At 72.9% G+C, this 57,671-nt stretch carries 41 protein-coding genes and 2 pseudogenes (1 of these 43 running past the window's edge); 15 read left to right on the forward strand and 28 right to left on the reverse strand.

Going from position 1 to position 57,671, the window contains the following annotated elements; translation table 11 throughout:
* Positions 1-159: 159 nt before the first annotated feature.
* Positions 160-1,608, reverse strand: a complete 1,449-nt coding sequence (locus tag AB0G56_RS05905) for an amino acid permease (protein ID WP_360964280.1) — start codon at positions 1,606-1,608, stop codon at positions 160-162.
* 222 nt (positions 1,609-1,830) lie between these two features.
* Between AB0G56_RS05905 and AB0G56_RS05910 the strand changes: the two genes are divergently transcribed.
* Positions 1,831-2,637, forward strand: coding sequence for a MerR family transcriptional regulator (locus tag AB0G56_RS05910; protein WP_360964283.1), 807 nt, complete (start codon positions 1,831-1,833; stop codon positions 2,635-2,637).
* A gap of 8 nt (positions 2,638-2,645) precedes the next feature.
* Here AB0G56_RS05910 and AB0G56_RS05915 read toward each other — a convergent pair whose 3' ends face one another.
* The 3 genes from AB0G56_RS05915 to AB0G56_RS05925 are packed head-to-tail and all read right to left on the reverse strand — an operon-like array spanning position 2,646 to position 7,317.
* On the reverse strand, positions 2,646-4,844 hold the full coding sequence (locus AB0G56_RS05915) for a 3-hydroxyacyl-CoA dehydrogenase NAD-binding domain-containing protein (RefSeq protein WP_360964286.1): 2,199 nt from the start codon (positions 4,842-4,844) through the stop codon (positions 2,646-2,648).
* Positions 4,845-4,879: 35 nt separating this feature from the next.
* A complete protein-coding gene (locus AB0G56_RS05920; protein WP_360964289.1) occupies positions 4,880-6,094 on the reverse strand; it encodes an acetyl-CoA C-acetyltransferase in 1,215 nt (404 codons plus the stop codon).
* An 11-nt stretch (positions 6,095-6,105) separates the two neighbouring features.
* Positions 6,106-7,317 carry a CaiB/BaiF CoA-transferase family protein gene (locus AB0G56_RS05925; RefSeq protein WP_360964292.1) on the reverse strand — a complete coding sequence of 404 codons (1,212 nt, stop codon included), beginning with the start codon at positions 7,315-7,317 and terminating at the stop codon, positions 6,106-6,108.
* A 230-nt stretch (positions 7,318-7,547) separates the two neighbouring features.
* Between AB0G56_RS05925 and AB0G56_RS05930 the strand changes: the two are divergent.
* Positions 7,548-8,728, forward strand: a pseudogene (locus tag AB0G56_RS05930) (saccharopine dehydrogenase NADP-binding domain-containing protein).
* A gap of 386 nt (positions 8,729-9,114) precedes the next feature.
* Here the strand turns inward: AB0G56_RS05930 and AB0G56_RS05935 are convergent.
* The 3 genes from AB0G56_RS05935 to AB0G56_RS05945 all read right to left on the reverse strand — a co-directional run bounded on the left by AB0G56_RS05935 (position 9,115) and on the right by AB0G56_RS05945 (position 11,454).
* On the reverse strand, positions 9,115-9,816 hold the full coding sequence (locus AB0G56_RS05935; RefSeq protein WP_360964294.1) for an endonuclease V: 702 nt from the start codon (positions 9,814-9,816) through the stop codon (positions 9,115-9,117).
* A gap of 149 nt (positions 9,817-9,965) precedes the next feature.
* Complete coding sequence (locus AB0G56_RS05940; RefSeq protein WP_360964296.1) at positions 9,966-10,292, reverse strand: plasmid stabilization protein; 327 nt, start codon at positions 10,290-10,292, stop codon at positions 9,966-9,968.
* A 70-nt stretch (positions 10,293-10,362) separates the two neighbouring features.
* On the reverse strand, positions 10,363-11,454 hold the full coding sequence (locus tag AB0G56_RS05945) for an oxidoreductase (protein WP_360965188.1): 1,092 nt from the start codon (positions 11,452-11,454) through the stop codon (positions 10,363-10,365).
* 420 nt (positions 11,455-11,874) lie between these two features.
* Between AB0G56_RS05945 and AB0G56_RS05950 the strand changes: the two genes are divergently transcribed.
* Positions 11,875-12,291: an SsgA family sporulation/cell division regulator gene (locus AB0G56_RS05950; protein WP_360964299.1), complete on the forward strand. Its 417-nt coding sequence runs from the start codon at positions 11,875-11,877 to the stop codon at positions 12,289-12,291.
* A 126-nt stretch (positions 12,292-12,417) separates the two neighbouring features.
* Here AB0G56_RS05950 and AB0G56_RS05955 read toward each other — a convergent pair whose 3' ends face one another.
* Positions 12,418-13,107 (reverse strand): GPP34 family phosphoprotein, encoded by a 690-nt coding sequence (locus AB0G56_RS05955; RefSeq protein WP_360964302.1) that lies wholly within the window; start codon positions 13,105-13,107, stop codon positions 12,418-12,420.
* A gap of 324 nt (positions 13,108-13,431) precedes the next feature.
* Here AB0G56_RS05955 and AB0G56_RS05960 point away from each other — a divergent pair, with 324 nt between their 5' ends.
* Both AB0G56_RS05960 and AB0G56_RS05965 read left to right on the forward strand, forming a co-directional pair.
* Positions 13,432-15,057, forward strand: coding sequence for an ABC-F family ATP-binding cassette domain-containing protein (locus AB0G56_RS05960; protein ID WP_360964305.1), 1,626 nt, complete (start codon positions 13,432-13,434; stop codon positions 15,055-15,057).
* Positions 15,058-15,439: 382 nt separating this feature from the next.
* Entirely contained in the window at positions 15,440-16,414 is a 975-nt protein-coding gene (locus tag AB0G56_RS05965; RefSeq protein WP_360964308.1) for an acyl-ACP desaturase, read from the forward strand.
* Between the two features lie 79 nt (positions 16,415-16,493).
* On the opposite strand, the gene AB0G56_RS05970 is transcribed toward AB0G56_RS05965, so the two are convergent.
* Complete coding sequence (locus AB0G56_RS05970; RefSeq protein ID WP_360964310.1) at positions 16,494-16,766, reverse strand: WhiB family transcriptional regulator; 273 nt, start codon at positions 16,764-16,766, stop codon at positions 16,494-16,496.
* 216 nt (positions 16,767-16,982) lie between these two features.
* On the opposite strand from AB0G56_RS05970, the gene AB0G56_RS05975 reads away from it, so the two are divergent.
* Positions 16,983-17,777 carry a VOC family protein gene (locus tag AB0G56_RS05975; protein WP_360964312.1) on the forward strand — a complete coding sequence of 265 codons (795 nt, stop codon included), beginning with the start codon at positions 16,983-16,985 and terminating at the stop codon, positions 17,775-17,777.
* A gap of 54 nt (positions 17,778-17,831) precedes the next feature.
* Here the strand turns inward: AB0G56_RS05975 and AB0G56_RS05980 are convergent, their stop codons facing one another.
* The 3 genes from AB0G56_RS05980 to AB0G56_RS05990 all read right to left on the reverse strand — a co-directional run bounded on the left by AB0G56_RS05980 (position 17,832) and on the right by AB0G56_RS05990 (position 20,953).
* The gene (locus AB0G56_RS05980) at positions 17,832-18,902 is read right to left on the reverse strand and encodes a LacI family DNA-binding transcriptional regulator (RefSeq protein WP_360964315.1); all 1,071 of its coding nucleotides are present in this window, start codon (positions 18,900-18,902) and stop codon (positions 17,832-17,834) included.
* Positions 18,903-19,034: 132 nt separating this feature from the next.
* Positions 19,035-19,976: an ornithine cyclodeaminase family protein gene (locus AB0G56_RS05985; RefSeq protein WP_360964318.1), complete on the reverse strand. Its 942-nt coding sequence runs from the start codon at positions 19,974-19,976 to the stop codon at positions 19,035-19,037.
* Positions 19,977-20,002: 26 nt separating this feature from the next.
* On the reverse strand, positions 20,003-20,953 hold the full coding sequence (locus AB0G56_RS05990; RefSeq protein ID WP_360964321.1) for a multicopper oxidase domain-containing protein: 951 nt from the start codon (positions 20,951-20,953) through the stop codon (positions 20,003-20,005).
* Positions 20,954-21,142: 189 nt separating this feature from the next.
* On the opposite strand from AB0G56_RS05990, the gene AB0G56_RS05995 reads away from it, so the two are divergent.
* Together AB0G56_RS05995 and AB0G56_RS06000 are read left to right on the forward strand one after the other, a co-directional pair.
* On the forward strand, positions 21,143-23,629 hold the full coding sequence (locus AB0G56_RS05995; protein WP_360964324.1) for a ThuA domain-containing protein: 2,487 nt from the start codon (positions 21,143-21,145) through the stop codon (positions 23,627-23,629).
* Positions 23,626-25,830: a family 16 glycoside hydrolase gene (locus AB0G56_RS06000; protein ID WP_360964327.1), complete on the forward strand. Its 2,205-nt coding sequence runs from the start codon at positions 23,626-23,628 to the stop codon at positions 25,828-25,830. The genes AB0G56_RS05995 and AB0G56_RS06000 overlap by 4 nt, the downstream gene beginning before the upstream one ends.
* Before the next feature lie 43 nt (positions 25,831-25,873).
* On the opposite strand, the gene ligD is transcribed toward AB0G56_RS06000, so the two are convergent.
* Positions 25,874-26,905 carry a non-homologous end-joining DNA ligase gene (gene ligD, locus AB0G56_RS06005; RefSeq protein ID WP_360964330.1) on the reverse strand — a complete coding sequence of 344 codons (1,032 nt, stop codon included), beginning with the start codon at positions 26,903-26,905 and terminating at the stop codon, positions 25,874-25,876.
* Positions 26,906-26,980: 75 nt separating this feature from the next.
* Between ligD and AB0G56_RS06010 the strand changes: the two genes are divergently transcribed.
* Entirely contained in the window at positions 26,981-28,051 is a 1,071-nt protein-coding gene (locus tag AB0G56_RS06010; RefSeq protein ID WP_360964333.1) for an ATP-dependent DNA ligase, read from the forward strand.
* A gap of 13 nt (positions 28,052-28,064) precedes the next feature.
* Here AB0G56_RS06010 and AB0G56_RS06015 read toward each other — a convergent pair whose 3' ends face one another.
* The gene (locus AB0G56_RS06015; RefSeq protein ID WP_360964336.1) at positions 28,065-29,255 is read right to left on the reverse strand and encodes a zinc-dependent alcohol dehydrogenase; all 1,191 of its coding nucleotides are present in this window, start codon (positions 29,253-29,255) and stop codon (positions 28,065-28,067) included.
* Between the two features lie 180 nt (positions 29,256-29,435).
* Here AB0G56_RS06015 and AB0G56_RS06020 point away from each other — a divergent pair.
* Positions 29,436-29,957 (forward strand): annotated as a pseudogene (locus tag AB0G56_RS06020) (carboxymuconolactone decarboxylase family protein); the annotation flags it as partial.
* Positions 29,958-30,055: 98 nt separating this feature from the next.
* Here the strand turns inward: AB0G56_RS06020 and AB0G56_RS06025 are convergent.
* A complete protein-coding gene (locus AB0G56_RS06025; RefSeq protein WP_360964339.1) occupies positions 30,056-32,734 on the reverse strand; it encodes an AAA family ATPase in 2,679 nt (892 codons plus the stop codon).
* A 245-nt stretch (positions 32,735-32,979) separates the two neighbouring features.
* Between AB0G56_RS06025 and AB0G56_RS06030 the strand changes: the two genes are divergently transcribed.
* On the forward strand, positions 32,980-34,128 hold the full coding sequence (locus AB0G56_RS06030; protein WP_360964342.1) for a DUF2510 domain-containing protein: 1,149 nt from the start codon (positions 32,980-32,982) through the stop codon (positions 34,126-34,128).
* Positions 34,129-34,242: 114 nt separating this feature from the next.
* On the opposite strand, the gene AB0G56_RS06035 is transcribed toward AB0G56_RS06030, so the two are convergent.
* Complete coding sequence (locus AB0G56_RS06035; protein WP_360964345.1) at positions 34,243-34,884, reverse strand: TetR/AcrR family transcriptional regulator; 642 nt, start codon at positions 34,882-34,884, stop codon at positions 34,243-34,245.
* 256 nt (positions 34,885-35,140) lie between these two features.
* Here AB0G56_RS06035 and AB0G56_RS06040 point away from each other — a divergent pair, with 256 nt between their 5' ends.
* Positions 35,141-36,013, forward strand: a complete 873-nt coding sequence (locus tag AB0G56_RS06040; protein ID WP_360964348.1) for a phosphatase PAP2 family protein — start codon at positions 35,141-35,143, stop codon at positions 36,011-36,013.
* Positions 36,010-37,026, forward strand: a complete 1,017-nt coding sequence (locus AB0G56_RS06045) for a hypothetical protein (RefSeq protein WP_360964350.1) — start codon at positions 36,010-36,012, stop codon at positions 37,024-37,026. Before AB0G56_RS06040 ends, AB0G56_RS06045 begins: the two co-directional genes overlap by 4 nt.
* 29 nt (positions 37,027-37,055) lie before the next feature.
* On the opposite strand, the gene AB0G56_RS06050 is transcribed toward AB0G56_RS06045, so the two are convergent.
* The 8 genes from AB0G56_RS06050 to AB0G56_RS06085 form a co-directional block, all read right to left on the reverse strand.
* The gene (locus tag AB0G56_RS06050; protein WP_360964353.1) at positions 37,056-37,892 is read right to left on the reverse strand and encodes a phospholipid scramblase-related protein; all 837 of its coding nucleotides are present in this window, start codon (positions 37,890-37,892) and stop codon (positions 37,056-37,058) included.
* A gap of 52 nt (positions 37,893-37,944) precedes the next feature.
* Positions 37,945-40,011: a phosphocholine-specific phospholipase C gene (locus AB0G56_RS06055; RefSeq protein ID WP_360964356.1), complete on the reverse strand. Its 2,067-nt coding sequence runs from the start codon at positions 40,009-40,011 to the stop codon at positions 37,945-37,947.
* A gap of 331 nt (positions 40,012-40,342) precedes the next feature.
* Positions 40,343-42,526, reverse strand: coding sequence for a discoidin domain-containing protein (locus AB0G56_RS06060; protein ID WP_360964359.1), 2,184 nt, complete (start codon positions 42,524-42,526; stop codon positions 40,343-40,345).
* Between the two features lie 105 nt (positions 42,527-42,631).
* The gene (locus tag AB0G56_RS06065; RefSeq protein ID WP_360964361.1) at positions 42,632-44,236 is read right to left on the reverse strand and encodes a glycoside hydrolase family 13 protein; all 1,605 of its coding nucleotides are present in this window, start codon (positions 44,234-44,236) and stop codon (positions 42,632-42,634) included.
* A gap of 45 nt (positions 44,237-44,281) precedes the next feature.
* Complete coding sequence (locus tag AB0G56_RS06070; RefSeq protein ID WP_360964364.1) at positions 44,282-45,160, reverse strand: carbohydrate ABC transporter permease; 879 nt, start codon at positions 45,158-45,160, stop codon at positions 44,282-44,284.
* The gene (locus AB0G56_RS06075; protein ID WP_360964367.1) at positions 45,157-46,119 is read right to left on the reverse strand and encodes a sugar ABC transporter permease; all 963 of its coding nucleotides are present in this window, start codon (positions 46,117-46,119) and stop codon (positions 45,157-45,159) included. Before AB0G56_RS06075 ends, AB0G56_RS06070 begins: the two co-directional genes overlap by 4 nt.
* A 6-nt stretch (positions 46,120-46,125) precedes the next feature.
* Positions 46,126-47,475 (reverse strand): extracellular solute-binding protein, encoded by a 1,350-nt coding sequence (locus tag AB0G56_RS06080; RefSeq protein WP_360964370.1) that lies wholly within the window; start codon positions 47,473-47,475, stop codon positions 46,126-46,128.
* Positions 47,476-47,619: 144 nt separating this feature from the next.
* A complete protein-coding gene (locus AB0G56_RS06085) occupies positions 47,620-48,618 on the reverse strand; it encodes a LacI family DNA-binding transcriptional regulator (RefSeq protein ID WP_360964373.1) in 999 nt (332 codons plus the stop codon).
* A gap of 491 nt (positions 48,619-49,109) precedes the next feature.
* On the opposite strand from AB0G56_RS06085, the gene AB0G56_RS06090 reads away from it, so the two are divergent.
* Positions 49,110-52,463 carry an ALF repeat-containing protein gene (locus tag AB0G56_RS06090; protein ID WP_360964376.1) on the forward strand — a complete coding sequence of 1,118 codons (3,354 nt, stop codon included), beginning with the start codon at positions 49,110-49,112 and terminating at the stop codon, positions 52,461-52,463.
* Positions 52,464-52,823: 360 nt separating this feature from the next.
* Here AB0G56_RS06090 and AB0G56_RS06095 read toward each other — a convergent pair whose 3' ends face one another.
* The 4 genes from AB0G56_RS06095 to AB0G56_RS06110 form a co-directional block, all read right to left on the reverse strand.
* Positions 52,824-53,639 (reverse strand): ABC transporter permease, encoded by an 816-nt coding sequence (locus tag AB0G56_RS06095; RefSeq protein ID WP_360964379.1) that lies wholly within the window; start codon positions 53,637-53,639, stop codon positions 52,824-52,826.
* Positions 53,640-53,710: 71 nt separating this feature from the next.
* Positions 53,711-54,610: an ABC transporter permease gene (locus AB0G56_RS06100; RefSeq protein WP_360964382.1), complete on the reverse strand. Its 900-nt coding sequence runs from the start codon at positions 54,608-54,610 to the stop codon at positions 53,711-53,713.
* Positions 54,611-54,613: 3 nt separating this feature from the next.
* Positions 54,614-55,810, reverse strand: a complete 1,197-nt coding sequence (locus AB0G56_RS06105) for an ABC transporter substrate-binding protein (RefSeq protein WP_360964385.1) — start codon at positions 55,808-55,810, stop codon at positions 54,614-54,616.
* 28 nt (positions 55,811-55,838) lie between these two features.
* Entirely contained in the window at positions 55,839-56,876 is a 1,038-nt protein-coding gene (locus AB0G56_RS06110; protein WP_360964388.1) for an ABC transporter ATP-binding protein, read from the reverse strand.
* A 111-nt stretch (positions 56,877-56,987) separates the two neighbouring features.
* Here AB0G56_RS06110 and AB0G56_RS06115 point away from each other — a divergent pair, with 111 nt between their 5' ends.
* Positions 56,988-57,671: the 5' portion of a GntR family transcriptional regulator gene (locus AB0G56_RS06115; RefSeq protein ID WP_360964391.1), read on the forward strand. 48 nt of this gene lie beyond the right edge of the window; 684 of the gene's 732 nt are visible here — the first part of the coding sequence; it begins with the start codon at positions 56,988-56,990; its stop codon lies beyond the right edge, outside the window.

Below are 57,671 nucleotides of genomic sequence, written 5' to 3' on the forward strand. Positions count from 1 at the left end.
TCCAACCCTCCAACTAAAACTCCTTCCCCCCCCCACTCCTTTTCCTTCGCCACCCCCGCGCCCCCGTGTCCACCCCCGGGGGGGGCCGCCCCGTGGCGGGGCGGCCCGGCCGACGCGGACAGGGCGCGGAGGGCCTCTGCGGCCGCCGGCCGTGAGCCGCTACTTGGTGAGGGCGGGGGCCTCGGTGGACTGCTCGGTCACGCGGCGGCGGACGGCGAACCAGCCGCCGACCAGGAGGACCGCGATCAGCGGGAGCAGCAGGAGGGTCTTGCGGCCCACGTCGGGGTCGTTCCACATCAGGCCGAGGCAGGCCATCAGGAAGGCGATCGTGGCGATCTCGGTGACCGGGCTGCCGGGGAGGCGGAAGTGCGGCCGGTCGACCAGGCCCGCCCTGGCCCGGCGGACGAAGATCAGGTGGCAGATCATGATGATCACCCAGGTGCTGACGATGCCGAGGGAGGCGACGTTCAGCACGATCTCGAAGGCCTTGCTGGGCACCAGGTAGTTCAGGCCGACACCGAGCACGCAGACCGCGCAGGTCAGCAGGATGCCGCCGTAGGGCACCTGGCTGCGGCTCATCACGCGGGTGAACTTCGGCGCCGAGCCCGCCATCGCCATGGAGCGCAGGATGCGGCCGGTGGAGTACAGGCCGGAGTTGAGCGAGGACATGGCGGCGGTGAGGACCACGAGGTTCATCACGTCACCGGCAGCGGGCACGCCGATCTTGGAGAGGACGGTGACGAACGGGCTCTCGTCGCCCGAGTAGACCGAGCCGGGCAGCAGCAGCGCGAGCAGGACGACCGAGCCGACGTAGAACAGGGCGACGCGCCACATGATCGAGTTCACCGCGCGCGGGACGACCTTCTCCGGCTCGGCGGTCTCGCCCGCGGCGACGCCGACCAGCTCCAGCGCGGCGTACGCGAAGATCACGCCCTGCATGACGAGGACGACCGGCATCGCGCCGTGCGGGAGCAGTCCGCCGTGGTCGCTGATCACGCTCAGGCCGGGTGTCGTGCCGTCGACCTTGTGCTGGGTGGCCAGCAGGAAGATGCCGATCAGCATGAAGGCGACCAGGGTGGCCACCTTGACGATCGCGAACCAGAACTCCATCTCGCCGAAGATCTTCACCGAGATCAGGTTCACGGTGAGGACGACGGCGAGGGCGATCAACGCCAGCACCCACTGCGGGATGGGCGTGAAGAAGCTCCAGTAGTGCGTGTACAGCGCGATGGCCGTGATGTCGGCGATGCCGGTCGTCGACCAGTTCAGGAAGTACATCCAGCCGGCGACGTAGGCGCCCTTCTCGCCGAGGAACTCGCGCGCGTACGACACGAAGGACCCGGACGAGGGCCGGTAGAGGACCAGCTCGCCGAGGGCGCGGACGACGAAGAACGCGAAGACGCCGCAGACGAGGTAGGCCAGCGCCAAGGCTGGTCCCGCGGTGTGCAGCCGGCCGCCGGCGCCCAGGAAGAGGCCGGTGCCGATCGCACCGCCGATGGCGATCATGTTGACGTGGCGGTGCTTGAGGTCCTTGCTGTAACCGGCGTCGCCCGCGTCGGCGGGGGTCGCGGTCGCCCGGGGATGTTCGGCGACGGAGTCCTTGCTCACGCGGTGGTATCCACTCTCTGGGGGTCCGGGCGGGGGTGCGCCCGGGTGTCCGTACAATTCCGGCTTGCACCACTGGGGACGCGGTACAGACCAGGCAAGCAGCTTCCCAGAGAGATCAGTTCTCATGCGATGGCGTATGTCACAGAGGGGGACTTCTCACACTTTCCACGCAGATCGGTCACCGACTTTCACACCACTGGTGAGACAGCGATACTGCTGCACATGACGACGACCGACAGCGGCGAGCCGGCCCTCACCGTGGACGAGCTGGCCGCGCGGGCGGGCGTCACGGTGCGCACGGTGCGCTTCTACGCCGGCCGGGGCCTGCTGCCGCCGCCCGCGATCGGCCCGCGCCGGGTGGGCCGCTACGGCAGGGACCACCTCGCGCGTCTGGCACTGATCGAGGAGATGCAGCGCCAGGGCATGACGCTGGCGGCGATCGAACGCCATCTGAGCCGGCTCCCGCCCGATCTCAGCCCGCACGACCTGGCCGTGCACCGCGCGGTGGTCGCCTCGTGGGCGCCGGAGAGCGTGGAGCTGCTGTCCCGGCCGGACCTTGAGCGGCGCGCCGGCCGGCCGCTCACCGACGAGGACGTGGAGCGGCTGGCGGCGATGAGCGTGCTGACCCGGGAGGGCGACTTCCTCCGCGTCGACTCCGGGCTGCTGGGGCTCGGCGTGGAACTGCTCGACGTACCGCTGTCCGAGGAGACCGTGCTCGCCGCCCGTACGGCGCTGATCGACCACGCGCGCGCGGCGGCACGCGAGCTGTCGCAGCTGCTGCGCGACGCCGTGGCCGAACGCGACACGCGGGATGTGAAGTCCCTGTCCGCCCACATGCACCCCCTGGTGGTGCAAGCGCTGCTGACCACCTTCCAGCGGTCGCTGAAGGAGGAGCTGCGGGAGTGGGTGGGCTCTCCCGAGGACTCCGCCGGGGGCCCTGCCGAAGGCGCCTGCCGGGCGGACGGCCCGGTGGAGGGCGCGGCGCGGGAAACAGCCCCGGGGGCTCCGGGGGACGCGCCCTCCGTCTGAGCCGCGGCTCAGCGCTCGTCGGTGAAGATCTCCCCCTTCTCCGCCTTGGCGACCAGCAGGGCGGGCGGGGCGAACCGCTCGCCGTAGCGCTCGGCGAGTTCGCGCGCGCGGGCCACGAAGCCGGGCAGGCCGCTCGCTCCCCCGGCGCCGCCGTCGTAGCCGTTGATGTACTGGAGCACGCCGCCGGTCCAGCCGGGGAAGCCGATGCCGAAGATCGAGCCGATGTTGGCGTCGGCGACGGAGGTCAGGACGCCCTCCTCCAGGAGCCGGAGCGTGTCCAGCGCCTCGGCGAAGAGCATCCGCTCCTGCATGTCCCGGAACGGGATCTCGTACCCCGGCTTGGTGAAGTGTTCGCGCAGCCCCGGCCACAGTCCGGCGCGCCGGCCGTCCGCCCCGTACTCGTAGAAGCCCGCGCCCCCGCTGCGGCCGGTGCGGCCGAACTCGTCGACCATGCGGTCGATGACGGCCTCGGCGGGGTGCGTGACCCAGGTGCCGCCGGCCTCCTCGACGGCCCGCTTCGACTCGCCGCGGATCCTGCGGGGCAGGGTGAGGGTCAGCTCGTCCATGAGGGAGAGCACCTTGGCCGGGTAGCCGGCCTGGGCCGCCGCCTGCTCGACGGAGGCGGGCTCGATGCCCTCGCCGACCATGGCCACGCCCTCGTCGATGAAGTGGCCGATCACCCGGGAGGTGAAGAAGCCGCGCGAGTCGTTGACGACGATCGGCGTCTTGTTGATCTGCCGGACCAGGTCGAAGGCGCGGGCGAGGGCCTCGTCCCCGGTGCGCCCGCCCTTGATGATCTCGACCAGCGGCATCTTGTCGACCGGTGAGAAGAAGTGCAGGCCGATGAAGTCTGCCTGGCGCTGTACGCCCTCGGCGAGCGCGGTGATGGGGAGTGTGGAGGTGTTGGAGCACAGCAGCGCGTCCGGGGCGACGACGTGTTCGATCTCCTGGAAGACCTTGTGCTTGAGCGCCGGGTCCTCGAAGACCGCCTCGATCACCGCGTCGCAGCCGGCGAGGTCGGCGGCGTCGGCGGTGGGCGTGATGCGGGCGAGCAGCGCGTCCGCCTTCTCCTGGCTGGTACGGCCCCGGGCGACGGCCTTGGCGCACAGTTTCTCGGAGTAGCCCTTGCCCTTGACCGCGGCCTCCAGGGAGACGTCCTTGAGGACGACGTCGATGCCCGCGCGGGCGCACGCGTAGGCGATGCCGGCGCCCATCATGCCGGCGCCGAGGACGGCCGCCCTGGTCACCTTGCGGGGCTCGACGCCGCGGGGGCGGTTGGCGCCGGAATTGACCGCCTGGAGATCGAAGAAGAACGCCTGGATCATGTTCTTCGAGGTCTGCCCGGCGGCCAGCTCGACGAAGTAGCGGGCCTCGATGACCTGGGCGGTCTCGAAGTCGACCTGGGCGCCCTCGACGGCCGCGGCCATGATGTTGCGCGGGGCGGGGTAGGGGGCGCCGTTCGTCTGCTTGCGCAGGTTGGCCGGGAACGCGGGCAGGTTGGCGGCGAACTTCGGGTGCGCCGGTGTGCCGCCGGGGATGCGGTAGCCGGGCCGGTCCCAGGGCTGGGCGGACTCGGGGTGGGCGTCGATGAAGGCGCGGGCCCTGGCGAGCATGTCCTCGCGGGTGCCGGCGACCTCGTCGACCAGGCCGTTCTCCTGGGCGCGGCGCGGGTTGTACTGGGTGCCCTGGAGGAGCACCTTCAGCAGGGCGTCGGTGATGCCGAGCATCCGGACCGTGCGGACGACTCCGCCGCCGCCGGGCAGCAGGCCGAGGGTGACCTCGGGGCAGCCGATCTTGGAGCCGGGGGCGTCGAGGGCGACGCGGTGGTGGCAGGCGAGGGCGATCTCGTAGCCGCCGCCGAGGGCCGCGCCGTTCAGCGCGGCGACCACGGGTTTGCCGAGGGTCTCGATGCGGCGCAGGTCGCGCTTGATCGCCATGCCGCCGTCGAAGAGGTCCTGGGCGGTGTCGGGGGTGACGCGGATCAGGTCACGCAGGTCGCCGCCGGCGAAGAACGTCTTCTTGGCGGAGGTGACGATGACGCCGCGGATCGTGTCCTTCTCGGCCTCCAGACGGTCGGTGACCGCGGCGAGCGAGGTGCGGAACGCCTGGTTCATGGTGTTGGCGGACTGGTCCGGGTCGTCGAGGACGAGGGTGACGACACCGGTGTCGTCCTGTTCCCAGCGGATGGTCGTGGACTCGGTGGTCATGAGGAGGTGCTCCAGGGGGATCCGTCGGGAGGGGGTCAGATGCGCTCGACGATGGTGGCGATGCCCATGCCGCCGCCCACGCAGAGGGTGGCGAGGCCGTACCGCTTGTCCTGGCGCTCCAGTTCGTCGACGAGGGTGCCGAGGATCATGGCGCCGGTGGCGCCGAGGGGGTGGCCCAGCGCGATGGCGCCGCCGTTGACGTTGACCTTGTCCAGGCTCAGGCCCATGTCCTTCACGAAGCGCAGCACGACCGCGGCGAACGCCTCGTTGATCTCGACGAGGTCGATGTCGCCGATGCTCAGGCCGGCCTTGGCGAGCGCCTTGCGGGTGGCGGGGGCGGGGCCGGTGAGCATGATGGTGGGCTCGGAGCCGGAGACGGCGGCGGAGACGATCCGCGCGCGCGGGGTGAGGCCGTAGCGCTCCCCGACCTCACGGGAGCCGATGGCGACCAGGGAGGCGCCGTCGACGATGCCGGAGGAGTTGCCCGCGTGGTGGACGTGGTCGATCTTCTCCACCCAGTGGTACTTCTGCAGGGCCACGGCGTCGAAGCCGCCGAGTTCGCCGATGTCGGCGAAGGAGGGCTTGAGCCCCGCGAGCGAGTCGGCGGTGGTGCCGGGGCGAGGGTGCTCGTCGTGGTCGAGGACGGTGAGGCCGCCGCGGTCCTTCACCGGCACGACGGAGCGCTCGAAGCGGCCCTCCTTCCAGGCGGTGGCCGCGCGTTCCTGGGACAGGGCCGCGTACTCGTCGACGTCGCGGCGGGAGAAGCCCTCGATGGTGGCGATCAGGTCGGCGCCGATGCCCTGCGGCACGAAGTTCGTGGCCAGGTTGGTCATCGGGTCGTTGAACCAGGCGCCGCCGTCGGAGGCCATCGGCACCCGGGACATCGACTCGACGCCGCCCGCCAGGACCAGATCCTCCCAGCCCGAGCGCACCTTGGCGGCGGCCAGGTTGACGGCTTCGAGGCCCGAGGCGCAGAAGCGGTTCTCCTGCACGCCGGCCACGGTGTCCGGCAGTCCCGCGGCGATGGCGGCGATGCGGGCGATGTCGGAGCCCTGGTCGCCGACGGGGCCGACGACGCCGAGCACGATGTCGTCGACGGCGGCCGGGTCGAGGTCCGGGAAGCGGGAGCGGATCTCGTGGATGAGGCCGACCACCAGGTCGACGGGCTTCGTGCCGTGCAGGGCGCCGTTCGCCTTGCCGCGTCCGCGCGGGGTGCGGATCGCGTCGTACACGTACGCTTCGGTGCTCACTGGCAGGCCTTTCACTGAGGGTTTTTCCGGGGGGCGGCCGGGGGTGGGGTGGTGGCGGTCGGGGGCGGGGCGGTGGACGGGGTGGCCGCGGGCGGGGCCCCCAGTTCGGGTATGCCCCAGTCGCGGGCCACGGCACCGGTGTCCGCGCCGGGCCGGGAGGGGCCGGTGCGCACGGCGGTGGGCGTCGCGGAGAAACGGGGCGCGGGGGCCGGCTGGGTGATGCCGCCGTGGTCGGTGAAGGTGCCGCGGGCGGCGAGGTGCGGGTGGTGCGGGGCCTCGCGCAGCGACAGGACGGGCGCCACGCAGGCGTCGGAGTCCTCGAACACGGCCGTCCACTCGTCTCGGGTACGGGTGCGGAATCGGGCGGCGATCGCCTCGCGCAGCTCGCTCCAGCGGGCCGTGTCGTCGCGGGCCGGTGCCCGGTCGGGGATGCCGAGGAGCGTCATGAACTCGGCGTAGAACCGCGGCTCCAGGGCGCCGACGGCCATGTGGTGCCCGTCGGCGGTCTCGTAGGTGCTGTAGAAGGGGCAGCCGCCGTCCAGGAGGTTGGCGCCGCGCCGGTCCTGCCAGGCACCGGCGGCGAGCATGCCGTGGATCATCGTGGACAGGTGGGCGGTGCCGTCGACGATGGCGGCGTCGACGACCTGGCCGGTGCCGGTCGCGCGCGCGTGGTGCAGGGCGGCCAGGACGCCGACGACGAGGTAGAGGGAGCCGCCCGCGTAGTCGCCCAGCAGGTTGGCGGGGGCGGCGGGCGGCTGGTCCGGGTCACCGATCATGCCGAGGGCGCCGGTGACGGCGATGTAGGCGATGTCGTGCCCCGCGCGCGGGGCGAGCGGGCCGTCCTGGCCCCAGCCGGTCATCCGGCCGTAGACGAGCCGCGGGTTGCGGGCGTGGCAGGCCTCGGGGCCGACACCGAGGCGTTCGGCGACGCCGGGGCGGTAGCCCTCGACGAGGATGTCGGCACGGGCGGCGAGGCCGAGGACGCGGGCGGGTCCGTCCGGGGACTTCAGGTCGACGACCACCGAGCGCTTGTTGCGGTGGGTCGGGTCGGCCGCCGGGTCGATGCCGAGGCCCGCGCCGCCGGGGCGGTCCACCCGGACCACGTCGGCCCCGAGGTCGCCCAGCAGCATCGCGGCGAACGGGCCGGGGCCGATCCCGGCCAGCTCGACCACGCGCACGCCGGTCAGCGGGCCCTCCCGGCCCGGCGCCTGGTCCGTCGCCATCCCGGCCCCCTCACTGTGACACAACCGATGTGACACCGATGATGCTAAGAACGCGCCCGACGGGACACAAGTCCCGGACGAGCAAGCGCTCAGCCAAGACGTTCCGGGCCGTCCGGCGCGTCGCCGTGGCCTTCCCGGCCCGCCACCCGAGCCGTCGGCCCCGGCCCCTTCACGCTAGCCTCGGCCACCGGCAGTGGCGCGGGATGCGGTCCGGCGGAGCGAGCGATGTCATGAGCAGGCTGAAAAAGGCGGAACGTCCCTACGACATCGTGCTCCTCGGAGCCACGGGGTTCGTGGGGACCCTCACCGCGCAGTATCTGGCCGCGCACGCCCCCGAGGGGCTGAGCTGGGCGATCGCCGGCCGCGGTGAGCGCCGCCTGGAGGAACTGCGCGAGCGGCTGCCCGGCGGCGCGGACGTCGCAGTGCTGCGGGCGGACGTCGCCGACCCCGCCTCGCTGCGCGCACTGGCCCGGCACGCGCGCGTGGTGGCGACCACCGTGGGCCCCTATGTGACCCACGGCGAGGAACTGGTCGCCGCCTGCGCGGACAGCGGCACCGACTATCTGGACCTCACCGGTGAGCCGGAGTTCGTCGACCTGGTGTACGTGCGGCACGACACGCGCGCGCGGGAGACCGGGTCACGGCTGGTGCACGCCTGCGGGTTCGATTCGGTGCCGCACGACCTCGGCGTCTACGTCACCGTGCGGGAGCTGCCCGAGGGGGTGCCGCTGACCGTGGACGGGTTCGTCCGGGTGGACGCGGCCTTCTCGGGCGGGACGCTTACCTCGGCGCTCAACCAGTTCGCCCGCCCCCTGCGGATGCGGGCGGCCGCCCGGGACCGCGCGCGGCACGAACCCCGGCTGCCGGGCCGGCGGGTGTCCGCCCCGGTCGGTGCCCCGTGGTTCGCGGCGGAGGTCGGGGCGTGGGCGCTGCCGCTGCCGACGCTCGACCCGCAGATCGTCCTGCGCTCGGCGCGCGCGCTGCAACGGTACGGTCCCGACTTCCGCTACCGCCACTACGCGGCCGTCCGCCGCCTGCCGGTCGCCCTCGGCGGCGCCGCCGCCGTCGGCGCACTGACGGCGGCGGCGCAAGTGCCGCCCGCGCGGCGCTGGTTGTCCGGGCGGATCGGTCCGGGCAGGGGCCGAGCGCCGAGCGGCGGGCCCGGAGCTGGTTCTCGGTGCGCTTCGTGGGCGAGGGCGGCGGACGGCGGGTGTGCACCGAGGTGGCGGGCGGGGACCCGGGGTACGACGAGACGGCGAAGATGTTCGCGCAGGCGGCCCTCTCCCTCGCCCTTGACGAACTGCCCGAGACGGCAGGACAGGTGACGACGGCCGTGGCGATGGGCGACGCGCTCGTCGAGCGGCTGCGCGGGGCCGGGATCACGTTCCGCACGAGGGTGCGGAGCCGTTAGGGCGCGGCCGGGGCCGGGCTCGGGCTCTGCCGGGGGCGAGGCTGGATCTTTGCCCGGAGAAGGCGCCGGAGCCGCGCCCGGAGCCGGGTCCGTGGTCCGGGCGCCCCGGTGGGACGCCTTGGGTCCGGGCGCCCCGGTGAGAGGCCATGGGTCCGGGCGCCCCGGTGAGACGCCTTGGGCCCCGGGCGCCCCGGTGAGAGGCCATGGGCCCCGGGCACCCCGGTGAGACGCCATGGGCCCCGGGCACCCCGGTGAGACGCCATGGGCCCCGGGCACCCCGGTGAGAGGCCATGGGCCCCGGGCACCCCAGTGGGAGGCTCCGCGCTCCGGGCTCTGCCGGTGGGAGCCTCCGGGCGAGAGGACGTCCGCCCGTCCACTCGCCTCCGTCACGCCTGCGCGGTGGCCTCCTTGAGCGCCCGGCGGCACAGGGCGTCCGCCCGGCGGGTGGTCTCGGGCAGCCGGTAGGCGGGGGTGAGGGCCAGGGTGTGGGCGCAGGCGTTGTCCAGGGTCACGCGGTGGCCGACGGAGACGAAGACGGGCTTGACGCCGTCGCGGGTGCGCAGGGCGCGCCCGACCTCGTCCCGGCCGTCGGCCAGGAGTGGCGCGACGCTGCCGCGCGGGGCGTCCGGGTCGTCGTAGGTGAAGGTGAACGGGTTCTTCGCGACACCGATCGTCGGAAGCCCCGTCAGGACGCCGAGGTGGCTGGCGAGGCCGAAGCGGCGCGGGTGGGCCAGGCCGTAGCCGTCGCAGACGACCAGGCCGGGCGGCCGGTCCAGGGCGCCGAGGGCGGCGAGCACGGTGGGGATCTCCCGGAAAGCCAGCAGGCCGGGCACGTACGGGAAGGAGATCCGGCCGACGGCGGTGGCCTCGGCGACGACCTGGAGACTGGCCGCGTCCAGAACGACGGCCGCCGCGGCCACGACGTCACGCTCGTCGTCGTACGCCACGTCGACGCCGGTGACGTGGCCGCCTCCCGGTTCCGGGCCGCGTTCGTCCACCACCACGCGGGTGCGCAGGGCGTCCTGCGCGGCCAGGGCCTCTTCCTCGGTCGCGGGCCAACCCGCCGGGATGCCTACGGTCGTCGTCATGACGGACGAGCGTACGGCGCGGGGGAGGCGGCCGGGTACGGAGGGGGCGCCGGCCGGAGGGGGGCGCCGGCCGGGGGCGAGGGCCGGCGGCGGGGCGGGACGGGCTCGCCGTTGGTGCGGGGCGGGCCCGTCCCGCTCGCGGGCTCGGCTCAGTGCTTGCCCAGCGCCTGTTGGAGCTGCTGCTTGTTCATGTCCGAGCGGCCGTGGATGTTGCGCCGCTTGGCCTCCTCGTAGAGCTGGTCGTAGGTGGGGCCCTCGGAGCCCCGGCCCGAGCGCTGGCCGCCGCGCCTGCCGGAGGACATGTCCTGCGTCGAGGTGCGGCTCGCGGTCTTGGACTCGCCCGAGCGGGCGCGCTCCTTGTTCACCGTGCGCGCGGCGATCTCCTTGGCGCGGCCGGTGCTCTCTCCCCGGTCCTGCGCGCTCTCCTTGATGTGCTCGTACTGGCGCTCCCGCTTGGAGCTGGAACCGCGTGGCATACCGTTCACTTCCTCTCTGTCAGGGAACGGATACCCGCATCCTGGAACAGTTCGTCATATCAGGCGATATTCAATCCTCCAGTCGAGCGATACGGCCCTTCTCACCGGATGCCCAGCAGCCGCCGTCCCAGGCGCAGTCCACGGTGTCGTACGAACCGGTGTCGAGCGTGCGCCAGGTCCGGCCGCCGTCGAGGGTGAGGTCGGTTCCGGTGGGCCCGACGGCGAGGGCACCCGCGCGCGTGTGCGGGAGCCAGGCGGCGCCGGAGCGGTAGGCCGGCGGCGGTGCGGCGGAGGGCCGCCAGGTACGGCCGCCGTCCGAGGTGGTGGCGGACGCGTTCGGGGACGCCTGGTCGGGCCGGTAGTCGCCGCCGACCGCGAGGCCGTGCGTCCGGTCCCGGAAGGCGAGCGCGAAGACGCCCTTGGCGGGGTCGCCCGCCGGGACCGGCGCGTCGGCGGCCCGCCAGGTCAGCCCGCGGTCCGAGGAGTGCAGCACGCGCGCGCGTGCGCCTCCCCCGGTGGCGAGCCAGACGTCCCGCGGCCCGGCGGTGGCCAGGCACTGACCGCTCGCGGCGAACCCCGCCTCGCCGGGCTGGGCGGCCGGCATGCCCCGGTCGGGCAGGACCTTCCAGGAGCGCCCGCCGTCGCTGGTGGACAGGATGCGGAACCTGCCGTCCACGGGGTCGCTCATCGCCAGGCCGTGCCGGTGGTCGAAGAAGGCGAGGCAGTCGTAGAAGGCGCGGGCGTCGGCGTTGCGGAAGGACTCCGTCCAAGTGACGCCGCCGTCGTCGGTTCGGTACACGCGCGAGGCCTCGCCCTCGCCGATGGCCAGGGCCACGGCACGCCGCGCGTCGAACGCCTCGATGTCCCGGAACTCCACAGTCGCGGTACCGGCCGGCGAGACGTTCCGCCAGGAGGCGCCGCCGTCGGTGGTCCGCAGCACGGTGCCGCCCGTGCCGGCCACCCAGGCGGTGCTGCGGCTGACGGCGGACAGACCGCGGAAGCGGACGTCGGGCGTACCGCCGTCCCTGAGCCGCCACTGCGGTGCGTGGGGGCGCTGCGCCTGCGGCCCGGCGTGCTCCCGGCCGGCCGCCTGCGCGGGCACCGCCGCCAGCGCGGCGAGCACCGCCACGCCCACGGCCACGGCCGGCACCCGGCCGGTCATCCGCTTCGTCCGGGCCACCCGGTTCATCCCGGCCATCCGGATCATCCCGGTCATCCCCGTCATCCGGATCATCCGTACCGTCCCGTTCATCCGGCTCGTCCGGGTCATCCGGCTCGTTCGTCGCATCGCTCCCAAGCGCCTCAGCCTCATGGCGGGCGAAGCTAGTCCACTCCCCCGGCGGCGTCCAGACGGCCACTGAACTCCAACGTCCCCAGCGTGTACGGCGGTCGGGTCACCCCCGAAGGCCCGCGGACCGGGCTCCGGCCGGGAGACACCGGTCACTCCCATGCATGAACGCGGTGACCGAGGTCACTCGCTCCCTGTGTGCACTCAACGGCTGATTCAGTCGTCTCTTCCAGTGCCCGGCTTCATCCACCCGGACGTGTCCCGAGCCGTCAGACGTCACAAGGGAGCAAGGCGTTGTCCACCGTCATCGAGCAGACCGTCGAGGCGCGCCTGGTCGCCGCCGCGCCGCGGATGCCCAGCATTCCGGCCACGCTGCACTACGACCGCAGCGACCCGTTCGCCGTCCGCATGACCTTCCCCGCGCCCGCCACCCTGGAAGGCGTGGAAGTCTGCTGGACCTTCGCCCGCGACCTCCTGACGGCCGGGCTGCGGGAGCCGGAGGGACACGGCGACGTCCGCGTGCGGCCCTACGGCTACGACCGCACCGTCCTGGAGTTCCACGCCCCCGAGGGCACCGCGGTGGTGCACGTGCGCAGCGGTGAGATACGGCGCTTCCTCCAGGCCACCCGCGACCTGGTGCCCGTCGGCTCGGAACACCGCCAACTCGACCTCGACCACGACCTGGCGGTGCTGATGCGGGACGCCTGCTAGGACGGTTCCCCGGCTGCCGGGACCACACGGTGCCCGGGTCGACGGCCCCGGGCACCAAGCCGCCGGGACGGACCGTCCAGGCGCCCTCCGGGACGGACCGTCCAGGCGCCCGCCGGGGCGGACCGTTCAGGCGCCCGTCGGGGCGGGGGCCGAGGCCGCCGCCGCCCGCAGGGCGGTGCGGATCTCGCGAACGACCCCGTGCAAGGCCGGGTCCCCCGCGCCGCTGCGTTCGGCCAGTTCCTCGACCCGTCGGCGGTGGTGACCTCGGTCGCCGCCGGGCAGGACCGTGCTCGGGTCCGCGGCGAGCGCGAGGACGACGACGGCCGCGTCCCGCTCGGAGACCTCCGCGACGGGCCGCCCTCCTTCGAGCACCTGCCGTGCCCGCGCGCGCAGCGCCCGGGCGACGTCGACGCGCTCCAGGGTGTGCTCCGCGGCGGGCAGCACGCCCAGCAGGCGCCGCTTCCCCGCGCGCAGCCATCCCCCGGCGGCCAACTGCTCGTGTACGTCCCTCAGCGTGTACCCGGCCCGCAGGGTCACCCAGGTCCGCCAGGGGCGGGGCCGTGACTCGCGGACGAGTTCGAGCAGACCGTCCAGCGCCGGGTCCCCGGCGCCGGCGTCGAGGTCGACGGGGGTGGCGATGCCCCCGTCGTCGACGAGCAGCCCGCGCTGGGCCAGTTCGGTGAGGGCTCCCGCCCGGACCAGGTGGTGCGGACGGCCGGGGCCGGCGGGTCTTGACGGTGCGGGGTCCCAGGCCAGCAGGCAGAGCCGGGCGGGCAGCGAGAGCGGGTGCGGTGACGCGGGCGAGCCGTGGGGCATGGGCCGGCTGACCTCCTTCAGCGGGCGGGCGCGGGGCCCGCCGGAAACCCGTTGACAGCCGTACCCGTGCTTCGTACGGTGTCCAGCGGTTCTGTTGCCGTAGATCGGAGAAGGACGTTGCTCGTCTGAGGTCCCAAGACACCGCGTCACACCGCACAGGTGTGTGCGTCGCGTGCGACCTCGGCGTCCGAGCCGTCCTGATGGAAGTCGGCCCAGGGCCTTTCTCATGCCCTGCGGAGCCCGTCCTACACGGTGCCCGTCGTCTCGCGGTGTCTTGACACGCGTCTGCCCCCGCCCACCGCATCCAGCAACCGCGAGGCACTCATGTCAGCATCCCTCACCTGTACCTCCCTGTCCTTCGCCTGGCCCGACGGCACGCCGGTCCTCACCGGTCTCGACATCGCCTTCGGCCCCGGCCGCACCGGGCTCGTCGGTACCAACGGCTCGGGCAAGTCCACCCTGTTGAAACTGATCGCGGGCGAGCTGACCCCGTCCGACGGCGTCGTCCGCGCGGCCGGCGAGATCGGCCACCTCCCGCAGAACGTCACCCTGGACACGGCGCTCCGGGTCGACGAGGCCCTCGGCATCGCCGGGCAGCGGGCGGCACTGCACGCCATCGAGGCGGGCGACGCCTGCGAGGAGCGCTTCGAGACCGTCGGCGACGACTGGGACGTCGAGGAGCGCGCCCTGGCCACCCTGGACGGGCTCGGACTGGGCCACATCGGCCTGGACCGCACCGTCGGCGAGGTGTCCGGCGGCGAGTCGGTACTGCTGCGGCTGGCCGCGCTGCTGCTGCGCCGCCCCGACGTCCTGCTGCTGGACGAGCCGACGAACAACCTCGACCTGTACGCGCGGCGGCGGCTGTACGCGGCCGTCTCCGCCTGGCCCGGCACACTGGTCGTGGTCAGCCACGACCGCGAACTGCTGGAGCTGGTCGACCAGATCGCCGACCTGCGGGCGGGCCGGATCACCTGGTACGGCGGCAACTTCTCGGCGTACGAGGAGGCCCTGGCCCTCGAGCAGGAGGCCGCCGAGCGCATGGTCCGGGTCGCCGAGGCCGATCTGCGCAAGCAGAGGCGCGAGCTGGCCGACGCCCACGTCAAACTGGCCCGCCGCAAGCGGTACGGCCAGAAGATGTACGACACCAAGCGCGAGCCGCGGGCGGTGATGAAGCAGCGCAAGCGCACGGCCCAGGAGTCGGCGGGCAAGCATCGCGTCATGCACGAGGAGAAGCTCGCCGAGGCCAGGGAACGGCTCGACGAGGCGGTGGAGGCGGTGCGCGACGACGACGAGATCCGCGTCGACCTGCCGTACACGGCGGTGCCGCCGGGCCGTGCCGTCCTCACCCTGCGCGAGCTGGAGTTGGCGTACGGCGCGCGCGTGCGCGGCGGGCTGGACGTGGGCGGCCCCGAGCGCATCGCACTGGTCGGCCGCAACGGCGCCGGCAAGTCGACGCTGCTGCGCACGGTGGCCGGGGAGCTGGAGCCGGTGTCCGGCGAGGCGACGGCGCACGTCCCGCTGCGGTTCCTGCCACAGCGGCTGGACGTCCTCGACGGCGAGCTGAGCGTCGTCGAGAACGTGGCCCGCCTCGCGCCGGGTGCCACGGGCAACCGGATCCGGGCCCGCCTGGCCCGCTTCCTGTTCCGGGGTGCCCGGGCGGACCGGCCGGCGGCGACGCTGTCCGGCGGCGAACGCTTCCGGGCCTCGCTGGCCGCGCTCATGCTCGCCGAACCCGCGCCGCAGCTGCTGCTGCTCGACGAGCCGACGAACAACCTCGACATGACGAGCGTGCGCCGGCTGACGGCCGCACTGGAGTCCTACGAGGGCGCGCTGGTCGTGGCGAGCCACGATCTGCCGTTCCTGGAGTCCGTCGGCATCACCCGGTGGCTGCTCCTGGAGGAGGGTGAGTTGAAGGAGACCACACGGGAGGCGATCGTGGAACGGGCATAGGGGCCGCCCCGAGCGGGAAGCCGGAGGGGTGTGACATGACTCTCGGTGCGGCGGTGGGAGGTGTATGCCCGGCCGGGTGAACGGGGCGCCCCTCCGGCGCCGGGACCTGTGCCTTGCGGAGCCTCGCACGGCCTGTCAACTTCCGCGGACCGGTGGCCTGATCAGTGATCTTTACGGCCGTCTTAACCTACGGCTTCGTAACCTACGGGTTCGTAGCCTACGATCCCGTAGGTTCATGGAATCGGACCGGCACCGCTCGCCGGTCCGTCCCGTTCGTCCCGTTCGTCCGTTCGACCCGTCGTCTCCCCGCTCGCTTCCCGTCACCCCCTGTTCCGCTGGTTCCCGCCGGCGTCGCCCGGCACGCGCGTCCCCTGGAGTTCTCTTGACCATCACCTCTCCTCACCTCGGCAGTTCGTCCGCCTGGACCGACGCGCGGCTGCTGTACGCGCTGGAAGAGGTGGTCGAGAAGGAACTCGACCGGCACCTGCGGACCACCAAGGACTGGATGCCGCACGAGTACGTCCCCTGGAGCGACGGCCGCAACTTCCCCGGTCTCTTCGCGGACGGGGAGGCCTGGGACAAGGAACAGTCGAAGGTGACGGAGATCGGCCGGATCGCCCTCGTCGTCAACCTGCTGACCGAGGACAACCTGCCCAGCTACCACCACGAGATCGCCACGCTGTTCGGCCGTGACGGCGCGTGGGGCACGTGGGTGCACCGCTGGACCGCCGAGGAGGGCCGGCACGGCATCGTGATGCGCGACTACCTGCTCACCTCGCGCGCGGTCGACCCGGACAAGCTGGAGCAGTTCCGGATGGCCCACATGAGCGAGGGCTTCGAGTCCGACAACAGCCACTCGATGCTGCACTCGGTCGCCTACGTCGCCTTCCAGGAACTGGCCACGCGCATCTCGCACCGCAACACCGGCCACCAGTCGGGCGACCCGGTCTGCGACCGCATGCTGGCGCGCATCGCGGCCGACGAGAACCTGCACATGATCTTCTACCGCAACCTGCTCAAGGCGGCCTTCGAGATCGCCCCCGACCTCACCATGCAGGCGGTGCGGGACGTGGTCGTCAACTTCCGCATGCCGGGCCACAGCATCCCCGGCTTCGAGCGGGCGGCGGCCCAGATGGCCATCGGCGAGGTCTACAACCTGCGCATCCACCACGACGACGTGCTCCAGCCGGTGCTCCGCTTCCTGAAGGTCCTGGAGATCGACGGCCTGGGACCGCAGGGGCGGCAGGCGCAGGAGGAACTGGGCCTGTTCATGGGCGGGCTGAACGCGGAGGCCACCACGTTCGACGAGAAGCTGGCGGCGCGCAAGGCGCGGATGGCGGCACGGGCGCGCGGCTGACCGGGCGCCGGACGGGACGGGCCCCTGAGCGGCAGAACCGCGGCGGGCGCCGCGGCGGGTCCTGCGCGGGGAACCCCTTCTAGCGGGCCGCCCGCCGCAGGTCCTGCCGCTCCTTCTCGGACAGGCCGCCCCAGACGCCGAAGCGCTCGTCGTTGGCGAGCGCGTACTCCAGGCAGGCAGGGCGCATCTCGCACATGCCGCAGATGCGCTTCGCCTCGCGCACGGAGCTGCCGGGCTCCGGGAAGAAGAAGTCGGCCCCGGTCTGCGCGCACAGGGCCTGGGCCTGCCAGGCGGGGGCGGCCGGGGCAGCCGGGGCAGCCGGGGCAGCCGGGGTGATCGTGTCGATGTGCATGAGCGAGATCGTGCCGGGCGGCGAAAAACGTTCGATCAACGCGGGATCAACACCGCCTCCCGCCGCCCGCGCCCTGCGGTGCTCTCCTGATGATCGCCGCGCGGACGGCTCCGGCGCACGGCGGCGCGCGGAGCGGACCGGCTCCGGCAGCGATCGCCGGTGCGCGGTGCGAGACTCGGCAGAGCAGACGACGGGACCCTTCGAAGGAGGGCGACGATGCTCACCACCCGTTTCGTGGACGGTGCTCCGAACTGGATCGATGTCGGTGCCCGCGACCTCGACGGCGCCTGTTCCTTCTACGGCGGCCTCTTCGGCTGGCAGTTCCGCTCGGCGGGGCCCGACGCCGGCGGCTACGGCTTCTTCGAGCTGGACGGGAGGACCGTGGCCGGCGGGATGCGGACCACGGCGGACCAGGGCCCGCCCTCCTGGACCGTGTACCTCCAGTGCGGTGACGCGCAGGCCACCGCGCAGGCCGCCGAGGAGGCGCACGGCAGGGTGCTCGTGCCGCCGACGGACGTGCTGGGCCAGGGCCGCATGGCCCTCCTCGCCGACCGGGCGGGCGTGCCCTTCGGCCTGTGGCAGCCGCAGCGCAGGAAGGGACTGGACAGGGCCGGCGAGCCGGGCTCGCTGTGCTGGGTCGAGCTGTACACGCCGGACGTCGCTGCGGCAGCCGCCTTCTACCACCGGGTGCTGGGGCTGGGGACCTGTGCGGTCTCGTTCCCGGACGGCTCCTACACGGCCGTCCATCCCGCCGAGGGCGGCGAGGACGCCATGTTCGGCGGCATCATCCCGCTCGGCGACGACCCGACCGAGGCGGCGTCGGGGGCGTACTGGATGCCGTACTTCGACGTCGCGGAGGCGGACGCCACCGTCGCCGGAGCCCGGGAGCTGGGCGGTACGGTCCGGATGCCGGCCACCGACATCCCCGGCGTCGGCCGGGTCGCCCGGCTCGCCGACCCGGACGGCGCCCGCTTCGCGGTGCTCCAGCCCGCCCCGCGGCAGCAGCCCTGAGCGAGCGGTACGGGCCGGGCCCGCGCTCCCCTGCCGCACAGGTCGAAGATCAAGCTAGGCCGAGGCGCGGCGGATCAGGGTGGTGGGCAGGACGATGCCGCGCCGGGCCCGCGCCGTGCGTTCGCCCGGACGGTGGTAGTCGGGGCCGTGCAGCAGGAGGCGGGTCATCAGGCGGCCCATCTCCTCGATGTCCTGGCGTACGGTCGTCAGCGGCGGATCGGTCTGCTCGGCGACGGGCAGCATGTCGTCGAAGCCGACGACGGCGACGTCCTCGGGGACCCGCAGTCCGCGTGCGCGCAGCACGCGCAGGGCGCCCGATGCGGTCAGGTCGTTCGCGGCGAACACCGCGTCCAGTCCCGGCACCCGGTCGAGTAGCCCGCGCATGGCGCGCTCGCCGCCGCCGGGCGTGAAGTCGCTCTCGGCGACCAGCCGCGGGTCGTCCTCGCCCACGACCTCGCCCATGGCGTCCCGGTAGCCTTCGAGCCGGTCCGCGGCCGAGGTCTGGTCCAGGGGCCCGGAGATGTGGGCGATGCGCCTGCGGCCGAGGCCGGTGAGATGCCGCACGGCCGTCCGGGCGCCGCCCCGGTTGTCGCTGTCGACGTAGGCCACCCGGCCCGCGCCGCCCTCCCCCTCCCCCGCGCCGTCGCTCCAGCCGGGCCGCCCGCCGAACACGGTCGGCACACCGGCGCGCTGGATCAGTGCGGGCAGCGGGTCGTCGAGGTGGAGGGAGAAGACCAGCGCACCGTCGACGTGGCCGCCAGCGAGATAGCGGCCGACCCGGGCGTGGTCCTCGCGTCCCTCCGTCAGCAGCAGGACGAGCTGCGCGTCGTGGGCCGTCAGTTCCTTGCTGATCCCGCGAAGCTGCAGCGCGAAGAAGGGGTCGGCGAAGACGCGGGTCTCCGGTTCGGCGATGACGACGGCGACGGCGTCGTGCCGCTTGGTCACCAGGCTGCGGGCGGCCTGGTTGGGGACGTAGCCGAGTTCCTCCACGGCCTGCCGGACCCGCTCGGCGAGCGGCGCGCGCACGCCCTCCGCACCGTTGACCACCCGTGAGACGGTGGCCCTGGAGACACCCGCCCGCGCGGCCACGGCCTCCAGGGTGGGACGCGGCGCGGGCTCGGTCACTTCGGGGCTCCTCACGGGCGGCTGCGGATCAGGATAGCCCCGCGGCCGTCGCCCGTTGGGAGCGCTCTCCGGACGGGCCGGCGAGCCTGCCGGCCCCGGCGGCTCGCGTCAGCCCCGGCATCCTCCTGGGCCTCACCCCAGCAGATCCACCCGCTGCCCGATCCCCGACCGTTCGGCGCGTTCGTACGCCTGCCAGGCCAGTGCCAGATCCTGCCACGGCAGACCGACAGGGGCGTGGACCGTGAGGTCCGACGGGTGGGTCCGGCCCGGGTGGGCGCCGGTCAGGATCTCGCCGAGGGTGGCGTCGACGGCCGTGGCGGGCAGGCCGGCGCTGGCCGGGGCGCCCGTGCGGGCGGCCAGTTCGCGGTCGTCGACCACGAGCAGCGCCGTGCGCAGCAGGTCCGCCGCCAGTTCCCGCTTGCCCGGCTCGTCGGAGCCCAGGCTGGTGAGGTGCATCCCCGCCCGCGTGTCCGCCGCCGCCAGCAGGGGGCGCCGCGACCAGGTGGCCAGTACGACCGTGTCGGCCACGGCCGCGACCTCGGTCGCCGAGGCCAGTGCCCGGCCACCGTGCCGGGCGGCGAACTCGGCCGCGCGGCCGGGGTCCGCGTCGTGGACGACGAGGTCGCGGCGGCCCCGCAAGGCGTCCAGTGCGCGCACCGTCGCCTCTGCCTGGGCGCCGGCCCCCACCACGCCGAGCACCGCCATGTCCCCCTGCCCGGCCAGGAGATGGGTGCCGAGGGCGGCGGCCGTCCCGGTGCGCCAGGCCGTGAGCGTCGCGGAGTCCAGCAGCGCTAGGAGTTCCCCGTCCCGGCCGCTGTGCAGGCAGATCACTCCGCGCAGGGCGGGGCGTGCGCCGGGGAACTTGGCGTTGACCTTGACGGTGTAGGCGTCGATGCCGGGCAGCAGGCCGGGGATCAGCGCGGTGGCCGTGCCCGGGAAGGGCAGGTCGGTGCGGACCCGCTGCCCCTGGACGGAAGTGTGCGGCGCGGCGCGGAAGCCCTCGCGCAGGGCGTCGGCGCAGGCGGCGGGGTCCAGGACGGCGTTCAGGTCGCGGCGGGTGAGGAGAAGGGTCACCCGCCCATGATCCCGCCCCTGATCCGTCAGCTTCCGTGCTGGTGCGGGTCGTACCCCGGGATCGTGCCGTCCGGCTTCCGCACCAGGAACAGGCCCACCATGCCCATGTCGGAGTGGCTCTGCACGTGGCAGTGGTACATCCACGCGCCCGCGCCGACCCCCTCGCCCGCGAGCACCTGGAAGCCGAAGGAGTCCGCGGGGCCGACGATCTTGGTGTCGATCACGCGGCTCGGGTCGTCGGGGCCGGCGAGCAGGCCGGTGCGGTTGTCGGCCCAGCGGTGACCGTGCATGTGGAACGTGTGGTAGTACTCGCCGTGCGTGATCATGACGAACTCGACGCGGTCGCCCACCGTCGCCTCGAAGTCGGGTCCGCTGTGCGGGGGGCGGTTGTTGATGGTCATGTCGTTGAAGACGATGGTGTGCGTCGCGTCCGGCAGGACGTCGCCCCTGCGGCGGACGACCACCGGTCCGTACAGGCCCTTGCGGATGCCGACGGTGCCGTGCTCGGTGCCGACGACGTGGTCGTGGTAGTGCCAGTAGCCCGCGCTGCCCGGCCGCCAGGTGCCGTCCCCCCGGCGGCCGGGGGCGTGGGTGCGCCAGGTGTAGGTGCGGGTGCCGCCGGGTTCGACGTCGCTCCTGTTCATCCGGGTGCCGTCGCTGGAGATCTCGTAGTCCAGGCCGTGCACGTGCAGGCTGGCGGCGACGTCCATGGTGTTCTCGAACTCGATGTGGAGCGTGTCGCCCTCGGTCACTTCGATGAGCGGGCCGGGAACCGTCGCCGCGCCCTTCTCGAAGCCGTAGCCCATCCGTCCGTCGGCGAGTTTCTCGGCGTACAGCCTGATGTGCCGCACCTCGCCCCCGGCCGGCGCGGTGCGGGGCGGGGTGTCCGCCGCCCGTGCCTCCACGGACGAGGACAACGATGTCGCGACGGCCGCGCCGCCCAGCAGGACCGTCCGGTTGAACACGCGTCTGTCCATGCGGAACTCCCCAGGCTCGTACGGGTGGTGCAAAGGCGTACCTGTGACGAACCTGTGCGACGGTACCGGCCGTTCGTCTGTTTATCCACGCTCAGGACAAAGTTCGTTGGATTGCGGTCATAGGTATTGGCGTGCCGTGCAAAGGCGCCTAGCTTTCTTGTCGCTGTTGCCGTGACCGAGGAGGTGCCCATGCACTTACGAGGGTTGAGCGCAAGAAGCACACGAGGCCGGGTGTGGGCCGTCGGCGTGACCGCCGGGGTCATGGCGGCCGGGCTGCTCGCCGCGCCCGCCGCGCAGGCACGCCCCGATCCGGGGGCCCTGCCGACAACGATGTCGATCAAGTCGCCACCGGGCGGCTCCACCGTGAAGGTCCTGGTCTTCTACGGGTCCGCCGCGGCCGGTGACGAATCGCCCGTGGTGAACGCCGGGATCGAGGCGATCGAACGGATCGGCCGGTCCGGGCCGGCCGGGCAGCGCTTCAGGATCGAGGCCACCGACGACGCGTCGGTCTTCACGAACGCCACCCGGCTCGGCCGCTACAACGCGGTCGTGTTCCTGACCGGCGGCGGTGACGTCCTGGACCCGGACCAGGAGGCGGGCCTGGAGGCCTACATGGAGGCGGGCGGCGGTTTCGTCGGCATCCATGACGCGGCCCGCGCCGAGCCGTACTCCGACTGGTTCACCGGGCTCATCGGCGCCCGTCCGGCCGCGAACAGCCCGACGGCCGTGCAGCGGGCGACCGTCGAGGTGGGCGACCGGCGCCACCCGGCGACCAAGGACCTGCCGGTGCAGTGGAAGCGCCTGGACCAGTGGCCGAACTGGGTGAAGAACCCCTCCGGCGAGGTGCACACGGTGGCCCGGGTGCGCGAGTCGACGTACAAGCCGGGGGCCGGCGCGGGCGGCTGGGACCACCCGGTCAGCTGGTGCCGGGACTACGACGGCGGCCGGTCCTTCTACACCGGCATGGGCGGCACCGCCGCGTCCTACGACGAGACGGACTTCCGCGCCCATCTGCGCGGCGCCCTGCTGTGGACCACCCGGCTGGTGCAGGCCGACTGCAAGGCCACCATCACCGGAAACTACAAGGCGGAGCGCCTCACCAAGCCCAACCAGCCCGGCCGGAACGACCAGATCGGCGAACCGCACGGCCTGGTCACCGCTCCGGACGGCCGCGTCCTGTACATCGGTCGCGGCGGCGCGGACGCCTCCCGGCCGGTGGTGACCGACTGGAGCGACCCGGACGTCGGCAAGGGCAAGGGACAGATCCACGTCTACGATCCGAAGAGCGGCGAGGTCACCCTGGCAGGTGAGCTGACCGTCTTCGGCAACAAGGGCGGCGGCGACGAACTGGTCAAGGTCGAGGAGGGGTTGCTCGGCATCGAACTCGACCCGCGCTTCGAGCAGAACGGCTGGGTGTACCTGCACTACACCCCGCACTCGCAGCTCGACCGCGACAAGCAGACGGCGGAGCGCCGCGTCTCCCGCTTCACCCTCGACCTCGCCACGAACAAGCTCGACCTGGGCAGCGAGAAGGTGCTGCTGAAGTGGCCGGTGCAGGTGCACAGCTGCTGCCACGCGGGCGGCGGGATGGCCTGGGACTCCAAGGGCAACCTGTACATCGCGACCGGCGACAACAACTCCAGCGGCTTCAGCGGCGGTTACTCCGGTAACAACCCGCAGCCCAGCTACCAGGGCGTCTCCTTCGCCGACGCCCGCCGCACCGCCGGCAACACCCACAACCTCAACGGCAAGATCCTGCGCATCCACCCCGAGCCCGACGGGACGTACACGATCCCCGACGGCAACCTCTTCACCGGCAAGGAGACGGCCGAGGGCGGCGGCAAGACGCGCGGCGAGATCTACGTGATGGGTGTCAGGAACCCGGCACGCATCTCCGTCGACAAGAAGACCGACGTGCTGTACGCGGGCTGGGTCGGCCCGGACGCCACCGATCCGTCACCCACCTGGGGCCCCGCGAAGTACGACACGTTCGCCGTGATCACCAAGGCGGGCAACCGGGGCTGGCCGTACTGCATGGGCGACAAGCAGCCCTACCGCGACCGCAACCTGCCCGACCCGTCCAAGCCGCTGGGCTGGTACGACTGCGATCACCCGAAGAACGAGTCCCCGAACAACGACGGACTCGTCGACCTCCCGCCCGTCACCGGCAACAACATCTGGTACTCGCCCCAGGGCGGCGGCCCGGACTATCCGCGTGACGCGGCCGGTGTCCCCTCGTACCAGAAGGACCAGGCCACCTACAGCCTGCCGTGGCTCAAGGGCGGCGGTCAGGCCGCGATGGACGGTCCCGTCTACCGGTTCGACCAGGCCCTCGCGAGCGCCGTGAAGTGGCCCGCGTACTGGGACGGCAAGTGGTTCGTCGGTGACTTCTACGACGCCGACCAGCCGCGCAACGCCGTCCTCATGGACCCGGCGACACAGGGCGACGGCGGGCTGCCGGTGCACGCGGAGTCGCTGAAGAAGATCGTGCCGGTCGGCAACGACGGCATCAAGAACCTGATGGACTGGAAGTTCGGTCCGGACGGCGCGCTGTACGTCCTCGACTACGGCCGCGGGTTCTTCACCTCGGACTCCAAGTCGGCGCTGTGGCGCGTGACGTACACCGGCGGCGGCCCGACGCCGGCCGCGGACCAGCTGGCAAGGGGGGCACAGTGATACGGCACCGAAGAGTTCTCACGGCGCTGCTGGCCGTGCTGCTGACGGCGCTCGGGCTGCAGGCCACGCCCGCCGCCGGACAGCCCGGGCAGCAGCCCCGGGCCGCAGCCGCCCAGGTCCTCACCTGGACCGCCGGCGACGACATCACGAAGTACGCCTCCGCACCGGCGAGTGCGGTGGCGGGCCAGGCGACGATCGTCTTCGAGAACAGCGCGGCCACCGGCAACACCATGGGCATGCCGCACACGCTGACGTTCGAGACCTCCGACCCGGAGTACAACAGTGACGTCCAGGTCAACATCCTCGCCAATCCGAACGACGACCAGGGCGGCCGGCACACCGCCGAGGTGACCCTGACCCCGGGCCGCTACTTCTACCACTGCACGATCCCCGGTCACAGCCAGATGCAGGGCGTGCTGGTGGTGAGCGAGGGCGGCGGGTCCGACACCACGGCTCCGGAGACCTCGGCGAGCGTGGCGGGCACGAAGAACGCCCAGGGCCGGTACGTCGGTTCGGCGAGCGTGACGATCAGCGCCACCGACACCGGCGGCTCGGGCGTGGACCGCGTCGAGTACGCCGTCGGGGACACGGACGCCTGGCAGCCGTACACCGCGCCCGTCGTCGTCGACCAGATCGGCGACCACACGGTCCGCTACCGGGCCACCGACAAGGCGGGCAACGTGTCGGCCGAGAAGAGAGTCACGTTCACGGTGGTCGCGCCGCCCTCCGACGACACCACCGCGCCGGAGACCTCGGCCACCGTCAGCGGTGAGCGGAACGCCGACGGCGCCTATGTCGACATGGCGACGGTGACGGTCTCGGCCTCGGACACCGGCTCGGGCGTCAACACCGTCGAGTACGCGCTCGACGGGGGCGCCTGGCAGCCGTACACCGCGCCGGTCATGGTGCACCAGCTCGGCGAGCACACCGTGCGCTACCGGGCCACCGACAAGGCCGGCAACGTCTCCGCCGAGCAGAGTGTGCACTTCGCGGTGGTCTCCGCGCCCGCCCAGGACACCACGGCTCCGGTGACCGGGGTGAGCGTGGACGGCACGCGCAACTCCGACGGCGCCTACGTCGGCAGCGCCCGGGTGAGCGTGAGCGCGGCGGACGAGGGCGGCTCGGGCGTCGCGGGCATCGAGTACTCGCTGGACGGCGGCCCGTACCTGGCCTACTCCGCCCCGCTGGTCGTCGACCGAATCGGCGCCCACACCGTGGCGTACCGGGCCACCGACAAGGCCGGCAACACCTCCGAGCCGCGGTCCGTGAGCCTCACGGTCGTGGCGGGCGGCGGAGTCCCGGCTCCGGGCTGCCCGGAGTACGACGAGCGGCGGACGGTGATCGTCGGCACGGTCGACTCGGGGGTGCCGAACCGGGTGACGGACAACCGGTGCCGCATCAACGAGCTGATCGAGGACGAGAAGGAGTGGACGTCCCAGGCGCTCTTCCTCAAGCACGTCAAGACGGTCCTGGACCGGTTGCAGAAGGAGGGTGTCCTCGACCGGCGCGAGTACCGGGCGATCCAGAAGGCGGCCCGTCAGTCGGGCATCGGCACCCCCGGCCGGCACACCGGCTACCGCCCGCTCTTCGACGGCACAGCCGCCTCCCTGGCCAAGTGGGAGCAGGTCGGCGGCGGTTCCTTCGCACTGAACGCGGACGGCACGCTCACCAGCGGCACCACCACGCCGGGCATGGGCATGCTGTGGTTCCCCGGGCGCAAGTACGGCGACTTCTCACTGCGGTTGCAGTGGCGTGACGACGCCCCCGGCGACGGCAACGCCAACTCCGGTGTGTTCGTGCGGTTCCCGCAGGTGCACGATCATCCGGAGGAGTCACGGCCCGAGTGGGTCGCCATCAAGTACGGGCACGAGATCCAGGAGTTCGACAGCCCGTCCGGCGACATGTACAAGACCGGTTCGGTCTACGGGTTCGACCGGGTGGGCCTCGCCGGGGCCGGTGTCACCCAGAAGGGGACGTGGAACGACTACGAGATCCGCGTGGTCGGCCAGCACTTCTCCGTGTTCCGCAACGGCACGCTGATCAACGAGTTCGACAACATCGGTGGCCAGCAGTTCTACCCGCCGCGCTCGGACGACCCGGGCACGGACGGCCGGCGGTTCGACTCCGGCTACATCGGGATCCAGGTGCACAGCACGTCGGACGTCGTCTCCTACCGCGACATCCGGATCAAGGAGCTGTAGCGGCACCTCGGTCAACGGGCCACGGGGCCCGGCCGTCGGGTGGTCAGCCGACGGCCGGGCCCTCCTTGCGCGCCTTGGCCCGGCTCGGCTGCACCCGCTTCGGCTCGCCCGGCATCTTCGGGTACTCGGGCGGGTAGGGCAGGTCGCCGAGGCCGTGGTCGCGTTCGTCCCGGGCGGCCAGTTCCAGCAGCGCGTCCAGGCAGTAGGCGTGGTCGTCCATGTCGGCGTGGACGTCGCCGGCCTCGGCGAACCGGGCGGGCATGGTCGTGATGTCGAAGTCCCGCGGGTGGGCGGGGCCGACCTCCTCCCAGCGCAGCGGCGCCGAGACGGGGGCGTGCGGGCGGGGGCGTACGGAGTAGGCGGAGGCGATGGTGCGGTCGCGGGCGGTCTGGTTGTAGTCGACGAAGATGCGGGCGCCGCGTTCCTCCTTCCACCACTTGATGGTGACCTGCTCCGGCATCCGGCGCTCCAGCTCGCGGCCGACCGCGATGGCGGCCCGCCGCACCTGGGTGAAGGTCCAGCGGGGCTCGATGGGCACGAAGACGTGCAGGCCGCGCCCGCCGGAGGTCTTGGGCCAGCCGCGCAGGTCGCCGAACTCCGCCAGGACGGCGCGCAGTTCACCGGCGGCGCGGACGGCGTCGGCGTAGTCGGTGCCGGGCTGCGGGTCGAGGTCGATGCGCAGTTCGTCGGGGTGTTCGACGTCGTCCCGCCGCACCGGCCAGGGGTGGAAGGTGAGGGTGCCGTACTGGGCCGCCCAGACCACGGCCGCCTGCTCGGTGGGGCACATCTCGTCGGCGCTGCGGCCGCTGGGGAAGGTGATGTGGGCGGTCGGGATCCAGTCGGGCATGCCCTTGGGCGCCCGCTTCTGGTAGAACCACTCGCCGTCGATGCCGTCCGGGTAGCGCTCCAGGGTGGTGGGCCGCTCGCGCAGGGCGCGCAGGATGCCGGGGGCGACCGCCTGGTAGTAGCGGGCGACGTCCAGCTTGGTGTACCCGTGCTCCGGGAAGAAGACCTTGTCCGGGCTGGACAGCCTGACGGTCCGGCCGGCCACGTCCAGTTCCACCGCTTCGCCCATGCGAGCCACGGTAGGCGTACCCCGCGGGCCTCGCACACCGGGCGGAAGGTGCCCTCCGCGCGCAGAATCGCTTGCATGGACCTGCCCGTGATGCCGCCCGTGAAGCCGATGCTCGCCAAGTCGGTGGCGAGGATCCCGCCCGGCATGCAGTACGAGGCGAAGTGGGACGGGTTCCGGGCGATCGTGTTCCGCGACGGGGACGAGGTGGAGCTGGGCAGCCGCACGGGCAAGCCGCTGACCAGGTACTTCCCCGAGCTGGTGGCGGCGCTCAAGGAGCGGTTGCCGGGCCGGTGCGTGCTGGACGGCGAGATCGTCATCGCCCGGGAGGGACGGCTGGACTTCGACGCGCTGACCGAGCGGATCCATCCGGCGGACTCGCGGGTGCGGACGCTCGCCGAGCGGACGCCGGCCTCGTTCGTGGCGTTCGACCTGCTCGCGCTGGACGGCGAGGCGCTGCTCGACGTGCCGCTGGAGGACCGGCGGGCCCTGCTGGTGAGGGCGCTGGAGGGGGTGTCGGCGCCGGTGCACGTGGCGCCCTCGACGACGGACATCGAGGTGGCGCGGCGGTGGTTCGAGCAGTACGAGGGGGCGGGCCTGGACGGGGTGATCGCCAAGCCGCCGGGGCTGCGCTACCTCCAGGACGAGCGGGCCATGTTCAAGATCAAGCACGAGCGGACGGCGGACGTGGTGGTCGCCGGCTACCGCCACCACAAGAGCGGTCCCGTCGTCGGCTCGCTGCTGCTGGGCCTCTACGACGACCGGGGCACCCTCCAGCACGTCGGGGTGTCGGCGGCCTTCCCGATGAAGCGGCGCGCGGAGCTGATCGAGGAGCTGGCGCCGCTGCGGATGGACGACGCGGCCGGGCACCCCTGGGCCGCGTGGTCGAAGGAGGCGGCCCACGAGTCGGCCCGGCTGCCGGGGGCGCCGAGCCGCTGGTCGGGCAAGAAGGACCTGTCCTGGGTGCCGCTGCGGCCGGAGCGGGTGGCGGAGGTGGCGTACGACCACATGGAGAACGGGGCACGGTTCCGGCACACGGCGCGCTTTCGCCGCTGGCGCCCGGACCGCACCCCGCGCAGCTGCACGTACGCCCAGTTGGAGGAACCCGTCCGCTACGACCTCGGCGAGATCCTGGGCTCGGCGCCGTGAGCGCCGAAGCCGCTCAGGGCGTCATCAGCACCTTGACCGCGCCGTCCTGCTTGCGCTGGAACATCTCGTAGGCGTGCGGCGCCTCGGTCAGCGGGACCCGGTGGGTGGCGAAGTCGTCGACGCCGAGCGGGTCCTCGTCGGTGAGGTAGGGCAGGACGTCGTCGGTCCAGCGGCGGACGTTGGCCTGGCCCATGCGGATCTGGAGCTGCTTGTCGAACATGGTGAGCAGGGGCAGCGGGTCGGCCGAGCCGCCGTAGACGCCCGACAGGGAGATGGTGCCGCCGCGGCGGACCAGGTCGATGGCGGTGTGGAGGGCGGTGAGCCGGTCCACGCTGAAGCGTTCCGCGAGCGGTCCGCTCAGGGCGCGCGGCATCATCGCGGCGGTCTGCTGGACGAGCCGGGCGACATGGCTGCCGTGCGCCTCGGTGCCGACCGCGTCGATCACCGCGTCGGGGCCGCGTCCGTCGGTGCGGTCGTGGATCGCGGCGACCAGTTCCTTCTCGTTGTCGAAGACGCGCAGGTCGTACGTCTCCACGCCGCGCCGCTCGGCCCGGGCCAGCCGTTCGGGGACCAGGTCCACGCCGAACACCCGTCCGGCCCCGCGTGCCAGGGCGATCCGGCAGGCCATGTCGCCGATCGGGCCGAGGCCGAGCACGGCGACGGTGCCGCCGCGCGGGACGTCGGCGTAGGCGACCGCCTGCCATGCGGTGGGCAGCACGTCGGAGAGGTAGACGAAGCGGTCGTCGGCGGGCCCCTCGGGCACCTTGATCGGTCCGTACTGGGCCTGCGGCACCCGCAGGTACTCGGCCTGGGCGCCCGGGACCGCACCGTACAGGCGGGTGTAGCCGAACAGGGCGGCGCCCATGTGCTCGCTGGTGACCTGGGTGGTCTCGCACTGGGTCTGCAGGCCCGCGGAGCACATGAAGCAGTGCCCGCAGGAGATCTGGAACGGGACGACCACCCGGTCCCCGGGCTTCAGGTTCGTCACCTCGGGGCCGACCTCCTCGACGATGCCCATCGGTTCGTGGCCGAGGATGTCGCCGGGGGTCATGAACGGGGTGAGCACCTCGTACAGGTGCAGGTCGGAGCCGCACAGTCCGGTGGACGTGATCCGGATGACCGCGTCCGTCGGCTCCTGGATCTTCGGGTCGGGCACGTCCTCCACCCGGACGTCGCGCTTGCCCTGCCAGGTCACTGCCTTCATCGTGTCGCGCCCCTTCCGTCACGCCGCGTGCCTTGGCCGACGCCCGGGTACCCGGGCGGGCACCGGCGAACCGGCCGGGCGGCGGGTTCGGCGGGCCCCCTCGGGGGTGCCCTGGGGGTCAGGGGCGCGCGGCGGCCGGTTCCACCGGGTTGCGCAGGCCTTCGGCCGCGTCCGCGACCCCGGGACCCGGCGACACCGCCCGCGCACCTGCGGGAGCTCGCGGACGCGGTGCCCGATGCGGCCTTGGTGGAGATCCCGGGCGCCTCGCACCTGGCGCCGGCGCAGTGCCCGCAGGCCGTCCTGACCGCGCTGCGCGCCCACCTGGACGGCCCGGCCCGGCGCGGCATGGGGGTGCGGCGCGAGGTGCTGGGCGACGCGCACGTGGACCGGGCGCAGGCCCGGCAGACCCCGTTCACGGCCCGGTTCCAGGACTTCGTCTCCCGTTACGCGTGGGGCGAGATCTGGACCGATCCGACGCTCACCCGCCGCGAGCGCAGCATGGTCACCATGACGGCGCTGGTCGCGCACGGGCACTACGACGAGCTGGCCATGCGCGTGCGGGCCGCCCGGCGAGGCGGGCCGACGCCGCAGGAGATCGGCGCGGTGCTGCTCCAGAGTGCCGTGTACTGCGGCGTGCCGGCGGCGAACTCGGCGTTCGCGGTGGCGCAGCGGGTGCTGGCCGAGGAGCCCGGCGAGGGGTGACCCGGCCGGTCGCACCCCCGGCGGCGGCATCCCGCCTGGCGGGCCGCAGCACCCCACCAGGCGGGCGCCCGGTCCGGGGCGCCGGGCCGCGCGCGGCGCTACCGCAGCCCGGCGCCCGACTCCAGGACGTCACGGGCCCGGGCCGCCAGGCCGTCCGCGCCGCACGAACGCGCCAGCGCCAGGCCCCGCTTCAGCTCGGCGACGGACCGGGAGGCGATGCCGTACTCGACGCGGGCGGCGGCGTGTTCGTACTGGCAGGGGGAGGCTTCGAGGTAGGTGGCGGCCTGGGCGGCCAGGCGGACCGCGCGCTGGCCGGTCTCCAGCGCGGCGGCGCAGCGCAGGGCCTCTCCTATGGCGGTGTCGGTGCCGAACCGCTCGGCCTGGCGGCGGACGTCGGCTGCGAGCCGTGCGGCGCGGGCCGGTTCCTCGGCGGCGAGGGCGCGGGCCAGGTCGGCCGCCCAGGGCACCATGACCGGGTTGTGGTGGCCGCGGACGGCCGCCGCCTTCTCGGCGGCCTCCAGTTCGGCCACGCCCTCCTTCGTGCGGCCGGCGGCGAGCAGCAGCCGGCCGCGGACGCTGCGCGGGTCGGGGATCACGATGGTGGCCGGGTAGGGCGGGGCGAAACCGTACCGCTCGGCGATCTCCCAGGCCTCCGCGACGTGGCCGCGGGCGAGCAGGGTGTCGACGAGGTTGCAGGTGGCGGTCCAGTACAGGGGCAGTCCGCGGCCGACCCGTTCGGCGATGCGCAGCGACTCGCGCAGCGCCGCCTCCGCCTCGCGCAGCCGGCCGCGCCTGCGGTGGCCCAGGCCGACGTAGGCGTGGGCGAGGGCGAGGTGGCCGCCGTTCCAGTGGGCGCTCTCGTAGGCGCGCAGTGCTTCGTTGTAGAGGGTTTCGGCGCGGTCCAGGCGGTCGCTGTAGGCGTAGGCGCTGGCGAGCATCAGCAGCAGTTCGATGCCCCACTCGGTGTCGGTCCAGCCGAGGCCCGGTGCGAGCCGGCCGTTGACGAGGGCGCGGTCGCACAGTTCGGCGACCTCCTCGGCGTTCTCGCCGCGTGCCATGGCGTCGAAGCCGCGCAGGATCAGCAGGGCCCGTTCGGAGTTGTCGCGTCCGGTGCAGCCCGCGGCGAGTTCGGCGAGCCGTTCGGAGCGGTCGGGGGTGATGGTCTCGCCGGTGTGCAGGCCCTCCCACATGTACTGGACGGCGTGCAGCCGCAGCCGGACGGGGCCCGGTTCGTGGCGGGCGGCCTCGGCCTCGACCGTGCGGACGGCCTCCTCCAGCTGGTTGTTGTGCAGCAGGGCCTGGGACAGCCGCCAGACGGCGTCCACGCGGACCGGGCCGTCCAGGCCGGGCATGCCCAGTGCCGTCTGGAGGTGCTCGATGGTGGTGGCGGGGGCGGTGAGCAGCGTGGCGCAGCCCAGTTCGTAGAGCACGCGCGCGTGCACGTCGGGGGTGGGCGGCTCCAGCAGCGCCCGCTCCAGGCAGCGGCGGGCGGCCTCGGGGGCGCCGACGGCGAGGTGTTCGCGGGCGGCCTGCCGCAGCTGGTCGACGAGTTCCTCGTCGTCGTCCGGGTGGACCTGGAGCAGGTGCCGGGAGGCGGCCGCGGCACCGAGGCCGGAGTCGGCGACGACCTGGGCGGCGATGCCGTGCATGGCGGTGCGCAGGGCGTCCGGGATGGAGTGGTAGACGGCGGTGGCGATGAGCGGGTGCACGAACTCCAGGTCGCTGTCGCCGCCCCGCGCACTCGCCGGGTCGGGCTCGGTGAGGATGCGGGCGCCGCGCAGCAGTTCGGCGCAGCGCACCGCGTCCTCGCGGCCCATGGTCGCGAGCCGGGCGACGAGGTCGACGGAGATGCCGGTGCCCAGGATGGCGGCGGCCCAGGCGAACCGGGTGGCGTCGATGCCGAGTTCTTCCAGGCGGGCGACGAGGCCGCCGCCGCGGGCTGAGCGGTTCAGGTCGCGCAGTTCGCCGGCGTGCGCCTCGACGGGTTCGAGTTCGCTGTCGCGCACCTTGGCGAGGAGTTCGACGGTCTCGTAGGGGTTGCCGCCGGTGACCGCCCACACCTCGCGGCAGAACGGGGCGTCGGCGTGCGGACCGAGGGAGGTGCGGGTGAGGGCGGCGGTGGCGTCCGGGGACAGGGAGCTGAGGGTGCGCACGCCCGCGGCGGCGGCGACCGTCTCCAGCAGCCGGGCGCCGTCCCCGCCGACCTCGCCCGGCCTGCGGGTGACCACGAGCAGGACGGGCGCTTCGTCGAGGCGTTCGGCGAAGGCGGCGAGCCAGCGCAGGCTCTCCTCGTCGGCCCAGTGGGCGTCGTCGATCGTCAGCACCAGCGGCCAGTCGCGTCCGGCGAGCCGGCTCACGGCGTCGACCAGGCCTTCGCACACGCTGCGCGGGTCGGCCTGGCCGTCGCCGGGTTCCGCGATGCCGAGGGCGGGGCCCGCGATGCCGTACCACTGGCCGAGGTACTCGCGGGCCTCCTCGGGCATCAGCGACAGCAGCGCGGGCTGCAGGAGTTGGCGGACCACGTTGAACGGGACGGCCCTGAGGATCTCGCCACCGCGCGCCGACCACACCGCGCAGCCGCGTGCCTCGGCGATGCGGCGGGTCTCGGCCAGCAGGGCGGTCTTGCCGAGGCCGGCCTCGCCCTGGAGGAGCAGCAGTCCGCCGCGGGACGTGCGGTCGGCGCACAGGGCGTCGACCGCGCGCAGGATGGTGGTGACTTCCTCGTCGCGCTCCCACAGGGAGGCCGAGGCGGCCGCATCCGGCCGTACCTCCGTCATCCCGCTACCTCCCCAGTCGCCCGAACGACGTACGGATCCCGAGCCTAGCGGCCGGGCCGTCCGAACGGAGGCCGGACGGGGCAGCTGTTCCCGTGACGGGTGACGTGCGGGGCGGGCGGGCGACGCGGCGCTCCCGCACCTCACGGGGGAAAACCGACATGTCATCACCTGTGCGCCCGCGCGACCGCGGTCGCGGAGCCGGGCCCTCTCATACCGCTTTCACGGACGCCTCATACGGTGGGGGCATGACGCAGGTGACTCCTCCCGGGTGGTACCCCGACCCGGGGCAGACAAGTGACGGTCCCGCCACCGAGCGCTGGTGGGACGGCAAGGCATGGACGGAGCGGACCCGCCCCGCCGGGTCGGCCGCCGTATGGGGTCCGCCGGCGCAGCCCCCCGCCCCGCCGGCGCAGCCCCCCGCCCCGCCGGCGCAGCCTCCCGCCCCGGCGGCCCACCCGGGCCCGCAGGGCGATCCCCACCACGCGATACCCGCCGGCTTCCCGGGCCATCCGGTGCATCCGGGATACCCGGGGCAGCCGCCCGCCCGCTCGCGCCGCGGGCTGCGCACGGGCATCGCCGTCGCGGTGACCGCGGCGGTGCTGGCGAGCATCGGCGTCGGCGTGTACGCGCTGAGCAAGGACGACGGCGGGCGGGCGGACCGTGCCGGTTCCCAGCAGGGCCGGGGCGGGCAGAGCGGCCCCGGGGACCGTGAGGGTTCCGGCGGCGGGCGCGGGCCGTTCGGCGGGCCGGGCGGGGACGGCGGGTCCGACGGCTCGGGGGGCTCCGGCGGGTCCGGCGGCTCCGGAGGTTCCGGCGGGTCCGGCGGCTCCGGAGGTTCCGGCGGCGGTTCGGAGGCGCCCAAGGTCCGCAGCGGTTCGGTGCCCGACGCGGCCAGCGGCATCAGCCTGCCCGTCCCGGCCGGCTGGTACGGCCAGCAGCTCGGCGTGGGCGCCCAGATCACCTCCGACGACAGCTACAAGTGCCCCGGCGACACCTCGAAGTCCTGCACCAAGGGCGGCGCGTACTCGGCGCCCGCGATGGTGCTGGGCACCCGGGGCAGCACCGCCGAGGAGGTCGCCAAGGCCGACATCGCGGCCAACGCCGAGGAGTCCTACGGCGGCAAGACCTACGGGGCGATCACCTCGCACCAGGTGCTCGCCTCCAAGGCGGTGACGGTGGCCGGCCAGAAGGGCTACCTGGTCCGCTGGAAGGCGGTCACCAGCAAGGGGTCCGACGGGCTGGTCGAGTCGCTGGCCTTCCCGTCCCCGGCGCGCCCCGGGCGGCTGGTCGTGGTGCGGTTCGGCGTGGACGCCGACCAGCCGCAGTCGCTGCTCGACGACATCACCAAGGGGATCAAGGTCTCCTCGGGCGGCGGCAGCGGACAGGACGTCTGACGCACCGGCACCGATGTCGGCCGGGCCGGGTCCCTCTCCGCTCCAGAGGGGCCCGGCCCGGCCGGGAGTGCGCCGCCCCCGTCCCCACGGTGCGGCGCGCAGGTCACCGTCCAGTCATCCCGTGGACGGCGGCCTGAGTCTCGCGGTGAGGCCGAGCGCGGGCAGCACGGCGGCCTCCACGAACCGGACCATGTAGTCCGCGTCCGCGTACGTCCCTTCCAGCACGGGGCGGATGCGCAGGACACCGAACATCTGCGCGGGCACGTACGCCACCGCCGGGTTGTCGGCGGCGACCTCCCCGCGCTCGACCCCGCGCCGCAGGATCTCCCGCAGCGCGGCGATCTCCGGCTCCACGAGGGTCTCGCGCAGCGCCTGCTTCAGCTCGGGGTCCTGCATGATCGCGTGGCCTAGCGCCTGAAGGAGCCGGGTGTCCTTGCCGGACCACTCCCCCGCGGCCCGCGCGGCCTGCCTGAGGTCCTCGGCGAGCGAGCCGGTGTCGATGCCGCCGAAGCGCGTGCGCCGGTTCGAGCGCAGGGCGGCCACCACGAACTGCGGCTTGTTCCTCCACTGCCGGTAGAGCGTGGACTTGCTGCAGCGGGTGCTGGCGGCGACGCCCTCCATGGTGACGGCGTCGTAGCCGCACTCGCGGATCTGTTCGAGGACAGCGTCGAAGAACTCCTGCTCACGCTCGGGCGTGATCTTGGAGCGGCGCGAGGCGACAACCGTGTCCGGTCCGTCCGCGGCCTGCGACGTCATCGCTCTTCTCCTCGCTGTCGCTCGTGGTTCGAGTGCGGCTCCAGCCGCTCTCCAGTGTGTCTCGTGCCGAATGTGAGAGACCTCAACCGATACGCCAGTGTACCGGTACTCGACCGTATCGGTACACTGACGTATCGGTACGATGTCGTATCGATGCTGCCGGGGCGGGCACCGCTCCCGTACCGGGCCGGCACGCACCACGTCACACCAGTCACACACGTCACACACGCACCCACGCACGCGAAGGGGCCGGGGCATGAAATCCCGAAACGAGGCCGCCGCGGCGGAGCCCTCGAGGCCCGCACGGCCCGCGCTCGTGCGCGAGCTGCTGCTCGTCGCGGGGCTGTTCCTCGTCTACAAGGTGGGCCGCCAGCTGGCCGCCGACCACACCGGCGAGGCCTTCCGCAACGCCCACCACGTGTGGAACCTGGAGCGGGCGCTCCACCTGCCCGGCGAGGGCGCGGTGCAGTCCCTGCTGCTGCACGGCGACGCCCTGGTCCGCATCGCGAACACCTACTACGCCACCGTGCACTTCCCGGCCACCGTGGGCCTGCTCGTCTGGCTCTACCTGCGCCGCCCGGCGCACTACGTCTGGACCCGCCGCGCGCTCGCCGCGCTGACCGCGGCCGCCCTGGTGCTGCACCTGACGTTCCCGCTCGCCCCGCCGCGGATGCTCGCCGCCACCGGCCTGATCGACACCGCCCGCGTGTACGGGCCCTCGGTGTACGGACCGCCCAGGACGGACCACTTGTCCAACCAGTTCGCGGCCATGCCCTCCCTGCACTTCGGCTGGGCGCTGATGGTGGCGATCGGACTGGTCGTCGCCACCCGTTCCCGCCTGCGCTGGCTGTGGCTGCTGCACCCGCTGCTGACCCTGCTGGTCATCGTGGGCACGGCCAACCACTACTGGCTCGACGCGATCGTGGCGACGGCGCTGCTCGGCATCGTCCTCGCGGCGCTCCCGCTGCCGCACGGCCGCTCGGTCGCCGTCACCCTGGGCCGGCAGCGGCCCGCACCGGCCGAGGAGGCCGAAGACGCAGGAAAGACCGCAGTCGCCGGAGAGGCCGCAGTCGCCGGAGAGGCCGGGGAGGCCGGGGAGAGCAGCACGCTCGTCGGAGCGGTCCGATGAGCGCCGCCCTGCTCGCCGTGGTCCTCTCGCTCTTCTCCGCCGTCGCCTACGCGGGCGCCGCCGTCGCCCAGGAGCGGCTCGCCGCGCGGTCGGCGGGCGCCGGCGCGCTCGGGCTGCTGCGGCGCGGAGGCTGGTGGTGGTCCGTGGCCCTGAACGGGTCCGCGGCGCTGCTGCACGTGGTGGCGCTCAAGTACGGGCCGCTGACCGTGGTCCAGCCGCTCGGCGCGCTCACGCTGGTGGCCGCCGTGCCCATGGGTGCACGCCTGGCGGGGCGAGGGGTCGTCGCCGCCGAGTGGCGGGGCACCGCGTGCACCCTGCTGGGGCTCGGCGCGCTGCTCCTGGCCGCGTCCGGGCCCGCGCCGGAGCAGGTGCTGAGCCCCGCCGAGGCACTGGCGGTCGCGGGTGCCACGGCCGTCCTCATAGGAGCGCTGTCACGGCCCGGGGCGCGGCCCGGGCTGCGGCACGCGACCGCGTCCGGTGTCGCCTCCGGAGTGGCGTCAGCGCTCACCCAGACCGTGACCGTGGCCGCCACGGACCACACCGGACCGCTGCTGAGCGCGCGTGTGATCGTCGTGGCGCTGCTGGTCGCGGCGTTCGCGACGGGCGGACTGCTGCTCTCGCAGACCGCGTACCGGGGCGGTCTCGGCGCGCCGCTGGCGGTGGTGACGCTGACGAACCCGGTGGCCGCCGCGGTGATCGGCCTGACCCTGCTGGGCCAGGGACTGCAGGGCGGCGTACGGGGGGTCCTGCTCGCGCTCGCGGGAGCGGCGCTCGCCGCCTGGGGCGTGGTCGAACTGTCGCGGGCCGCCCCGCGTCCCGGGCAGGACGCGCCGACGCCGGCGCCGGCCCCCGCGCCCGGGAGCGAGCCCGCGCCCGTGACCGCGCAGGACGGCGGCGCCGAGGCGCACCCGGTTGCCGCCGTGCTGGCCCTCGAGCCGGGGACGGCCTCCCCCGAACCGCTGCTGCTGCCCCGGCCCCGGCCGCCCGGCCCGGAGCACCTCACGGCGCACTGAGGCCCCGCCGGCCGGTCGGCCGGCGGGTGTCAGCCCCAGCCGCGCGCGTCCTGCTTGAGCGCCGTGTCGACGGTCAGCGCCGTCGCCACCACGAGGCTCAGCAGCGGCTCGGGCAGCTGGTAGTGGATCTGCAGGACGTAGTTGTCGGCCGTCGTGAACATCGTCTTGGCCAGTCCCTCCCACGTCTTGGTGATCCGGGCCACCTCGTTGTCGGCGTGGTCGACGATCGCGAAGTTCCAGGCGCGCCAGTTCTCCGCCTTGATCGCGCCGACCTGCTGCCCGTTCGCGTTCATCGCGAAGTTGATCTTTCCGAGGACGTTCTGCTGGACGATCTCGCCGACCTGCGAGCCGTCGGGCCGGGAGACGATCACCCGCGACTTGAGGAACTTCGCGGGGCGGGTGAGGACGAGCAGCGGCTGCCCGTAGCCGTCACGGATCTCCAGCCGGTGGGTCATGAACTGGTCGATGCTGGAGACGAAGCGGACGGCCTTGCGCAGCGCGCTCTGCCCGACCTCCGTGACGGCGCCGATCTGGTTGCCGTTCTGGTCGAAGACCTTGTACTCGTTGGTCAGCTCGATCAGCTTGGCCTTCTGGTTCACCACGAGGACCGGCTCGCTGAACAGGGTGCCGCCGCCGACGCCGCCGCCGGGGGCGACGCCGGCCTGCTGCTGCACCTGCCGCTGCACGCGCGCGTCCGGACCGGCCGGCTGGGCCGGCACCTGCGGCGCCGCCTGCTGGACCGCGGGGGCCTGCTGGGCGGCGTGCGTGTGCTCGGTCCACTGCGCGCCGTCCCAGTAGCGCAGCGTCTGCGCCGCCCCGTGGGGGTCCGGGTACCAGCCTGCAGGTGTGTTCGAATGCGTGGTCACCGGGGCACACTACCGCGAGCCGGCCGGAAAGCAACCGCTGTCTGTTGGCAGGTCAGCCGGTCGCGAGCGCGGGATCGCTCACACCGGGAAGGCCGTTCTCGACATGTCCGGCGAACCGCCGCAGGAAGGACGGATCCGCGCCGGACGTGACGGTGAGGTCGTACCAGCGTCCGCTCGCCGCCAGTGCGACGGTGCGACGCACCGTCGCACCCGGCCGGACCCGCACCGTCGTGCGGTCGCCGCCGTAGCCGTTCGCCACCGTCAGGTCCACCGCTCCCGACCCCTTGTTGGTGAAGGTCAGCTCGATGTCGTCGCCGGCCGGCCGTGCGGTCACCTCGGGGCCGGCCGTCTTCCCGGGGCCCTTGAAGGCGCGCAGGAAGCCGTTGGGGCCGTACACGGTCAGGTCGTACTTGCCGCCGGAGTACACGGAGTTCCAGGTGTCGGAGACGGTCTTGCCGGCCTCGGTGGTGTAGGTCCAGGGGCCGTCGGAGCGACTGCCCGAGGTGATGAGGAAGGCGGCCCCGGCCTGCGCGCCCGAGGCGAAGGTGAGGGTGAACTTCCCGGCGGCCACGTCCGCCGAACCGTCCACCATGGGCGCGTACTTGAGCGGGCGGGTGGGCCGCGTGCCGGGCTCCTGGCGGGGCAGGGAGCCCTGGGCCGGCGGGGTCGGCACGTAGTCGGGGTGGCGGGCGTGGTCCGGCGGGGCGTACCCGGCGGTGTCCGGCAGGGAGAGGGGCCGGGTGTCCGTGCGGGAGAAGTCGAACGCGGCGGTCAGGTCGCCGCAGACCGCCCGCCGCCAGGGCGAGATGTTCGGCTCGTGCACCCCGAAGCGGTGCTCCATGAACCGGATGATCGAGGTGTGGTCGAACGTCTCGGAGCAGACGAAGCCGCCCTTGCTCCACGGCGAGACGACGATCATCGGCACGCGCTGGCCGAGCCCGTAGGGTCCGGCGGCGTGTCCGGCGTCACCCCTGAACAGGTCGAGTCCGGCGTCGACCGTGGACAGGCCCTGGTCGGCGGAGTCCGGCGGGAACGGCGGGACGAGGTGGTCGAAGAAGCCGTCGTTCTCGTCGTAGGTGAGGAACAGGGCGGTCTTCGCCCACACCGCGGGGTCGCTCGTCAGCGCGTCGATGACCTGGGAGACGTACCAGGCGCCGTAGTTCGCGGGCCAGTTGGGGTGCTCGGTGAAGGCCTCGGGGGCGACGATCCAGGAGATCTGCGGCAGCTTCCCGCCCTTGACGTCGGCCTTCAGCCGGTCGAAGAAGCCCTCGCCCCGGCCGGCGTCGGTCCCGGTGCGCGCCTTGTCGTACAGCGGGTCGCCCGGTGCGGCGCCGCGGTACTGGTTGAAGTACAGCAGGGAGTTGTCGCCGTAGTTGCCCCGGTAGGCGTCGTTGATCCAGCCCCAGCCGCCGGCGGCGTCGAGGCCGTCGCCCACGTCCTGGTAGATCTTCCAGGACACGCCCGCCTTCTCCAGACGCTCGGGGTACGTCGTCCAGCTGTAGCCCGCCTCCTCGTTGCCGAGGACCGGGCCGCCGCCCTTGCCGTCGTTGCCGGTGTGGCCCGTCCACATGTAGTAGCGGTTGGGGTCGGTGGAGCCGATGAGCGAGCAGTGGTAGGCGTCGCAGACGGTGAACGCGTCGGCGAGGGCGTAGTGGAAGGGGATGTCCTTGCGGGTCAGGTACGCCATCGTCGTACTGCCCTTGGACGGCACCCACTTGTCGTAGCGGCCCCGGTCGAAGGCGGTGTGCCCGTCGTTCCAGCCGTGCGGGAGGTCCTGGACGAAGGCCAGGCCCAGGTCGTCGGCGTCGGGGCGGAACGGCAGGATCTCCTTGCCCGCGCCGTTCGTCTGGTGCCACACCGGCTTGCCGTTCGGCAGCGTCACCGGGCGCGGGTCGCCGAAGCCGCGGACGCCCCGCAGGGTGCCGAAGTAGTGGTCGAAGGACCGGTTCTCCTGCATGAGGACGACGATGTGCTCGACGTCCTCGACGGAGCGGGTGCGGTGGTTGGCGGGCAGCGCCGCGGCGCGCTGGATGCTGCCGGACAGCGCGGCGAACGCCGTGGTCGCGCCCGCGATCTGAAGGAAGCGGCGCCGGTTGACCTCGGGGGTGGGTGACGGCATGGGGGTCCTCTCATCCTCGTGCACGGACGGCCGGAACGGGCGGGTGCTGCGCGCAGCGAGTGTTCCAAGAGGACCGAACGTGAGGGAAGGGTGCGGTGACACCCAGGTGAAAGTCGGGGGTACGGACATGGATCGCTTCGAGCGAGCCGTCAGGTCGCGCCGGGGGTGCGCCCGGTGCCCGTTGCCGGGCGCACCCCCGGCCATGCCGTTGCCGGAACCGTGCTTCCCGCCCCCTGTCCCCCGCCCCCGCCGCCGGCCCTGTGGTCGGCGGCGGGGGCCCGCCGGCCGGCGCCCGCAGCGGATGGCGGCGCCGTGGTGCGAGGACGACGGCTCAGGGGGTCGCGTAGGCCTCCACTTCGCTGAACTGGCCCGCCGGCCAGCCCGTGTTGGCGGAGACCGTCAGCCGCAGACTGCGCAGGCTCGTCCCGCTCGGCAGGGCGACGGTGACGCTGTTGCCCGTCGCCGGGTCGAAGCGGTAGCCCTGGGCGCCCACCACGGTCGTGTAGTTCGTGCCGTCGGTGCTGCCCAGGACCGCGATGGTCTGGGACCGGGCGCCCCAGGCCGCCGACGGCGGGAGCTTCAGCACCAGCCGGCGCACGGCCTGACTCGATCCGAGGTCGACGGTGAGGGACTGCGGGAAGGCGTTGTTGGTGGACTCCCAGTAGCTGTTCGCATCGCCGTCGACCGCCTTGCCGGGCGTGTAGACGTCCTGGGAGCCGGTGGCGGTGGCCGGGCGGCCCTTGGCGAGGTTGCGGTTCGGGTCGGGGTCGGGGTTGCCCTGGCCGGGCTGCGGCCAGGTGGAGCAGTCCTCCCACGTGCTGGTCCAGCCGGAGTTGCCGCCGCCGTCGGTGAGCGCGAAGCTGCCCGAGCCCGACGGGTACGGGCAGTTGTAGACACCGGCCGAGCCCACGCCGGTCGCGGTGACGCCGCGGAAGGCCGCCGCGCCCTGGGCCTCGGCCTGGACGACGACCGTGCCGGTGTTGCGCACCGTGGCGCCGTCCACGGTGACGTTCTTCACCGGGTACCCGTGGCCGCCGCCGGAGACGAACTCGAAGGCGCTGTAGGGGCTGTCGGTGATGGTGGTGCCGGTGATGTTCACGGTCGCGTTGATCGCGCTGTCGTAGGAGTCGACGCGCAGCGCGCCCATGGGGTGGTTCCAGTTCGGGTTCATGGCGCCCGCCCGCACCAGGGTGTTCCCCGCGACCGTGATCGTGCCGGCCAGCGGGTTGAAGGGGTCCATGAACTTCTGGTTGGAGATCGCGATGCCGCTGCCGAGGGCGTTGGTGTCGGAGACCAGGTTGTCGCGGACGGTGATGTCGGTGCCGCCGTAGATCGCGATGCCGTTGGCGAGATTGGGCTGCGAGATGGTGTTGTTCTCGAAGCTGCTGTTCGTGTCGGGGGCGTACAGGGACCACATGGCGAGGGCGTCGTCGCCCTGGTCGCGCAGGAAGTTGTCGCGGACCCGCACGCCCCTGGCGTTGCCGTTGAGGTTGAGGCCGTCGGCGGTGGTGTCCAGGATGCGGTTGTCCTCGACGACGAGGTTGTCGTTGTTCCCGGTCAGCCACAGGCCGCACTTGAGGTGCTGGATCCACATGCCGGAGACGGTGGAGTCCGGTCCGAGCGAGCCGTTGACGAAGTTGTCGGGGCTGCCGTCGTTGCGTTCGGTGACCTCGCCGATGACCGCGAAGTCCTTGAGGTGGACCTTGCCCGTGGAGCTCGACTGGTTGATGAAGCTGGAGCTGTGCACGACGGAGTACCAGCTGCCCGCGCCCTGGAGGGTGACGTTCTGCACGCCGCCGAGCGAGGACGTCAGCCGGTAGTCGCCCGGCGGGATCCACACCACCCCGCCCTGCGCGGCGCTCACGGCGTCGCGGAAGGCCTGGGTGGAGTCGCCCTGCCCCGTGGGGTCGGCGCCCTTGGATACGACGGAGACCGATCCGGCGGGCTGGCCGGCCGGCGCGGCCACCTGTTCGAAGTCGGCGACGTCCACGGTGACCTGGACGTTCGCCGCCTCCAGCGCGATCTTGTCACCCGCCTGGACGCTCTGCCCGAGCAGCAGGCGGGCGTTGTCGAAGAAGTGGTGGGTCTTGCTCCTGGCGATCCAGCCGGTGTCGACGTAGGAGTACTTGGAGGTGACGGTGAGGGTCTTCGCGAGCCTGGTGCCGTTGACGTAGACGTTCAGGGTGCCGGACTGGCCGTCGGGCACGTTGTAGGCGACGTTCAGGGCGTTGGCGGCGCGCGGTGCGGTGAACTCCACGCGCTGTCCCGCCGCGAGCCGGACGGCCTGGCGGCCCGACGCCTCGGAGGCGAGGGTGCCCTGCGTGTAGTCGGGGCCGATCTTCGTGCCGGTGGTGGTGGCGGACTCGGCCTCGACGGAGGTGAAGGGCAGGGTGGCGCCGGCGGCGGCGTGGGCCGCGGGCGCACCGAGGGTGACGAGCATGCCGGCGGCGAGGGCGACGGTGGTCGCGACGGCCGGCAGGCGGCGGGCGGTTCTGGGCGTGCTGGTGCCGTGCATGGGCTGATCCCTTCGTGGTGGGGGTACGGGGATAGCGCTGTGCGGATCGGCGGCCGGGGCTCTACGGCGCGTGCTGCGGACGTGGGGCCCCGGTGCTGCGCGGGCTCAGGCGCGCAGCCAGACAGCCGTGTCCTGCGGGAGGCGGCCGGCCTCGTCCAGGGGGCCGCTGGCCAGCAGGAGTCGGGTGTGGGCGGGGAGGTCGGCGGGGGCGGCGGAGAGGTTGACCACGCAGGTCACCCCCTCGGCGCGGGTGAAGGCGAGGACGCCGTCGGGGGCGTCCAGCCAGGTCAGGGTGGCGTCGCCGAAGACCGGGCGCAGCCGGATCGCCTCCCGGTACAGGGCCAGCATGGAGGCGGGGTCGCCCTGCTGGAGGTCGACGGCGTGGGCCGCCCAGCCGGCCGGCTGCGGCAGCCACGGTTCCCGGCCGGCCTCGGTCCCGAACCCGGCGTGGGGCGCGTTCGCCGACCAGGGCAGCGGGACGCGGCAGCCGTCGCGGCCCGGGTCGGTGCCGCCGGAGCGGAAGTGCATCGGGTCCTCGATGCGGTCCAGGGGGATGTCCGCCTCGGGCAGTCCCAGCTCCTCGCCCTGGTAGACGTAGACGGCGCCGGGCAGGGCCAGCGAGAGCAGGGCCGCCGCGCGGGCGCGCCGGGTGCCCAGGGCCAGGTCGGTGGGGGTGCCGAAGGCCTTGGCGGCGAAGTCGAAGCCGGTGTCGGCGCGGCCGTAGCGGGTGACGGTGCGGGTGATGTCGTGGTTGCACAGCACCCAGGTGGCGGGGGCGCCCACGGGTGCGTGCTCGGCCAGGGTCTCGTCGATGGACCTGCGCAGCCGGGCGGCGTCCCAGGGGCAGGACATGAAGGAGAAGTTGAAGGCGCTGTGCAGTTCGTCGGGGCGCAGGTAGCGCGCGAAGCGCTCGCTGTCCGGGAGCCACACCTCGCCCACGAAGACGCCGTCGTACTCGTCGGCCACGCGGCGCCAGGAGCGGTAGATGTCGTGGAGTTCGTCGCGGTCGACGTACGGGTGCGGGTCGCGGCCCGCGGCGAGGTCGGGCAGGCGGGGGTCCTTCGCGGGCAGGGCGGCGGAGTCGATGCGGACGCCCGCGACGCCCCGCTCGAACCAGAACCGCAGGATGTCCTCGTGTTCCTGGCGCACGGCCGGGTGCGCCCAGTTGAGGTCGGGCTGTTCGGGCGCGAACAGGTGGAGGTACCAGGCGCCGTCGGGCAGCCGGGTCCAGGCCGGGCCGCCGAACTCGGACGTCCAGTCGTTGGGCGGGAGTTCGCCGTCCGGGCCGCGTCCGGGGCGGAAGTGGAAGAGGTCGCGCTCGGCACCGCCGGCCAGTGCGGCCCGGAACCAGGGGTGCTGGTCGGAGACGTGGTTGGGCACGATGTCGACGATCGTGCGGATGCCCAGTTCCCGCGCCTCGGCGATGAGTTTCTCCGCCTCGGCCAGGGTGCCGAAGGCGGGGTCGATCGCCCGGTAGTCGGCGACGTCGTAGCCGCCGTCCTTCATCGGGGACAGGTACCAGGGGTTGAACCACAGGGCGTCCACGCCGAGTTCGTCGAGGTAGGGCAGGCGGGCGCGGACGCCGGCGAGGTCGCCGGTGCCGTCGCCGTCACCGTCGGCGAAGCTGCGGACGTACACCTGGTAGATCACGGCGGAGCGCCACCAGGCGTCGTCGCCGCGGCCGTTTCGGGCAGGGGTGGGCTGTCCCACGGTGCGTGCCTTTCTGGGTCGGTGGAGAGGCTGGGGCGGGCGGTGTCAGCCCTTGGTGCTGCCCGCGCTGATCCCGGCGATGATGTGCCGCTGGAAGACGAGGAAGAGCGCGACCATCGGGATGCTGGCGATCACCATCGCGGCGACGAGCACGGTCAGCTGGATGTTCTGCGACAGCTGGACCAGGGCCACGCTGATGGGCTGTTCGTCCGTGTCGGAGAAGACCATCAGCGGCCACAGGAAGTCCTGCCAGACCGCGACGAGCGCGAAGATCGACACCACGCCGAGCACCGGCCGCGACATGGGCAGCACGATGGACCACAGGGTGCGCAGCTTTCCGGCGCCGTCGATCTCGGCGGCCTCCAGCACGTCGCGCGGTATCTGGTCGAAGAACCGCTTGAGCAGGTACAGGTTGAAGGCGTTGGCGGCGGCCGGGAGCCAGATCGCGAGGGGGTCGTTGAGCAGGCTGGTGTGGATGAGCGGCAGGTCGGCGACGGTTAGGTACTTCGGTACGACCAGGGCCTGGGCGGGCACCATGAGGGTGGCGAGGATGCCGCCGAGGATCACCTTCCCGAAGGCAGGTCGCAGCCGGGACAGGGCGTAGGCGGCGGCCGTGCAGAACACCAGCTGGCAGGCCCAGGCGCCGGCCGCCTGGACGAAGGTGTTCCACAGGTGCTGCGGCAGCTGCATCAGGTCCCAGGCGTCGGTGTAGGCACTCAGGTGCCAGTGGGTCGGCACGAGGGTGGGCGGCGTCCGCGTCACCTCGTCCGGCGACTTCAGGGCGCCGGTCACCATCCAGTAGACGGGGAAGAGGAAGGCGAGCGTGAACAGCAGCAACACGCCGGTGAAGACGGTCCAGTAGAGGGCCTTGCCGCGCGGGCGGGCCAGGGTCGCCGGGGAGATGAGGGTACGGGTGCTGCTCATGCGTCCTCCTGGCCGGAGCCGGAGCGGGTCAGCCGCAGGTAGCCGGCGGAGAACAGGGCGAGCAGCACGAGCAGCATGACGCTGAGCGCGCAGGCGCCGCCGAAGTCGTTGTAGAGGAAGGCGTACTTGTAGATGAGGTAGAGGACGGTGACCGTGGCGCTCTCGGGGCCGCCGCCGGTGATCACGAACGGTTCGGTGAAGACCTGCATGGTCGCGATGATCTGGAGCAGCATCAGCATCAGGATCACGAAGCGGGTCTGCGGGACGGTCACGTGCCGGACGCGCTGGAGCAGGCCCGCGCCGTCCAGTTCGGCGGCCTCGTACAGTTCGCCGGGGATGGACTGCAGGGCGGCCAGGTAGATCAGGACGGTGCCGCCCAGGTTGGCCCAGGTGGCGACGAGGACCAGGGAGACCAGGGCCGTGTCGGCGCCGTTGGTCCAGTTCGAGGTGGGCAGGTGCAGGGCGCGCAGCGCCTCGTTGGCGAGGCCGGCGCCGGGGTCGTAGAACCACTTCCACAGCAGGGCGCTGACCACGGGCGGGATCATCACCGGCAGGTAGACGACGACGCGGAAGAAGGCTTTGGCGTGTCTGAGTTCGTTGAGGACGAGGGCCAGGACGAACGGGACGGCGAAGCCGATCAGCAGGGCGAGCGCGGTGAAGGTGAGGGTGTTGCGCCAGGCGGCGCCGAACTCGGGGTCGTGCAGGACGTGGGTGAAGTTGGCGGTGCCGACCCATTGGGGTGCCTGGCCCGGGGTGTACTTCTGGAAGGCGATCACGACCGCGCGGATCGCCGGGTACCAGGAGAACAGGGCGAAGCAGATCAGGCCGCCGAGGAGGAAGGCGTAGGCGCGGGCCTGTTCGACGAGGCGGCGCCGCCTGCGCTCCCCCGCGTGGGGCGGCGCCGGTAGCGGGCGGACCGCGATCGCCTGGGCGGGCCGCCGCTCGGCCGTCTTGGTCATGGCGGGTCAGCTCCGTGCCAGGATGCCGTCGATCTTGCCGGAGGCGTCCTTGAGGAGCTGGTCGATGTCGGCGTCCTTCTTGGTGAGGACGGCGGAGACCACGCCGTCCAGGACGGAGTAGATCTGCTGCGCGTTGGGCGGCTCCACCTTCAGCTTCAGGCTCTGGTTGCCGTCCAGGAAGGACTGGTAGTTCTCCACGGGCACGTTGGCGTTGGCCTTCTTGACCTGCTGGTCGGTGGCGTCGGCGGCGCCGGTGAACAGGCGGGGTTCGGGCAGGCCGACGGGGGCGGCGTGCTTCTTGGCGCGCGCGTAGTCGCCGAGGAAGCCCTTGCCGGGGGTGAGGAACATGTGGTCGAGCAACTTCAGGCCGGCCCGGATCTGGGCGGGCGTGTCCTTCTTGTTGAACATGTATCCGTCGCCGCCGACGAGCGTTCCCTTGCCGCCGGGCATGGGGGCGAGGGCGAGGTCCTTGTAGTTGCCGCCCTTCTCCTTGACCAGGATCGGGATGTTGTCGGGGGCGGCGAGGTACATGCCGAGCTTGCCGGAGCCCATCATCTGCTGGGCGTCGTTGATGACGAGGAGCTGCTTGCTGCCCATGGAGTCGTCGCTCCAGCGCATGTCGTGCAGGTTCTGCAGCACGGCACGGCCCTCGGGGGTGTCGACGGCCGCCTTCTTGCCGTCGGCGCTGACGACGTCGCCGCCCTGGGAGTACAGCTCGGCGGTGAAGTGCCAGCCGCCCTGGTTCTGGGCGCTGTAGTCGGCGTAGCCGACGGTCCCGCCGCCGAGCGCGGCGATCTTCCTGGCGTCGGCGCGGACCTCTTCCCAGGTCGTCGGCGGCTTGTCGGGGTCGAGTCCGGCCTTCTGGAAGAGCTTCCTGTTGTAGATCAGGCCCATCGAGTAGCCGGTGCGCGGGATGCCGTAGATCTTGCCGTCGACGGTGTAGATGTCCCGCAGCTGCTTCTGGAGCGTGCCGTAGCTCTTCAGTTCCTTGACGTACGGGGTGAGGTCGGCGGCCTGGCCGGTGGAGACGACGTGCTCGACGTCGGTGAAGTAGGTGTAGAAGACGTCCTCCATCTGACCGCCGGCCAGTTTCGCGTCGAACGTCTTGGGGTCCTCGCAGGGGAACGCGTCGTGCGTGACGACGTCGATGTCCTGGTGCTGCTTCTCGAAGGACGCCACGTCCTCGTCGAAGAACGTCCGGTCGGTCCTGGCGCTCTTGGGCGGCTCGCAGTTGACCGTGATGCGGGTCTTGCCGTTCGCGGACGCGTCGTCGCCGGAACCGCACGACGTCACGGCCAGGGCAAGGGAGCAGACGCCGATCGCGGCGACGGCGTGGCGGAACCCGGTGCTTCTCATCGGTGGACCCCTCTGGACAGGAGCGGTGGGCGTCGCACACTCAAGCACCGGGGGCAGCTCTTCGCAATATGTCGCGCAGAATCTGAAATTATTTGACAGCACATCGGTTCCGCGGGACGGAGGCGGCGGTGTTCGCCGGGTCCGTCACTCGCGGGGTGCCTGCGCGGTGGACCCGCGGACCACCAGCTCCGGTTCGAACAGAAGCTCGTCGGCCGGCACGGCACTGCCCGCGATCTGGGCGTTGAGCAGTTCCACGGCGGCCTTGCCCATGGACTCGATGGGCTGGCGGACGGTGGTCAGGGGCGGCTCGGTGCAGTTCATCAGCGCGGAGTCGTCGTAGCCCACGACGGAGATCCGGGAGGGGACGTCGAGTCCGCGGCGGCGCGCGGCCCGTACGACGCCGAGGGCGAGCGGGTCGCTGGCGCAGATGAACCCGGTGACACCGCGGTCGATGAGCTTGGCCGCCGCCGCGTGGCCGCCCTCGATGGAGAAGATGGCGCGGGCGACGAACTCGTCGGGCAGGTCCGCGCCGAGCGCGCGGGCCGCGGCCAGTTTGCGGGCGGAGGGCACGTGGTCGCCGGGCCCGAGGACGAGGCCGATCCGCTCGTGCCCGAGGGAGACCAGGTGGCGCCAGGCCTGCTCCACGGCCACCGCGTCGTCGCAGGAGACCGCCGGGAAGCCGAGATGCTCGATGCCCGCGTTGACCAGCACGACGGGGATGTTGCGGTCGGCCAGCAGCCGGTAGTGGTCGTGGGGGGCGTCGGACTGGGCGTAGAGCCCGCCGGCGAAGACGACGCCGGAGACCTGCTGTTGCAGCAGCAGCTCGACGTAGTCCGCCTCGGAGACCCCGCCCTTGGTCTGGGTGCACAGCACGGGGGTGAGGCCCAGCTGGGCCAGGGCGCCGCCGATGACCTCGGCGAAGGCCGGGAAGATGGGGTTCTGCAGCTCGGGCAGGACCAGGCCGACCAGCCGGGCGCGTTCACCGCGCAGTTGCGTGGGGCGCTCGTAGCCGAGCACGTCCAGCGCGGACAGGACCGCCTGCCGGGTGGCTTCGGAGACCCCGGGCTTGCCGTTGAGCACCCGGCTGACCGTGGCCTCGCTGACCCCGACCTTCTTTGCCACTTCCGCAAGTCGTCGCGTCATACACGCAAGCCTAGCGCAAGAATCGCAAGTAACTTGCGTAAAGTTCCCGGTCGTCCGACTTCAGCAGCCGGGCGGCCCCGGCGGGGCGGGGGCGGCTCCCGGCGCGGTGTGCGGGGCGGGCGGTCGAGCGGGTCAGGCGCGCCGACGGCGTGCGGGACGCGCTCGCTGCGCCTGGACCGCCTCTTCCCTCCTACCCGCGGACCAGGGCCTGCCGCCCTGTCAGCGGGCCCTCGGCGGCCCCGCCGGACACCCCTATCCGGTCCCCTCGCACTTTGCAAGACGCTGTCTTTTCCTGACGGTTACTTCACAATTCCTGGCAGTGGCAGTCAACTTCTGGTCTGCTGTAGGGCGATGTAGGGGCGGGGGGGTCCACAGCGGTGCCGCGCCGGCGGTACCCGGGAACGTGGTCCGGACGGCAGCGCAGGACGTGGCACCTTCCCCCCTCCGGCGGACAGCCCGGCCACCGGCCGGGCCAATGGGTGGAAGAGGACATGCAGACTACGTTCTGGAGCCGACGCAGATTCGTGGGGGCGCTCGCCGTCGCGACAGCCGTGACAGCCCTGCCGCAGGCGCTGACACCCCTGGCCAGGGCCGCCGACGGGAGCGGCGCCCCCGGCTCCCTGGACCTGCCCGACACCGACCGCGCCAAGGCCGTACGGGCCTGGGTGCTGGGCGGCAGGGCCGTACGGGCGGCGGCGGAGTACGCGCTGAGCGGGACCGACGCCGACATCACCACCTTCCTCACGGCGAGCCTGCCCGTCGCCTCGGCGGAGGACAACCGCGTGGCGGTGTTCAGCTACCTCGCCAACGGCGGCCAGGGCGTCCGCGCCGCCGCGAGCACCGCGCTCTCCGGCGGGGACTCGGCGATCACGGAGTTCGTGGAGAAGGGCTACGCCCCGGCCGTCTCCGACGACCTGCGCGTGGCCACGCTGACCGTCATGAACGCCGGCGCCCAGGCCGTGAAGCGGGAGGCCACCGCGGCCCTCGCCGACGGCGGCGACGACGCCCTGGAGCACTTCCTGCTCACCGGCCAGTACGACGCGCGGCTGGAGGACATGCGGGTCGAGATCACCGAGAGCCTGGCGCACGCCGGACCCGAGGAGACGACGTACGCCAACCGGGCCCTCAGCGGCACCGCCGACGACATCCAGTGGTACCTGGACACCGGGCAGCACATCGCGCGCGCCCGCGACCAGGAGAGCGCCACCATCGAGGCGCTGGTCGCCGTCGTCGAACGCGAGGGCAGGATCGCCCAGCAGAAGACGGACGCCGCGGTCGAAGCCTCGGCCCGCGCCCAGACCGCCGCCGAGAAGGCCAAGGAGGCGGCCCAGGTGGCGGCGGCCGAGGCCGACAAGGCCAAGGACGACGTCCAAAGGTCCGCCGCCGCCGCGCGCAAGGCGGCCAGTGCCGCGCAGGGCGCCGCCGACGCGGCCCGCACCGCGATCAACGCCTCCGGGGTGGCCATCACCGCCTCGCGCCGCGCCTCCTACGCGGCGACCGCCGCCTCCCAGGCCGCCGCCTCCGCGGGCGGGGCCGCCTCGCGCGCCTACAACGCCGCCATCGCCGCATCCAAGGACGCGTCGAAGACCGCCGCCGCCAAGGACGCTGCCGTCGCCGCGCGCAACGCCGCCGCCAAGGCGCGCTCGGCCGCCGCGGCCGCCGACAGCGCGGCGACCGCCTCCGCGCAGGCCTCCGCCGCCGGTTCGTCGGCCGCGTCCGCCGCCCGCAACGCCGCCGCCGCGGCGACGGCCTCGGCACAGGCCGCGGCCTCCGCCGGCGTCGCGCAGTCCGAGGCGGCCGAGGCCAAGCGGCAGGCGGCCATCGCCTCGACCGCCGCGAACCAGGCCACCAACGCCGCCTCCACGGCGCAGGCGCTCGCCAACCGGGCCGCCGGCGCCGCACGCGACGCCCGCGACGCAGCCAACGCTGCCGCCGAGCACGCGGACAAGGCGGCCGACGCGGCCGAGGAGGCCGTGAAGTACGCGGGTCAGGCCCGCGACTACGCCAACAAGTCGAATGCGTACGCGGCCGAGGCCGTGAAGGCCGCCGACACCGCCACCCAGACCGTCGCCGAGGCCGTCGAGGTCGAGAAGGCGGCGCGCGAGGCGGAGCTGAACAGCCTGTACCAGGACCGCGACCAGGGCATCGAGGAGGCGGAGGCCCTCGCCCAGGCCGAGGCGAAGGAGCAGGCGGAGTACGAGGGCAAGCGCCTCCAGCAGCAGCGGATCGCCCAGGAGACTCAGGACTGGCTCGACAAGGCCACCGCGGCCCTCGCCGCCGAGGACTACGGGCTGGCCGCGACCCTCGGCCGCAAGGCCGCCGTCCGCTTCCTCGGCGCGAGCGGCAACTGGTCCCGCGAGGCCGCGCAGTTCGCCCTCGCCGGGGACGACATGGACATCCTGAACTGGGTCGACCTCGACCGGCTGGTCGCCCAGGGCCAGGACGACCGGGAGACGGTCCTCTACATCGCCCAGACCTCCGACCCCGCCGTCTCCGCGGCTGCCGCCGCCGCGCTCGCGGACGGCAGTACCGCCGCCATCGGGGACTTCGTCACCTCGGGCATGATCCGCTCCGGTTCGGAGGAGAACCGGGTCCGCATCGGGCGCATCCTGGCCGCCAAGCCGGGCAAGGCCGTCACCAAGGCGGCCAACGACGCGCTCGACGCCAACACGCCCGAGGCGCTGCAGAAGTTCTTCGACCACGACCTCGCCGAGGCCATCAAGGAGGACGACGCCGTCACCACGGCGACCGTCATAGCCCAGGGCGGCGAGTACTCCAAGGCGTACGCGGCCGTGTCGATGGCCGGGCCGACGTGGATGCGGCGCCGTTTCGTGGAGTCGGTGCAGTACCGCGCCGCGCAGCTCGACTTCGACTCGCTCAGCCACTCCGCCGCCATGCGGGCCGCGATCGCCGCCGCCGCGAAGATCGCCCAGGAGGCCCAGCAGAACGCCGCGACGGCGTCCCAGGCGGCCGCCCTCGCCAACAACGCGGCCGATCAGGCCGAGGCCTGGGCCAAGAAGGCCGTCGAGGCGTCCGACAAGGCGAAGGACTACGCGACGGAGGCGAAGAACAACGCCGACGCCGCCGACAAGTCCGCCGCCGACGCCAAGGCCTCGGCCGCCTCGGCCGCCGCCGCCGCGGCCACCGCGCGCAGCGCCTCGCGCTCGGCCAACTACTCGGCCAACAAGGCCGTGGACTCCGCCCGCAGCGCGCTCCAGTCGTCCTACCAGGCCCGCGCCTCCGCCGCCTCCGCGCGCCAGTCCTCGCTGGAGGCGGGCAAGGACGCGCAGACGGCCGCCGACGCCGCGACCGAGGCCCGCAAGATCGCCTCGGACAAGCGGCAGGCCGAGATCGCGAAGGCGGCCCAGGACGCGGCCCAGAAGGCCAAGGAGGACCGCGACAACAACCGCAACCCGGCCGACAACGAGCACAACGACCAGGTCAACCCGCACGGCACCGGCCAGGGCGGGGACGACCCCTGGTACTCGGACGCGGGCTGGTGGGCGGACGCCTTCGAGTGGACCAGCATGGCCACCGGCCTCGTCGCCGGAGGTCTCCTCGTCGCCTCGGCGTTCTTCCCGCCGGCCGCGCCCGTGCTCGGGGCGATCGCCGGCGTGCTCGTCGGCGTCTCGGTGGCCACCTCGGCCCTCAGCACCGTGTGCAACGGCATCGAGTACGGCTTCACCAGCGGCAAGTTCGCCCTGTCGGCGGGCAAGACGGTCCTCAGCGTCGCGGCCATCGGCGCGGGCATCACGCGCGTCGTGCCCAAGGTCGCCGCACCCGTGGCCAGCGGCGTCTCGAAGGTGGCGGACGGGGTCTCCTCGCTCGTCGGGAGCTTCTTCTAGCAGGCACGCGGGCCGCCGTCCGGTGACCGGGCGGCGGCCCTGCCGCGCCGGCACCGGCCCGCAGCACGAGCCGGACACCGACGGCCCCGAGCCACCCGCCCTCTCGTGCGTGCTGACCGACCCGGGCCGGTGGAGCCGGAGCCGTACCGGCCGCATGTGCCTGAACGGCGCCGAGGTCACCGCCTTGGCCGGGCCCCGGCCCACCCTGACGCCCGCCGCGGGGCGACACCTGCGCGGGCGAGGGCCCGGCGCCGCCCCGGCCGCCGTTCCGCCGCCGTTCGAGGCGTGAGCACGGCGTCCGCCCCGTGGCGCCCGGCCCCCGTCGCGCGGCACCGCACCTCACCGGGGCCTCCTGCGCCGCTACACCCGGCTCGTGGTCGCCGTGTCCGACGACAGCCGCTGGGCGAGGTAGATCGGGACGACGGAGAGCAGGACCAGGACGGCCGCCACGACGTTGACCACGGGGGCCTGGCGCGGTCTCGTCATGTTCCCGAAGATCCACACGGGCAGCGTCTGGACACCGGGCCCCGCCGTGAAGGTGGTCACCACGATCTCGTCGAAGGACAGCGCGAAGGACAGCAGCGCGCCCGCGAGCAGCGCCGAGCGCACGAGCGGGAAGGTGACGTCGGTGAAGGCGCGGAAGGTGTGGGCGCCGAGGTCCATCGCCGCCTCCTCGTACGAGCCGGAGGTGCGGCGCAGCCGGGCCACGACGTTGTTGAAGACGACGACGATGCAGAAGGTGGCGTGTCCGACGACGACGGTGAACAGGCCGAGGCCGACTCCCAGGGGGGCGAGCACCGTGGAGAAGGCGGAGTTGAGGGCGATGCCGGTGACGATGCCGGGCAGGGCGATCGGCAGCACGACGACGAAGGAGAGGGTGCCGCGGCCGAAGAAGCGGTGCCGGGCCACCGCGAAGGCGATCAGCGTGCCGAGGACCAGGGCGATCGCGGTGGCGCCGAGGCCGGCCTCGACGGAGACCCGCAGGGCGGCGCGGGCCCCGGAGTTGTGCCAGGCCGCCGACCACCAGCGCAGGGTCAGTCCGGGGGGCGGCCAGCTCGCGCTGCGATCGGGGTTGAGCGAGTTGACGAGGACCAGCAGCAGCGGGACGTAGATGACCGCGAAGCCGAGGCCGGCGGCGACGCGGAGCGCGATGCGCGCCCGGCGGGAGAGCTGCATGACGGCGATCCCCTCGGTGCGAAGTGGTCAATGGCCGCGGTGCGACCGCAAGCCGCGTGCTGTCGGAGGCTTCAGAGACTGCTGAGGGCGCCGGTGCGGCGCACCGCGAGCAGGTAGAGGACGATGACGACGACGGGGACGGTGCCGAGGGCGGCGGCCATGGGCAGGTCGAGTTCGATGTCGGAGTAGACGAGGTTGCCGATGAGCTGGGTCTTGCCGCCGACGATCTGGACGGTGATGTAGTCGCCGAGGCTGAGCGAGAAGGTGAAGACCGACCCGGCGGCGACCGACGGCAGCACCATGGGCAGCACCACCGACCGGAAGGTCCGCCAGGGCCGGGCGCCGAGGTCGGCCGAGGCGTCGAGCAGCCCTGCGGGCAGCCGTTCCAGCGCGGTGTGCACGGGCAGGATCATGTACGGCAGCCAGAGGTACGTCAGGGTCAGCACCGTCGCGGGCAGCCCGTACCCGGGGCCGGAGAGCCCGAACGGCTCCAGCGCCCAGTCGGCGAGTCCGCCCCGCGCGAGGATCAGCCGCCAGGCGTACACCTTGACCAGGTAACTCGCCCACAGCGGGGTGAGGATCGCCACCACGAGCAGCGGGCGCCACCGCGGGCGGGCGACGCGCGCGGTGTAGAAGGCGAGCGGGAAGGCGATCACCGCGCACAAGGCGGTGACCGCGAGGGCGACCCCGATGCTGCGCACGATCACCTGCCGGTAGACGGGTGTGGTCAGCAGGGCGTGGAAGTTGTCGGCGGACCAGACCTTGACGACCGCGGAGGTGAAGGTGTCCGTCGTCCAGAAGGCGGAGACGAACAGCACGCTCAGAGAGCCGAGGTAGAGCACGGCGAGCCACAGCAGCGGGGCCGTCAGCAGCAGCGAGAGCCGCAGCCGGGGGCGGCGGTGCAGTGCCCCGGCCAGCCGCCGGGCGGCACCGGGCGCGCGTGCCGCGTTCTGCGCGCTGGCGTCGGTCATGGCTCAGCCCTTGATCTCGGTCCAGGCCCGCACCCACTGGGCGTAGGGCACGCACTCGACGTCGGTGCGGCCGTCCAGGCACTGCTGGATGGGTGTGTTCCAGAAGGCGATCCGCTTCCAGTACTCGGTGTCGGCGGCGTGGTAGGTGGTGCAGAAGTTGCGGTCGCTGGTGTGCTCGCACGCCGCGGCGTTGGCGGGTGCCTCGCCGAAGTACTCGGCGACCTGGGCGTTGACCTTCGGGGAGACGATCCAGTCGAGCCACTTGTAGGCGCAGTTGGGGTGCTTGGCCTTGGCGGAGACCATCCAGGTGTCGGACCAGCCGGTCGAGCCCTCCTTCGGGACGAACGCCTTGACCTCGGCGCCCTCGGAGGCGGCGAGGTTGGCGATGACCTGCCAGGTGGTGCCGATCACGGAGTCACCGCTCTTGAAGGCGGAGACCTCCTTGAGGTAGTCGCCCCAGTACTCGCCGATGCTGCCGTTCTGCTTCTTCAGCAGGGCGACGGCCGCGTCGAACTGCTTCTGGTCCAGCGCGTAGGGGTCCTTGATCTTCAGGTCGGGGCGGGTGGCCTTGAGGAAGAGGGCCGCGTCGGCGATGTAGATGGGCGAGTCGTAGGCGGTGACGTGCCCCTTGTACGCCGCCGCGCCGTCGAAGACCGCCGCCCAGGAGGTGGGGGCCGGTTCGACCTTGCGGGTGTTGTACATGAGCAGGTTGGCGCCGCGGCCGTGCGGGATGCCGTACGCCTTGCCCTTGACGGAGTTCCAGGGCTGCATCTTCAGGTCGGGGAAGATGCCGCTGTAGTTGGGCACGAGAGCGGTGTTGACGGGGGCCGCGTCACCGGAGGCGATCAGGCGCAGGGAGGCGTCCCCGGAGGCCGACACGGCGTCGTACTGGCCGGTCTTCATCAGCTTGACCATCTCGTCGGAGCTGGCGGCCACCTTGGAGCGGACCTGGCAGCCGGTCTGCCGCTCGAAGCCGCTGACCCAGTCGGCCTTGGGGTCGTCGGTCCCGTCCTCGACGTACCCGGCCCAGGCGATCAGGTCGACCTGTCCCTCGGTGCGGCCCAGGTGGGCGGGTGCCTTCAGGTCGGGCGGGTTGAGGCCGCCGGCAAAGGAGCCGCCCCCGCCGGAGGAGCCGCAGGCGGTCGCGGCGAGCAGGGTCGCGGCGGCGGCCGCGGCGAGCAGGGTTCGGGCGGGGCGCATGACGTGCCTCCCAGGGGACGGGAACGGTTCAGCGGGCGTCGGGGACCTGGACGGTGTGCCGGCGGTGCCAGGTCAGGCGGACCCTGGTGCCGCGGTAGGCGGCGACATCCTCGGCGGAGGTCTCCAGGTTCTGCTGGAGCGCCGTGAGACGGCCGCCGGCGTCGAGGTCGACCAGGAAGCGGGTGGAGTCGCCGAGGTAGACGACCTCGGCGACGGTGCCCGTGGCGGTGGCGTGTCCGGGCTCGTCCGCGACGGCGGCCTCCTCGCGCACGCGGATCCGCTCCGGCCGGACGCTGTGGACGCCGCCGGTGCCGAGGATCCGCCGGGCGGACTCGCCCCGGAGCAGGTTGGAGATGCCGACGAAGGACGCGACGAAGGCGGTCGTGGGCCGCTCGTAGATCTCGGCGGGCGTGCCGACCTGCTCGATGCGGCCCTCGCGGAAGACGGCGATGCGGTCGCTCATGGCGAGCGCCTCCCCCTGGTCGTGGGTGACGAAGACGAAGGTGATGCCGACCTCGCGCTGGAGCGCCTTGAGTTCGGCCTGCATGCGCTCGCGCAGCTTCAGGTCGAGGGCGCCGAGCGGTTCGTCGAGGAGCAGCACCCGGGGGCGGCCGACCAGGGCGCGGGCGAGGGCGACGCGCTGGCGCTGGCCGCCGGACAGGGCCGACGGGCGACGCTTGCCGTAGCCGTCCAGGCGAACCTGGTCGAGCGCCTTGCGGGCCCGCACCAGCCGCTGCGCCTTGGGCACCTTGCGGACCTTGAGGGCGTAGGCGACGTTCTGCTCGACGGTCATGTGGGGGAAGAGGGCGTAGTCCTGGAAGACCGTGTGGACGTCCCGCTCGAAGGGGGCGAGGCAGGTGACGTCCCGGCCGCCGAGCGCGATGCTGCCCCCGGTGGGGGTCTCGAAGCCGGCGATCAGGCGCAGGACCGTGGTCTTGCCCGAGCCGGAGGGCCCGAGCAGGGAGAAGAACTCCCCGTCCCCGATCTCCAGGTCGACCCCGGCCACCGCGGTCGTCCCGCCGAACGTCTTGCGCAGGCCCTGCAGCCGGATCGCGCTTCGCTCCATGCGGGAACCTTTCTGGCGCTCACGTACGTTGCACGGAAACATATGAAGTCATAGTTCAAAGCTCAAGACCGCCTCCGGGCACGACTCGGGTCCGCGGGCGAGGTGGTGGCCTTGAATCAGCAAGTCGGCGCGCGTGCGGCGGTGTTCGCTCCGGTGGAGGGCCGGGCGCGGGTGGACGCGGTGGTGGGCCGGATCGGCGACGCCATAGAGCTGGGTCTGCTGGCCGACGGGGAGCAGTTGCCCGGCGAGAGCGAACTGGCCGGGCGGCTCGGCGTGTCCACGGTGACCCTGCGAGAGGCGCTGGTGGCGCTGCGGCAGCAGGGCCTGGTGACCACCCGGCGCGGTCGCGGCGGCGGCAGCTTCGTATCCCTGCCCGAACTGCCGGGCGGGGAACGGCTGCTGGCCCGGCTGAGCGGCTGGAGCACCGAGGAACTGCGCGACCTCGGCGACCACTGGTCCGCGCTGTCGGGTACGTCGGCCCGGCTCGCCGCGGAGCGCACGGCTCCGGACGATCTCGCGCACCTGCGCCGGTCGGTCGAGGAGTTGGGGTCGGCTGGCGGGGCGGCGGCGCGCAGCCGGGTGTACGGCCGTTTCCACGTCGAACTGGCGGCGGCCGCGCAGTCGGCCCGGCTCACCCGTGAGCAGGTCGCGCTCCAGCGGGAGGTCGGTGCGCTGCTGTGCCTCGTGTTCGACGACGACGCATATCGTGAAGAAGTCGCGGAGCGGCAGCGCGGTGTCGTCCGTGCCGTGCAGGATGGCGCCGGTGAGGCGGCCCGCGCGTCGGCCGAGCGGTGC

The organism is Streptomyces sp. NPDC021356 (assembly GCF_040641015.1).
Classification (GTDB): Bacteria; Actinomycetota; Actinomycetes; order Streptomycetales; family Streptomycetaceae; genus Streptomyces.

Bases quoted from the DNA above. Each gene is read 5' to 3' on its own strand.
- AB0G56_RS06040 (WP_360964348.1), top strand. From the start codon at position 35,141: ATGAAATCCCGAAACGAGGCCGCCGCGGCGGAGCCCTCGAGGCCCGCA.
- AB0G56_RS06010 (WP_360964333.1), top strand. From the start codon at position 26,981: ATGGACCTGCCCGTGATGCCGCCCGTGAAGCCGATGCTCGCCAAGTCG.
- AB0G56_RS05975 (WP_360964312.1), top strand. From the start codon at position 16,983: ATGCTCACCACCCGTTTCGTGGACGGTGCTCCGAACTGGATCGATGTC.
- AB0G56_RS06085 (WP_360964373.1), bottom strand. From the start codon at position 48,618: ATGACGCGACGACTTGCGGAAGTGGCAAAGAAGGTCGGGGTCAGCGAG.
- AB0G56_RS05995 (WP_360964324.1), top strand. From the start codon at position 21,143: ATGCACTTACGAGGGTTGAGCGCAAGAAGCACACGAGGCCGGGTGTGG.
- AB0G56_RS06025 (WP_360964339.1), bottom strand. From the start codon at position 32,734: ATGACGGAGGTACGGCCGGATGCGGCCGCCTCGGCCTCCCTGTGGGAG.
- AB0G56_RS05990 (WP_360964321.1), bottom strand. From the start codon at position 20,953: ATGGACAGACGCGTGTTCAACCGGACGGTCCTGCTGGGCGGCGCGGCC.
- AB0G56_RS06110 (WP_360964388.1), bottom strand. From the start codon at position 56,876: ATGGAGCGAAGCGCGATCCGGCTGCAGGGCCTGCGCAAGACGTTCGGC.
- AB0G56_RS06090 (WP_360964376.1), top strand. From the start codon at position 49,110: ATGCAGACTACGTTCTGGAGCCGACGCAGATTCGTGGGGGCGCTCGCC.
- AB0G56_RS06105 (WP_360964385.1), bottom strand. From the start codon at position 55,810: ATGCGCCCCGCCCGAACCCTGCTCGCCGCGGCCGCCGCCGCGACCCTG.
- AB0G56_RS05910 (WP_360964283.1), top strand. From the start codon at position 1,831: ATGACGACGACCGACAGCGGCGAGCCGGCCCTCACCGTGGACGAGCTG.
- AB0G56_RS06030 (WP_360964342.1), top strand. From the start codon at position 32,980: ATGACGCAGGTGACTCCTCCCGGGTGGTACCCCGACCCGGGGCAGACA.
- ligD (WP_360964330.1), bottom strand. From the start codon at position 26,905: ATGGGCGAAGCGGTGGAACTGGACGTGGCCGGCCGGACCGTCAGGCTG.
- AB0G56_RS05925 (WP_360964292.1), bottom strand. From the start codon at position 7,317: ATGGCGACGGACCAGGCGCCGGGCCGGGAGGGCCCGCTGACCGGCGTG.
- AB0G56_RS05960 (WP_360964305.1), top strand. From the start codon at position 13,432: ATGTCAGCATCCCTCACCTGTACCTCCCTGTCCTTCGCCTGGCCCGAC.
- AB0G56_RS06060 (WP_360964359.1), bottom strand. From the start codon at position 42,526: ATGCACGGCACCAGCACGCCCAGAACCGCCCGCCGCCTGCCGGCCGTC.
- AB0G56_RS06035 (WP_360964345.1), bottom strand. From the start codon at position 34,884: ATGACGTCGCAGGCCGCGGACGGACCGGACACGGTTGTCGCCTCGCGC.
- AB0G56_RS05955 (WP_360964302.1), bottom strand. From the start codon at position 13,107: ATGCCCCACGGCTCGCCCGCGTCACCGCACCCGCTCTCGCTGCCCGCC.
- AB0G56_RS05940 (WP_360964296.1), bottom strand. From the start codon at position 10,292: ATGCCACGCGGTTCCAGCTCCAAGCGGGAGCGCCAGTACGAGCACATC.
- AB0G56_RS06055 (WP_360964356.1), bottom strand. From the start codon at position 40,011: ATGCCGTCACCCACCCCCGAGGTCAACCGGCGCCGCTTCCTTCAGATC.
- AB0G56_RS05970 (WP_360964310.1), bottom strand. From the start codon at position 16,766: ATGCACATCGACACGATCACCCCGGCTGCCCCGGCTGCCCCGGCTGCC.
- AB0G56_RS05915 (WP_360964286.1), bottom strand. From the start codon at position 4,844: ATGACCACCGAGTCCACGACCATCCGCTGGGAACAGGACGACACCGGT.
- AB0G56_RS05935 (WP_360964294.1), bottom strand. From the start codon at position 9,816: ATGACGACGACCGTAGGCATCCCGGCGGGTTGGCCCGCGACCGAGGAA.
- AB0G56_RS06070 (WP_360964364.1), bottom strand. From the start codon at position 45,160: ATGAGCAGCACCCGTACCCTCATCTCCCCGGCGACCCTGGCCCGCCCG.
- AB0G56_RS06075 (WP_360964367.1), bottom strand. From the start codon at position 46,119: ATGACCAAGACGGCCGAGCGGCGGCCCGCCCAGGCGATCGCGGTCCGC.
- AB0G56_RS05945 (WP_360965188.1), bottom strand. From the start codon at position 11,454: ATGACCGGCCGGGTGCCGGCCGTGGCCGTGGGCGTGGCGGTGCTCGCC.
- AB0G56_RS06080 (WP_360964370.1), bottom strand. From the start codon at position 47,475: ATGAGAAGCACCGGGTTCCGCCACGCCGTCGCCGCGATCGGCGTCTGC.
- AB0G56_RS06095 (WP_360964379.1), bottom strand. From the start codon at position 53,639: ATGCAGCTCTCCCGCCGGGCGCGCATCGCGCTCCGCGTCGCCGCCGGC.
- AB0G56_RS06100 (WP_360964382.1), bottom strand. From the start codon at position 54,610: ATGACCGACGCCAGCGCGCAGAACGCGGCACGCGCGCCCGGTGCCGCC.
- AB0G56_RS06015 (WP_360964336.1), bottom strand. From the start codon at position 29,255: ATGAAGGCAGTGACCTGGCAGGGCAAGCGCGACGTCCGGGTGGAGGAC.
- AB0G56_RS06045 (WP_360964350.1), top strand. From the start codon at position 36,010: ATGAGCGCCGCCCTGCTCGCCGTGGTCCTCTCGCTCTTCTCCGCCGTC.